59 protein-coding genes, 1 tRNA gene and 1 pseudogene (2 of these 61 running past the window's edge) are annotated in these 54,245 nt (G+C 67.4%); 39 read left to right on the top strand and 22 right to left on the bottom strand.

Going from position 1 to position 54,245, the window contains the following annotated elements:
* Positions 1-626, top strand: the final stretch of a protein-coding gene (locus RTL41_RS15545) for a TonB-dependent receptor (protein WP_312165972.1). 2,416 nt of this gene lie to the left of the window's left edge; 626 of the gene's 3,042 nt are visible here — the last part of the coding sequence; its start codon lies off the left edge, out of view; the stop codon is at positions 624-626.
* A 44-nt stretch (positions 627-670) separates the two neighbouring features.
* Complete coding sequence (locus tag RTL41_RS15540; protein ID WP_312165971.1) at positions 671-3,181, top strand: prolyl oligopeptidase family serine peptidase; 2,511 nt, start codon at positions 671-673, stop codon at positions 3,179-3,181.
* On the opposite strand, the gene RTL41_RS15535 is transcribed toward RTL41_RS15540, so the two are convergent.
* The 4 genes from RTL41_RS15535 to RTL41_RS15520 form a co-directional block, all read right to left on the bottom strand.
* Positions 3,087-4,427, bottom strand: coding sequence for an asparagine synthase C-terminal domain-containing protein (locus RTL41_RS15535; RefSeq protein WP_312165970.1), 1,341 nt, complete (start codon positions 4,425-4,427; stop codon positions 3,087-3,089). The genes RTL41_RS15540 and RTL41_RS15535 overlap by 95 nt on opposite strands.
* Positions 4,428-4,779: 352 nt before the next feature.
* On the bottom strand, positions 4,780-5,382 hold the full coding sequence (locus RTL41_RS15530; RefSeq protein WP_312165969.1) for a lasso peptide biosynthesis B2 protein: 603 nt from the start codon (positions 5,380-5,382) through the stop codon (positions 4,780-4,782).
* A 125-nt stretch (positions 5,383-5,507) separates the two neighbouring features.
* Complete coding sequence (locus tag RTL41_RS15525) at positions 5,508-5,633, bottom strand: hypothetical protein (RefSeq protein ID WP_312165968.1); 126 nt, start codon at positions 5,631-5,633, stop codon at positions 5,508-5,510.
* A gap of 81 nt (positions 5,634-5,714) precedes the next feature.
* Entirely contained in the window at positions 5,715-6,314 is a 600-nt protein-coding gene (locus RTL41_RS15520) for a GntR family transcriptional regulator (RefSeq protein ID WP_312165967.1), read from the bottom strand.
* Between the two features lie 346 nt (positions 6,315-6,660).
* Between RTL41_RS15520 and RTL41_RS15515 the strand changes: the two genes are divergently transcribed.
* The 14 genes from RTL41_RS15515 (at position 6,661) to RTL41_RS15450 (ending at position 19,272) form a co-directional block, all read left to right on the top strand.
* The gene (locus tag RTL41_RS15515) at positions 6,661-7,149 is read left to right on the top strand and encodes a helix-turn-helix transcriptional regulator (protein WP_312165966.1); all 489 of its coding nucleotides are present in this window, start codon (positions 6,661-6,663) and stop codon (positions 7,147-7,149) included.
* A 17-nt stretch (positions 7,150-7,166) separates the two neighbouring features.
* Positions 7,167-7,481, top strand: coding sequence for a helix-turn-helix transcriptional regulator (locus RTL41_RS15510; RefSeq protein WP_312165965.1), 315 nt, complete (start codon positions 7,167-7,169; stop codon positions 7,479-7,481).
* Between the two features lie 123 nt (positions 7,482-7,604).
* Positions 7,605-8,201 (top strand): lytic transglycosylase domain-containing protein, encoded by a 597-nt coding sequence (locus tag RTL41_RS15505; RefSeq protein ID WP_312165964.1) that lies wholly within the window; start codon positions 7,605-7,607, stop codon positions 8,199-8,201.
* Positions 8,198-8,494, top strand: a complete 297-nt coding sequence (locus RTL41_RS15500; RefSeq protein WP_312165962.1) for a TrbC/VirB2 family protein — start codon at positions 8,198-8,200, stop codon at positions 8,492-8,494. Before RTL41_RS15505 ends, RTL41_RS15500 begins: the two co-directional genes overlap by 4 nt.
* Before the next feature lies 1 nt (position 8,495).
* The gene (locus RTL41_RS15495) at positions 8,496-8,834 is read left to right on the top strand and encodes a type IV secretion system protein VirB3 (protein WP_312165961.1); all 339 of its coding nucleotides are present in this window, start codon (positions 8,496-8,498) and stop codon (positions 8,832-8,834) included.
* On the top strand, positions 8,827-11,202 hold the full coding sequence (locus RTL41_RS15490) for a VirB4 family type IV secretion/conjugal transfer ATPase (protein ID WP_312165959.1): 2,376 nt from the start codon (positions 8,827-8,829) through the stop codon (positions 11,200-11,202). Before RTL41_RS15495 ends, RTL41_RS15490 begins: the two co-directional genes overlap by 8 nt.
* Positions 11,199-11,906, top strand: coding sequence for a type IV secretion system protein (locus RTL41_RS15485; RefSeq protein WP_312165958.1), 708 nt, complete (start codon positions 11,199-11,201; stop codon positions 11,904-11,906). The genes RTL41_RS15490 and RTL41_RS15485 overlap by 4 nt, the downstream gene beginning before the upstream one ends.
* A 138-nt stretch (positions 11,907-12,044) precedes the next feature.
* Positions 12,045-13,022: a type IV secretion system protein gene (locus RTL41_RS15480; protein ID WP_312165957.1), complete on the top strand. Its 978-nt coding sequence runs from the start codon at positions 12,045-12,047 to the stop codon at positions 13,020-13,022.
* A gap of 169 nt (positions 13,023-13,191) precedes the next feature.
* A complete protein-coding gene (locus tag RTL41_RS15475) occupies positions 13,192-13,872 on the top strand; it encodes a VirB8/TrbF family protein (RefSeq protein ID WP_312165956.1) in 681 nt (226 codons plus the stop codon).
* Positions 13,869-14,699 (top strand): TrbG/VirB9 family P-type conjugative transfer protein, encoded by an 831-nt coding sequence (locus RTL41_RS15470; RefSeq protein ID WP_312165955.1) that lies wholly within the window; start codon positions 13,869-13,871, stop codon positions 14,697-14,699. The genes RTL41_RS15475 and RTL41_RS15470 overlap by 4 nt, the downstream gene beginning before the upstream one ends.
* Positions 14,696-15,778 (top strand): TrbI/VirB10 family protein, encoded by a 1,083-nt coding sequence (locus RTL41_RS15465; protein WP_312165954.1) that lies wholly within the window; start codon positions 14,696-14,698, stop codon positions 15,776-15,778. The genes RTL41_RS15470 and RTL41_RS15465 overlap by 4 nt, the downstream gene beginning before the upstream one ends.
* 2 nt (positions 15,779-15,780) lie before the next feature.
* Positions 15,781-16,779 carry a P-type DNA transfer ATPase VirB11 gene (gene virB11, locus RTL41_RS15460; protein ID WP_312165953.1) on the top strand — a complete coding sequence of 333 codons (999 nt, stop codon included), beginning with the start codon at positions 15,781-15,783 and terminating at the stop codon, positions 16,777-16,779.
* A gap of 170 nt (positions 16,780-16,949) precedes the next feature.
* Complete coding sequence (locus RTL41_RS15455) at positions 16,950-18,614, top strand: type IV secretory system conjugative DNA transfer family protein (RefSeq protein WP_312165952.1); 1,665 nt, start codon at positions 16,950-16,952, stop codon at positions 18,612-18,614.
* Positions 18,607-19,272: an LPD7 domain-containing protein gene (locus RTL41_RS15450; protein ID WP_183772294.1), complete on the top strand. Its 666-nt coding sequence runs from the start codon at positions 18,607-18,609 to the stop codon at positions 19,270-19,272. The genes RTL41_RS15455 and RTL41_RS15450 overlap by 8 nt, the downstream gene beginning before the upstream one ends.
* 278 nt (positions 19,273-19,550) lie before the next feature.
* Here RTL41_RS15450 and RTL41_RS15445 read toward each other — a convergent pair whose 3' ends face one another.
* Both RTL41_RS15445 and RTL41_RS15440 read right to left on the bottom strand, forming a co-directional pair.
* A complete protein-coding gene (locus tag RTL41_RS15445) occupies positions 19,551-20,561 on the bottom strand; it encodes a relaxase/mobilization nuclease domain-containing protein (RefSeq protein ID WP_312165950.1) in 1,011 nt (336 codons plus the stop codon).
* Positions 20,558-21,076 (bottom strand): plasmid mobilization protein, encoded by a 519-nt coding sequence (locus tag RTL41_RS15440; RefSeq protein WP_183772292.1) that lies wholly within the window; start codon positions 21,074-21,076, stop codon positions 20,558-20,560. The genes RTL41_RS15445 and RTL41_RS15440 overlap by 4 nt, the downstream gene beginning before the upstream one ends.
* 252 nt (positions 21,077-21,328) lie before the next feature.
* Between RTL41_RS15440 and RTL41_RS15435 the strand changes: the two genes are divergently transcribed.
* Positions 21,329-21,970: a hypothetical protein gene (locus RTL41_RS15435; protein WP_183772290.1), complete on the top strand. Its 642-nt coding sequence runs from the start codon at positions 21,329-21,331 to the stop codon at positions 21,968-21,970.
* Between the two features lie 43 nt (positions 21,971-22,013).
* On the opposite strand, the gene RTL41_RS15430 is transcribed toward RTL41_RS15435, so the two are convergent.
* From RTL41_RS15430 to RTL41_RS15420, 3 genes are all read right to left on the bottom strand, one after another.
* On the bottom strand, positions 22,014-22,916 hold the full coding sequence (locus RTL41_RS15430; RefSeq protein ID WP_183772288.1) for an ArdC family protein: 903 nt from the start codon (positions 22,914-22,916) through the stop codon (positions 22,014-22,016).
* 64 nt (positions 22,917-22,980) lie between these two features.
* Positions 22,981-23,292: a DUF736 domain-containing protein gene (locus tag RTL41_RS15425; protein ID WP_183772286.1), complete on the bottom strand. Its 312-nt coding sequence runs from the start codon at positions 23,290-23,292 to the stop codon at positions 22,981-22,983.
* A 493-nt stretch (positions 23,293-23,785) separates the two neighbouring features.
* Entirely contained in the window at positions 23,786-25,732 is a 1,947-nt protein-coding gene (locus tag RTL41_RS15420; protein ID WP_183772284.1) for a ParB/RepB/Spo0J family partition protein, read from the bottom strand.
* 322 nt (positions 25,733-26,054) lie between these two features.
* On the opposite strand from RTL41_RS15420, the gene RTL41_RS15415 reads away from it, so the two are divergent.
* Positions 26,055-27,215, top strand: a complete 1,161-nt coding sequence (locus RTL41_RS15415) for an IS110 family transposase (protein WP_267231309.1) — start codon at positions 26,055-26,057, stop codon at positions 27,213-27,215.
* 265 nt (positions 27,216-27,480) lie between these two features.
* On the opposite strand, the gene RTL41_RS15410 is transcribed toward RTL41_RS15415, so the two are convergent.
* Together RTL41_RS15410 and RTL41_RS15405 are read right to left on the bottom strand one after the other, a co-directional pair.
* Entirely contained in the window at positions 27,481-27,705 is a 225-nt protein-coding gene (locus RTL41_RS15410) for a GDCCVxC domain-containing (seleno)protein (protein WP_183772282.1), read from the bottom strand.
* Positions 27,705-27,944 carry a hypothetical protein gene (locus RTL41_RS15405; RefSeq protein WP_312165948.1) on the bottom strand — a complete coding sequence of 80 codons (240 nt, stop codon included), beginning with the start codon at positions 27,942-27,944 and terminating at the stop codon, positions 27,705-27,707. The genes RTL41_RS15410 and RTL41_RS15405 overlap by 1 nt, the downstream gene beginning before the upstream one ends.
* A gap of 253 nt (positions 27,945-28,197) precedes the next feature.
* On the opposite strand from RTL41_RS15405, the gene RTL41_RS15400 reads away from it, so the two are divergent.
* Positions 28,198-28,641 carry a helix-turn-helix domain-containing protein gene (locus RTL41_RS15400; RefSeq protein ID WP_183772278.1) on the top strand — a complete coding sequence of 148 codons (444 nt, stop codon included), beginning with the start codon at positions 28,198-28,200 and terminating at the stop codon, positions 28,639-28,641.
* A 261-nt stretch (positions 28,642-28,902) separates the two neighbouring features.
* Here the strand turns inward: RTL41_RS15400 and RTL41_RS15395 are convergent.
* A tRNA-Leu gene (locus RTL41_RS15395) sits at positions 28,903-28,987 on the bottom strand.
* 558 nt (positions 28,988-29,545) lie between these two features.
* Between RTL41_RS15395 and RTL41_RS15390 the strand changes: the two genes are divergently transcribed.
* Positions 29,546-29,824 carry a hypothetical protein gene (locus RTL41_RS15390; protein WP_183772504.1) on the top strand — a complete coding sequence of 93 codons (279 nt, stop codon included), beginning with the start codon at positions 29,546-29,548 and terminating at the stop codon, positions 29,822-29,824.
* Positions 29,825-29,928: 104 nt separating this feature from the next.
* Here RTL41_RS15390 and RTL41_RS15385 read toward each other — a convergent pair whose 3' ends face one another.
* Positions 29,929-30,507: a hypothetical protein gene (locus RTL41_RS15385; protein ID WP_312165947.1), complete on the bottom strand. Its 579-nt coding sequence runs from the start codon at positions 30,505-30,507 to the stop codon at positions 29,929-29,931.
* Positions 30,508-30,543: 36 nt separating this feature from the next.
* Between RTL41_RS15385 and RTL41_RS15380 the strand changes: the two genes are divergently transcribed.
* The 6 genes from RTL41_RS15380 to RTL41_RS15355 all read left to right on the top strand — a co-directional run bounded on the left by RTL41_RS15380 (position 30,544) and on the right by RTL41_RS15355 (position 35,286).
* The gene (locus tag RTL41_RS15380; protein WP_246370606.1) at positions 30,544-30,804 is read left to right on the top strand and encodes a hypothetical protein; all 261 of its coding nucleotides are present in this window, start codon (positions 30,544-30,546) and stop codon (positions 30,802-30,804) included.
* Positions 30,797-31,942, top strand: coding sequence for a DNA cytosine methyltransferase (locus tag RTL41_RS15375; protein WP_183772274.1), 1,146 nt, complete (start codon positions 30,797-30,799; stop codon positions 31,940-31,942). Before RTL41_RS15380 ends, RTL41_RS15375 begins: the two co-directional genes overlap by 8 nt.
* The gene (locus RTL41_RS15370) at positions 31,939-32,799 is read left to right on the top strand and encodes a hypothetical protein (protein WP_183772272.1); all 861 of its coding nucleotides are present in this window, start codon (positions 31,939-31,941) and stop codon (positions 32,797-32,799) included. The genes RTL41_RS15375 and RTL41_RS15370 overlap by 4 nt, the downstream gene beginning before the upstream one ends.
* Positions 32,792-33,529, top strand: a complete 738-nt coding sequence (locus RTL41_RS15365; protein ID WP_183772270.1) for a GIY-YIG nuclease family protein — start codon at positions 32,792-32,794, stop codon at positions 33,527-33,529. Before RTL41_RS15370 ends, RTL41_RS15365 begins: the two co-directional genes overlap by 8 nt.
* A complete protein-coding gene (locus RTL41_RS15360) occupies positions 33,529-34,014 on the top strand; it encodes a hypothetical protein (RefSeq protein WP_183772268.1) in 486 nt (161 codons plus the stop codon). Before RTL41_RS15365 ends, RTL41_RS15360 begins: the two co-directional genes overlap by 1 nt.
* Before the next feature lie 240 nt (positions 34,015-34,254).
* Complete coding sequence (locus tag RTL41_RS15355; RefSeq protein ID WP_312165941.1) at positions 34,255-35,286, top strand: topoisomerase II; 1,032 nt, start codon at positions 34,255-34,257, stop codon at positions 35,284-35,286.
* A gap of 90 nt (positions 35,287-35,376) precedes the next feature.
* Here the strand turns inward: RTL41_RS15355 and RTL41_RS15350 are convergent, their stop codons facing one another.
* Positions 35,377-36,606 carry a site-specific integrase gene (locus RTL41_RS15350; RefSeq protein ID WP_312165939.1) on the bottom strand — a complete coding sequence of 410 codons (1,230 nt, stop codon included), beginning with the start codon at positions 36,604-36,606 and terminating at the stop codon, positions 35,377-35,379.
* A 631-nt stretch (positions 36,607-37,237) separates the two neighbouring features.
* Here RTL41_RS15350 and RTL41_RS15345 point away from each other — a divergent pair.
* The 3 genes from RTL41_RS15345 (at position 37,238) to RTL41_RS15335 (ending at position 39,833) form a co-directional block, all read left to right on the top strand.
* On the top strand, positions 37,238-37,561 hold the full coding sequence (locus RTL41_RS15345) for a FeoA family protein (RefSeq protein WP_312165937.1): 324 nt from the start codon (positions 37,238-37,240) through the stop codon (positions 37,559-37,561).
* Complete coding sequence (locus RTL41_RS15340) at positions 37,561-39,432, top strand: ferrous iron transporter B (RefSeq protein WP_312165935.1); 1,872 nt, start codon at positions 37,561-37,563, stop codon at positions 39,430-39,432. The genes RTL41_RS15345 and RTL41_RS15340 overlap by 1 nt, the downstream gene beginning before the upstream one ends.
* 92 nt (positions 39,433-39,524) lie before the next feature.
* The gene (locus RTL41_RS15335) at positions 39,525-39,833 is read left to right on the top strand and encodes a hypothetical protein (protein ID WP_312165933.1); all 309 of its coding nucleotides are present in this window, start codon (positions 39,525-39,527) and stop codon (positions 39,831-39,833) included.
* Here RTL41_RS15335 and RTL41_RS15330 read toward each other — a convergent pair.
* Genes RTL41_RS15330 through RTL41_RS15315 form a run of 4 tightly spaced genes read right to left on the bottom strand, consistent with a single transcriptional unit; the run spans position 39,830 to position 42,700 of the window.
* Positions 39,830-40,360: a MarR family winged helix-turn-helix transcriptional regulator gene (locus RTL41_RS15330; RefSeq protein ID WP_312165931.1), complete on the bottom strand. Its 531-nt coding sequence runs from the start codon at positions 40,358-40,360 to the stop codon at positions 39,830-39,832. The genes RTL41_RS15335 and RTL41_RS15330 overlap by 4 nt on opposite strands.
* Complete coding sequence (locus RTL41_RS15325; RefSeq protein ID WP_312165929.1) at positions 40,357-41,364, bottom strand: fumarylacetoacetate hydrolase family protein; 1,008 nt, start codon at positions 41,362-41,364, stop codon at positions 40,357-40,359. Before RTL41_RS15325 ends, RTL41_RS15330 begins: the two co-directional genes overlap by 4 nt.
* Positions 41,365-41,640: a hypothetical protein gene (locus RTL41_RS15320; RefSeq protein ID WP_312165927.1), complete on the bottom strand. Its 276-nt coding sequence runs from the start codon at positions 41,638-41,640 to the stop codon at positions 41,365-41,367.
* Between the two features lie 10 nt (positions 41,641-41,650).
* Positions 41,651-42,700: an isoaspartyl peptidase/L-asparaginase gene (locus tag RTL41_RS15315; protein WP_312165925.1), complete on the bottom strand. Its 1,050-nt coding sequence runs from the start codon at positions 42,698-42,700 to the stop codon at positions 41,651-41,653.
* A gap of 159 nt (positions 42,701-42,859) precedes the next feature.
* Between RTL41_RS15315 and RTL41_RS15310 the strand changes: the two genes are divergently transcribed.
* From RTL41_RS15310 to RTL41_RS15280, 7 genes and pseudogenes are all read left to right on the top strand, one after another.
* A complete protein-coding gene (locus RTL41_RS15310; RefSeq protein WP_312165923.1) occupies positions 42,860-43,438 on the top strand; it encodes a YqaA family protein in 579 nt (192 codons plus the stop codon).
* A 40-nt stretch (positions 43,439-43,478) separates the two neighbouring features.
* Positions 43,479-43,997, top strand: coding sequence for a disulfide bond formation protein B (locus RTL41_RS15305; RefSeq protein ID WP_312165921.1), 519 nt, complete (start codon positions 43,479-43,481; stop codon positions 43,995-43,997).
* Positions 43,994-44,557 (top strand): demethoxyubiquinone hydroxylase family protein, encoded by a 564-nt coding sequence (locus tag RTL41_RS15300; RefSeq protein WP_312165919.1) that lies wholly within the window; start codon positions 43,994-43,996, stop codon positions 44,555-44,557. The genes RTL41_RS15305 and RTL41_RS15300 overlap by 4 nt, the downstream gene beginning before the upstream one ends.
* Positions 44,554-45,198 (top strand): GNAT family N-acetyltransferase, encoded by a 645-nt coding sequence (locus RTL41_RS15295; protein WP_312165917.1) that lies wholly within the window; start codon positions 44,554-44,556, stop codon positions 45,196-45,198. Before RTL41_RS15300 ends, RTL41_RS15295 begins: the two co-directional genes overlap by 4 nt.
* Positions 45,195-45,461, top strand: a complete 267-nt coding sequence (locus RTL41_RS15290) for a DUF1294 domain-containing protein (RefSeq protein WP_312165915.1) — start codon at positions 45,195-45,197, stop codon at positions 45,459-45,461. Before RTL41_RS15295 ends, RTL41_RS15290 begins: the two co-directional genes overlap by 4 nt.
* 129 nt (positions 45,462-45,590) lie before the next feature.
* A pseudogene (locus tag RTL41_RS15285) lies at positions 45,591-48,143 on the top strand (TonB-dependent receptor); the annotation flags it as partial.
* Between the two features lie 8 nt (positions 48,144-48,151).
* Positions 48,152-48,967, top strand: a complete 816-nt coding sequence (locus RTL41_RS15280; protein WP_312165913.1) for a hypothetical protein — start codon at positions 48,152-48,154, stop codon at positions 48,965-48,967.
* A gap of 3 nt (positions 48,968-48,970) precedes the next feature.
* Here RTL41_RS15280 and RTL41_RS15275 read toward each other — a convergent pair whose 3' ends face one another.
* Together RTL41_RS15275 and RTL41_RS15270 are read right to left on the bottom strand one after the other, a co-directional pair.
* Positions 48,971-49,180 (bottom strand): hypothetical protein, encoded by a 210-nt coding sequence (locus tag RTL41_RS15275; RefSeq protein ID WP_312165910.1) that lies wholly within the window; start codon positions 49,178-49,180, stop codon positions 48,971-48,973.
* 61 nt (positions 49,181-49,241) lie between these two features.
* Positions 49,242-49,802: an HNH endonuclease gene (locus tag RTL41_RS15270; RefSeq protein ID WP_312165908.1), complete on the bottom strand. Its 561-nt coding sequence runs from the start codon at positions 49,800-49,802 to the stop codon at positions 49,242-49,244.
* A gap of 789 nt (positions 49,803-50,591) precedes the next feature.
* Here RTL41_RS15270 and RTL41_RS15265 point away from each other — a divergent pair.
* Together RTL41_RS15265 and gluQRS are read left to right on the top strand one after the other, a co-directional pair.
* Positions 50,592-51,221, top strand: a complete 630-nt coding sequence (locus RTL41_RS15265; RefSeq protein WP_312165906.1) for a TetR/AcrR family transcriptional regulator — start codon at positions 50,592-50,594, stop codon at positions 51,219-51,221.
* Positions 51,222-51,231: 10 nt separating this feature from the next.
* Positions 51,232-52,086: a tRNA glutamyl-Q(34) synthetase GluQRS gene (gene gluQRS, locus RTL41_RS15260; RefSeq protein WP_312165904.1), complete on the top strand. Its 855-nt coding sequence runs from the start codon at positions 51,232-51,234 to the stop codon at positions 52,084-52,086.
* On the opposite strand, the gene RTL41_RS15255 is transcribed toward gluQRS, so the two are convergent.
* A complete protein-coding gene (locus RTL41_RS15255; RefSeq protein ID WP_312165902.1) occupies positions 52,083-53,213 on the bottom strand; it encodes an aromatic ring-hydroxylating dioxygenase subunit alpha in 1,131 nt (376 codons plus the stop codon). The two genes, gluQRS and RTL41_RS15255, sit on opposite strands and share 4 nt — an antisense overlap.
* Before the next feature lie 116 nt (positions 53,214-53,329).
* Between RTL41_RS15255 and RTL41_RS15250 the strand changes: the two genes are divergently transcribed.
* Positions 53,330-53,998 (top strand): TetR/AcrR family transcriptional regulator, encoded by a 669-nt coding sequence (locus RTL41_RS15250; RefSeq protein WP_312165900.1) that lies wholly within the window; start codon positions 53,330-53,332, stop codon positions 53,996-53,998.
* A 2-nt stretch (positions 53,999-54,000) separates the two neighbouring features.
* On the opposite strand, the gene RTL41_RS15245 is transcribed toward RTL41_RS15250, so the two are convergent.
* Positions 54,001-54,245, bottom strand: the 3' portion of a protein-coding gene (locus tag RTL41_RS15245) for a plasmid stabilization protein (protein ID WP_312165898.1). The gene runs 19 nt beyond the window's last position; the window shows 245 of its 264 coding nt (coding positions 20-264); its start codon lies off the right edge, out of view; the stop codon is at positions 54,001-54,003.

Raw genomic sequence — 54,245 nt, 5'->3', positions numbered from 1 at the left:
TTGTTCGCTTCGTCGATCCGCGCAACCCCACGGACCTGGCCCTCGTCACAGCCCTGATCAACGACGCCACGTTCGCGTTTCCTGGCGCCTTCCCTCCTGAAGCCTACGGCGCGATTGTCGATGCGCGCTACGTGAACACCGCGTCGACACGCGTCAGCGGCCTGGACGTCTCAGGGAGCTACAGCTTCGAGCGAGACGAACATCGCTTCGAGGTTTCGCTCAGCGCGACCTGGCTCGGGCGCTTTGAACAGACGCTCACGCCGACATCGCCTCCGATCGAGACGCTAGACACGCCAGGCGAGCCCGCAGACCTGCGCGGCCGGGCAAGCTTGGATTGGAACCGTGGAGCCTGGGGGGCCACGGTTAGCGCCAACTACGTCGATGGATACAGCGACGGCATGGGCGGCTCGGTCGCATCCTGGACGACGGTGGACGTCCAGGGGCGTTGGCGCACGTCGGAGATGATGCGGTCTCCCTGGCGGGGGCTGAGCTTGAGCTTGGGGGTGCGTAACCTCCTCGACGAAGCTCCGCCGTTCTATGACGCCTTCCAGGGCGTCGGCTTCGACGCCGCCAACGCCAGCCCCATGGGCCGGGTCGTGTCACTTCAGTTGAGCAAGACCTGGTAGGCCGCGCTCAGCGCGATCCCCCGCAATTTTGCAGTGAGGACTTCATGCGCGTCTTTGCGCTCGCGGCTGCATGCATGCTCGCCATCACGGCCGAGGCTTCGGCGCGTGCACCGACGGTTGACGACCTGCTCATGTCTGAGCAGTGGGGAGATGCCTCCATCACCCCTGACGACCGCTGGCTCATCTTCGAGAAGCGCGGCCCATACGCCGCTGCGCCCAGTTTCCAAGGCGACTACTATGCACACTTGGCGACGAGCCGGCTCTTTCTAGCGGATCTCGATCACCCAGGCCCAGCCACACCCCTTTTCCCGCAGGACGACGCGGGAGGATACGTGGCCGGCCCGATATCGCCAGACGGAAAGGCCGTCCTCGTCTATCGTTTCGAAGGCGAAAGCTGGCGAGCCGGCATCGCCCAGGTTGGTCGCGGCGAGGTGCGTTGGCTCCCGGTGACGCCCGAGTACGGCATACTCGGCCGGCTGGCCCAGTGGCGCTCCAACCGGCAGCTGGTGTTCATCGTCCGACCCGGCGGCGGCCTACCCGACCGCCTGCGCCTTGGCTGGGATGCGATGGCGAAATTGCCTGAGCTTTGGGCCAGGGCCGATCGCGGCCAACCTTCGGTCACGGTCATCGGAAGCGGGCCCTTCAGCGGGCTGCGTCAAGGTCCGGCCAAGCAGCAGCTCGTGCAATTCGACGCCGAAACCGGTGAACTGAGGACCATCGCCGCCGGCGCCTTCGCCGATCTCGAACTCTCAAGCGATGGCCGCTATGCCGCCGTCCTCGCCGTGGGTGAGCAGCTGAGTCCGGCCTCGGTCCGAACGTTGCGAGACGGCGATACGCTCCAACGACACAACGTGCTCCTTGTGGACCTGGAAAACGGTCTCACCAGGTCGCCCTGCTCCGATTGCGACGTACTGCCGGGGCTGCTGGCCTGGGCCCCGACGGCGAACAAGCTGCTGGTGTTCGCACGCGCCAGGGCGAGCGCCTGGACCGATGGCGAACTCTACGTCATTGCCGCGAACTCAGGCGCGCTTGCCTCGATCGCGCGCCACGGCGTGGTCCCGACAGTCGACGTCGGCCGGGACGGGACTGTCACCGTCCAGGCAGCCTGGTTGGCCGACGCGCCCGTCTTGCACGGACGGCAAAGCCAATCGCGTCGGTCCGACTGGTATGCATTGGGCCGGGTCGGCGCCACGAACCTGACGGCTGACTTCGCGAACGCGCCAGCGACCCTGGCGGCCCAAGATGACCAAGGCCTGTTGTTAATCGCCGATGAGAGGGCATGGTCGGTCGATCGCCAAGGTCGCCCATCTCTGATGAGCGGTGCTGCCTCGCTTTCCAAGATCGCGGTCGGCGCGCCCTTGCGGCTCGCCATCAATGCTCCGTCACGCCAGTCATGGCTACCAGCGCTTCAAGAATCCCCGCGAGGAGCCGCCGTCGTACGTGTTGCGAGAGCCGGTCAGTTCAGCGTTCAGGATCTTCCCTCTGGCGCGCGGGTCGTTGCGATGAGCGCCAGCACGATGGTCGTGACCACCACGGATCGGCACGGGGTATCGCGTCTCTCGGTGCACCGGCGGGGGCTAAAGCCATTCGTGGCGCGCACAATCAACTCGGGGTTCGCCGAGCTCGAGTTCGCTGATGTCCGAGCCCTGCGCGCCAATCCCAGCGCCCGTGGCGCCCACTGGCTGTATCTGCCCCCCGGCCGCCAGGAAGGTGCGCGGCTGCCTTTGATCGTAGTCCCCTATCCGGGTGCGATCTATCCGGCCCCGCCGTCGAAATACGCGCCAGGAGCCCTGACGCTCTACACCAATCCCCAGCTACTGGCCGCGCGCGGCTATGCGGTCCTTGTTCCCAGCCTGACCGAGCCAGTCGGCACATCCGAGCCGGCGTCGGGTCTCACCGAACAGATCAGCGCCGCGGTCGAGACGGCGGTGTCCAGCGGCTTTGTTGATCCCCGACGAATCGCCATCTGGGGACACAGCTACGGCGGATACGCAGCTCTGGTCGCCGCGACGCGCTCGGAGAGGTTCGGCGCGATCATCGTCTCGGCGGGCATCTCCGATCTATCCGCTCATTGGGGTGCGATACCGCCAGACTTCGCTGTCAGCGCCGACCTCGGCCCTTCGACCAACTGGGGACAGGGGTGGGTCGAGAAGGCTGCCGGCATGGGGGGGCCCCCCTGGACCGATCCGGAGCGCTACGCTCGAAACAGCCCCTTCAGCCAGGTCGATCGGATCTCTGCACCGGTCCTGCTGATCCAGGGCGATCAGGACTCGATCGCCCTCGGGCAAGCCCAGAGCGTGTATTCGGCGCTCTATCGCCAGGGCAAGCCGGCTGCCCTGGCTACCTATTGGGGCGAGGGCCACGTCATATCGAGCCCCGGCAACGTTCGCGACATGTACGATCGCGTGTTCTCCTGGCTCTCCGCGACGATCGGAGCTCCAGGACTCGACGCATCTGGCTCTAGGCCGAAGTCCGTAGCCGCCGCTCCCAGCCGCGCGCCCATCCCTCCATCGCCGCGGCCTGCAGCACGTCGCCGGCGCCGCCGCTCCAGATGAGGCGGTCGAGGGACAAACTGCGCTCCAGGCGGCGCCGATCGAGAACGCCCTGGGTCGCTAACAGGCCCTCAAGCAGATAGCTGCGTAGAAACTGGAGATGTGCTGCGACAGCTCGGCCGAAATGGGCAGTCGCGTCCCCTTTTCCATGCCGCCAGGCGATCTCCGGCGGCAACCGCGCCTCGAAGCAGGTCCTCGCATATGCCCGATCGCGACGGCCTTGGGTGAGTTCGAAACTTGGGCGCGAAAGGCAGTGTTCGACGACTGGCTGCGCCAACAGCGGGTGGATGAAATGAGCCGCGCTGGCCCGACGCGAGGGCCCAGCGAAGCTCAAGCATTGGGTCAAGCTCCGCAGATGCAGACGCTTTCCTGGCGGAAGATCGGAGATTTCGCTCAGCCAGGGATGATCGCTGACGCGGCGGCCCGTGACATCGCAGAAGAGAGCCGAGCCAAGCACAGACCAGACCGACCGCCGCGTCCAGCGCGCCACGCTCGGAAGGATAGGCTCAGTCAGGCTCGCCAGGCCGCGGGACCTCAGGCGATCGGCGAACACCATCGGTGTCGGCATCTGAAAGAAGACGCTGTCACCACCTTTCCCACTCAGAATGGCGTCCGCGCCGAGAGCCCTGCACTGATCGGCGACATCTCGATCATAGCGAGCGTCTACGCCCCATATCGCCGGGCCTACTGCACCCGAAAACTCCCTGAGGGACGCCTCATCGAACGCAAACTCCGGCTTCCGGCGCTCGATCAGGTTCAGCCCGGTCCTGTCAGCGACGAGCCGGGCATAGGCGCGCTCGTCGCCCTCGATCTCCTCGGTATGGTAGTTGATGAGATCGGGGCCTTCTCTGGAAGAAGGGATCGCGCCAAGGGCGCTGGCCACGACGGCGGAGTCGAAGCCTCCGGACACCTCAGTGAGAACGCGACGGCCGCTCGTCAGCGCCTTGATGCACATATCGACAAGGCCGACGAGCGTCTCATCTGCCGTCGGCCCACGCCGCGCGATATCTGCGGGGAGCCAGAGCATTTTCCCCTTGCCCACCGTGTCCAGGTACTCGCCAGGCGCGAGCGCTTGAGCGCCCCAAAGCGCTGCTCCGCCAGCTATGCCTCTGCGGCCGAACTGGCGATGCAGGAAGCTCCAGTCGATCGACAGCTTCGGCGAGAGCCCTACAATCAGCCAGTCTGGCAGAGTCGAGGCGACCACCTGCGCCCCGGCGGCGTCGAAGGTGATGCACTCCAAACCACCCATTGGGTCCCGAAGGACCGCGGCTCGACCGGCCTCCGGCGGTCCAAGAGCAACGTATCTCCCCCAAGCTTCTTCGACGAGCGTTCGGCAGACCGCGGGGAAGCCCGCGGCGCCCCCCGGCGGCCAGCTAGGGTCGCCTCCGTCACGCGCAAAGACGTCGCCGATGACAACTGCACCGTCCGACATCCGGCGGACATTCAGAGCGGCGGGCGCCGATACGGCGACAAGCCGCCCCGGTTCGTCGATGGCGAGCCGCCAAGTCTCGTCCTGCGATATCGCCCGCTGGACCCAGCCGATCCGATGGGAGACTTCGCAATCGACATTCCAATGGAGTGCGACGTAGTCCGGCATAGGCCTACACCGCCATGATCGGCGTATAGCGGGTCAGGCGGCCCACCTGATCATCAAGCGCCGCGCTGCCGATCTGCAGCCAGCAGTGCGCGGAAAACGGCCAGGTCGCGACACCGAACACCCAGCGGATCTCGGCGTGGCCTCGTCGACGCAAGAATTCCAGTAGAAGAAACGAGCGGAGCAGACAGCGTCCTTGGAATGGCAGCCAAGGCAAGCAGACCTGAAAGAGGCGGACATCTTCGAACAGGTCGCCGGCCCTGACTTGCCTTGTGCAGCCACTGCGCCGCGCCCATTCGACGACAGCCCCAAATGATCGGACCCGAAAGCGCCACGTTGCGCTGAAGTAGACAATGAGTAGATCGGCGATCGCCGGGATGGTGAACCGCGCGGGCCTCCCGTCGGGCAGATCGCGTTCCGGCCGATCCGGCGGCGCCGCGAGCGAGCGGTCGTTGCTGCCCGGATGGGGCGACGAGAGCATTCCGGCGTTGCTGAGCCGCTCCTGAAGCGATGGCTCGTAAACCGCCATCTCACCGTCGCGGCCACGAACGACGCTGCCGGCGGAGCCCGGAAGGCAAAGGTAGACGCCTCGGCGTGCATCCAGAAACACGAGGTCGTCCGCAACGACGGCTAGATGGCAGTCTGGGGAAAGGTGCATGGCGGCGAAGGGCGCTCCTCTGACGTCGCGAACGCCCGGCGCCGGCGAGCCGGCGCCGGGTTGGTCACGGCGAGGTCTCAGACCTCGTCGTAGCGGTCGCCAGCCAGCTCGATGAACTCACCGTCGGGATAGCCCTTGGTCAGCCTTTTGGCGTCGCCAAAGCAGGTGAGTCCATGGCGAAGGAAGTTACGGAAGTAGAGCATTTCGCCCTCCGCTTGCTTAACACCACTCATTGTGGCGAATAGAGCAGGCCCGCCGTGAGAATTGCATTCAAGATATATTCCCTAGATACGATAATATATTTGCCCTGACGCCATATGCTTCAGTGTTTCCGCCGCGTGATCACGCCGCACTCTGTGATATCGCGTCGTCCAGGCGCTCAACGCCTCGCAGTTCCAATCGACTGCCTCGAACGCCGCAAGCTCGCCGTGCTGATCGAGCAAGACTGCGTTTTCGGCGCGCCGGATGTTTCCCAGCCTCACCGTCAGGGCGCCATGGGCCTGGAACAGCGGCATATTGCCGGACGCGGCGACCAGACTTCGGAAGGTCCGTGCGGCCTGGCGTATTGGCTCAGCGCCTGCTGGCGCTTCGCCACTCTCGATCAGCACGCCCAAGTCCCGACGAGCGCCGAGGCTCTGCAGCGCCAGCCTCACATAGGCCTCATGTAGATCGTAGAGCGACAGCAGAAGATCGTACTCAACCCGCCAGCAACTGAAGCCGGCCCCACGCCGCTCCTCAATGACTTGCTCTCCCGCGAGCCAGCCAAGAGCCTCTCGAATGGGCGTCGTGCTGAACTCGAACTCCTGGGCCAGTTCAACGATCGCCAAGGCTTCACCAGGCGCATAGACGCCATCGGCTAGCCGGCTTCGCAGCGCACGCAACACGCTACCGAATGGATCACGCGTTCGAGGCAAAACGAGCCCCCAGGGCAGTCGCGCGCTGTAGGAACATCGGAAATACAAGCCCGGGCCAAGCCAAACCAAGGCCCGATCATCCCACAATCAATACGATGCAAGAATGTGTCCGAACGCGACATTCTGCGATCATTTAAGCTATTGGATTGACGGGCTTTCCGACAAAAAATGACGGCATATTCTCTCGAATAACGTCAGTATACCTCCACTTTTACCTATTGATTACAGCCGATACCGTGCGCAATCATCCCTACCGTAGGACGCGTCGCAGGCGCTGTTTCCCGCATGGGTTTAAATTATCGACGGCGGCGGCTGAATGTTCCCCCGACCTCCCGACCGGGCGACGCAGAGCGATCTCCTGGCGTCCATGCTTCGCTCCATCCGCCGACGTCGCGGATGGAGCGTACGGCAGGCTGCTCGCGCGATGGCGATGTCCATGCGCTCCTACGAGCGCTTCGAGGCCGGCGACGGCGAAATCCGTCTCGAGCGTCTTTTTCGCTTTGCGAACCTCACGGACAGCGATCCCCTAGCGATCGTCGCGGGGCTCTATCTGGCCGACCCCAATCTCGCGGTGCGCTGCGCAGACCACAAGCTGACGCTCATTCACGCAATGGCGTTGAAGCGATTTCACGGCCAGGTCGGAGAGGATCTCGGCCAGCTCGACGTCGTGACGCTGATCGGCGCATTCACGGTGACTTTCGAGAAGCTCGCATCCTCGCTGGGCGACCGGCGAGCTGCAGCAGAGACATGGCTGAGCGCTGAATCAGCGCCCAGCCGCCCCGCTGAAGACGAGGACCTCCCCTAGAGCAAGGCGAACATCAGATGACGATAGACGCTGTGGATTCTCAAGGCGCTTTGATCGAGGCGAGGAGCGCTTCCGGTCCCCGATCCCGTGAGGCGACACTGACGGCGGACCTCTCCGCTATCGAGTTGCGTGCGATCACTGATCGGCAGCTTCAATGCCTAGCGTGGGTTCAGGAAGGTAAGAGCGCCAGCGATATTGGCGGCATTCTCGGGATTTCCAGCCGGACGGTAGAGGGGCATCTGTCCAAGGTGTGTGCGCACCTGAATGTCAGAACACGCTTCCAGGCGGTCCTCAAAGCGCTCGACCTCGGTCTGCTCGCTCGAAGGCCGTAAGGCTACCTGCCCATAGCGAGTAGCCTTACGGCTCTCCTCCGTCACCGCCTCCCTGCCAAGGTCAAGTCAGGAGGCGCTGATGACCCACCTTCCTTCGTCCATCGTCGGCCGGGCTTGCGAGCCATGATGCTTGAGCTTGCGGAGATGCGAGCGCTCATCGAGCGCTGCGCGCCAAACGTCGCCCACGCGACGCTGCTCGGCATCGCCGAGGTGGAGAGTGGCTTTGATCCGCTGGCGATTGGCGTCAACGGCCCACCACATCGCCAGGTGCGGTCCACCAACGCCCCCGACGCGATCGCCGCGGCGAAGCGGCTGATTGAAAGCGGCGCGAGCATCGATCTCGGACTCGCTCAGATCAACAGCCGCAACCTCGATCGATTGAACCTCTCGATAGAGGCCGCATTCGACCCATGCGAGAACCTGGCGGCGTCGGCCGCTGTCCTTCGCGAGGGCTTCGACCGCGCCCGGGCCGCCGACCAGGCTCCTCAGACGGCATTGAGAACAGCGCTATCCCACTACAACACCGGACATCCCGAACGCGGCATTCGAAACGGCTACGTCGCCAAGGTCGTGGCTGCGGCCGAACGCTTCGGCCAGCAGGACCCCGCGCCCGAAGAGGCCGAGCCCCCGGCGCCGAGCTGGGACGCCTTCGCCGTCGCACGCGAAGTCAAATGGCGCACCAGCTTCGTCTTCTCCCCTCAACCGGAACCCGCCCAATGAATCGTTCCCGCAACACCTATGTCCTGCTGCTGGCCGCGGTCGCGAGCGCCGCCGCAACGCCGGCTTTTGCGCAGGCCAGCGGCGTGGGCGGCGATATCGGCGCCTTCATCCAGAACATCATCGACCTGCTGAGCAGCGGCATCGTTCGCGGACTGGCCATCCTGGCCGTCATCGCCACCGGCATCGCCTGGATGTTCGGCCACCTGGACCTGCGCCGCGCCGGCACGGTCATCGTCGGGATCATCGTCATCTTCGGCGCGGCCACCATCGTCGACATGATCACGGGGGGCTGACATGAGCTCGGTCCCAGAACGCCTGACCGAGGACATTCTCTTTCTGGCCTGTACAAGGCCAGCGACCGTGCTCGGCGTTCCAATGGAGGCGGTGGGCGTCAACCTGCTTGTCTCTGCGGTGGCCTTCCTCGCCGCGGACTCGATGCTCTACCTTCTCATCGCACCGGGTCTGCACCTCGTCTTTCAGGCGGTCTGCCGAAGCGATCCCAACGCCTTCCGGGTTCTCTATCTTCACCTTGAGACGAGAGGTCGGGCCCGCAACACCCAGGCGTGGGGCGGCAGCTCGGCGACCCCGTTGCCGCTCACGCGCCACGCGGCTCTGAGGCGGCGTCGTGCCTAAATCCGTCCGCCCGATCTCAGCCAAGCTGCGCAAGCGCGAGCAAGAGCCTGACGCGGCTCTTCCATTCGCCCGTCACCTTAACGACCAGGTAGTCCTCCTCGACACAGGCGCCTTGATGCTGAGCTTTCGGCTGGAAGGGACGAGTTTCGAAACAGCGGATCCACGCGACCTCAACGACCTCCACGCCAAGCTCAACAACACCTGGCGTAATCTCGCCGACGACCAGTTGGCGATCTGGCACCACGTCGTCCGAAGGGCTTCCGAGGACTACCCCAACGGTCGCTTTCGCTCACGTTTCGCCGCCGAACTCGACCACGCCTACCGCGACCGTCTCCAATGCGAACGGCTTTTCATCAACGAACTCTACCTGACGCTTGTGCTTCACGCCGGGCGCGCCCTCCCAAGCCGCCTGCAGGCCCTGTTCGGACGCCTCGATCGTTCCGCTGACCAGGCCGCAGAGAGCAACGCGATACGCCGCATCGAAGACGCTGGGCGCAATCTGACTCAGCACCTCGGTCGGTACGGCCCGACGCCGCTTGGCCTGCGAACGCGCAATGATCTGGTCTTCTCAGAACCCATGGAGCTCATGCGCCTCATCCTCACCGGGCGCAGCGAACCGGTTCCGCTCGTGCGGGGCCACCTGGGCGCGTCGATCTATTCGGCCCGCTTGATCTTTGGGCGCGAGGCGCTGGAAATTCGCGAGGCCTCGCGAGAGACCTTTGCTGGGGTCCTCGGCGTCAAGGAGTACCCCGCCTCGACCCGTCCCGGGCTCTGGAACGACCTGCTCGCAGCGCCCTTCCCGCTCGTCGTGGCCCAATCCTTCAGCTTCCTCTCCAAGCCGGCGGCTCGCGCTCTCCTCGCGCGCAAGCAGAACCAGATGGTTTCGGCCCGCGACCGCGCCGCTTCCCAGGTGTCGGGCCTCGAAGAGGCCCTCGACGATCTCGTTTCCAACAGGTTCGTTCTCGGCGACCATCAAGCCTCGGTCCTTGTCTATGGCGCCGCGCCGGGGGAGCTGGCGAACCGTCTGGCCAAGGCCCGCGCCCTGATGGCCGACAGCGGCCTGGTCGTCGCGCGCGAGGACCTCGGCCTTGAAGCGGCCTTCTGGGCCCAATTCCCTGGCGCATTCCGCTTCCGACTCCGGCCCGCCGCGATCACCAGCCGCAATTTCGCGAGCTTCGCCCCCCTGCACACCCATCCCAGCGGTCGGCTGGAGGGCAATCATTGGGGACCGGCCGTCGCCCTGCTGCGCAGCTCGGCTGCATCCCCGTTCCATTTCAGCTTTCATGTCGGAGACGTCGGACACACCTTCGTCTGCGGCCCGACGGGAGCGGGCAAGACGGTCGTGCAGAACTTCCTGCTCGCCCAACTGGAAAAGTTCGGCGCCCGCCAAGTCTTCATCGACAAGGATCGCGGGGCGGAGATTTTCGTCCGCGCCTGTGGCGGAACCTATCTGGCGCTACGGCCTGGGGAGCCGACAGGCTTTGCGCCCCTGAAGGCGCTTGGCGACACGCCTGCCGACCGGACGTTCCTCAGCCGCCTGATCCAGCAGCTGGCGGCGCCCGACGGGCAGATCACGCCGCGGGAGGCGCGTGCGATAGATGCGGCGCTCGCGGCCCTCAGCCCCCTTCCACCGAGGCAGAGATCCATCTCAGCGCTTCGAGCGCTGCTCGGCCAACGCGACGCCGACGGTATCGGCGCCCGGCTGGAGCGTTGGCGACGCGGCAATCCCCTTGGCTGGGTCTTCGACGGCGAGGCCGACGCACTCGACCTGAGCAACCGCTTTCTGGGCTTCGACATCACCCACATCCTCGACGTCCCGGAAATCCGTACGCCGGTAATGATGTACCTCCTGCATCGACTGCAGGTGCTCGTCGATGGCCAGCGCCTCGTCCTCGACATCGACGAGTTCTGGAAGGCCTTGGGCGATGAAGCCTTCCAGGGCCTGGCGCAGGACGGCCTGAAGACCTTTCGCAAGCAGAACGCCTTCATGGTGTTTGGCACCCAGTCGCCTGCGGATGTCCTTCGCTCGCCGATCGCCCACACCATCGTCGAGCAATGCGCGACCAAGATCTTCCTGCCCAATTCCAGCGCTACCGAGCGCGACTACAGGGAAGGCTTTGGCCTGAGCGAACGCGAGTTCGCGCTGGTTCGTGATGAGATGTCGCCGGAGCGGCGGCACTTCCTGGTGAAACAGGGTCACAACTCCATCGTCGTCGACCTGGACCTGACCGGCCTCGACGACGAATTGGCCGTGCTGTCGGGCCGGACCCAAACCGTTGAGCTGCTCGATCGCATTCGCGGCCTGCACGGCGACGATCCCGATCGTTGGCGTCTGCCTTTCCAGAATGCTCGGAGAAACCTCCTATGAAACGCGCGCTACTAGCTTCGATCGCGAGCGTGTGGCTCGCCACCCAACCTCAGCCCGTGTCGGCGCAGGTCATCGTCCACGACCCGACGGCCTATGCGAACCTGCTCCAGCAGGCGCAGACGGCCCTCAACCAGTTGAACGAGCTGAAGTCCCAGGTCATCGAGGCCAAGCGCCTCTACGACGGATTCAATCAGATCTCGGACGTGAACAGCCTGGCCGCCGCCCTGTCCACGCCAGCGCTTCGCGCATTCGTCCCGCAGATCGAAACCTACGTCGCCGCGTCGAATGGCGACTTCTCAGGACTGGGGGAACTCGGCGAGACGGCCGACCTCATTCGCCAGACGCACCGGCTCTTCTCGGCCAAGCCTGGCGACGTGCTTGGGCAGGAGCTCGAGCGCATCGGCGACCGCGCAGCTCGCGATCTCGCACTTGGCCGCCAAGCGGCCGATGTGGGGTCCGAGCGCTTGGACGGCCTGGCCGAAATCGCGAGTGCGCTCGACACCGCGACCAACGCCAGAGCGGTCATGGACATTCAAGCGCGCCTGGCCGCTGAGCAGGCGATGATCGCGAATGATCAAATGCGCTTGCAAGGCCTGGCCATGGCGCAGGCGGCCGAGGAGCGGCTGCAAACGCAACGCGATCACGAGCGCAGCCGGACAGCGGCCGACGCGCGCTTGGCGCTCTATCGAGAGGCCTTCCAATGATCCGGGTGCTGATCCTCGGGGCGGCCCTGGCCGGGTGTTCGCCCCAGGGCCACGAGGCCCGAGCCGAGCTTCTCAAGGCCTGCAGGTCCGGCGAGCGATCCGGCGAAGTTTGCGAGCGGGCGCTTGCGGGAGAGCGCGATGCACGCGCCGCCGCTCGGCGCACCCTCTACAAAGAAGCACTCTGAGGACGCCATGCCATTCGCCGTCTTCGGTCCAGCCTACGCCTTCATTGATGATCGGCTCGAGCAGTTTCTGACCCAGGGCGCTTCTGGGATGGTGGCTGAATTGGCTGGCCCCATGCGGCTCGCCTTGGTCCTGTATGTGCTGCTCTACGGGTTTGCGATCCTGCGCGGCGCTATCGCCGAGCCCTTCATGGACTTCGCCGTCCGCTCCCTGAAGCTCGCCGTCATCTATATGCTCGCGACCAGCGTCGCGTATGGCGACTGGGTCGCAGAGCCGCTCTTTCGGACGCTTCCGGAGGCCCTGGCGCAAGCCATCAGCGGCGGCGCGGCGCAGGAGCCCGGCGCGGCCTTCGACCAGTTCTTCGCCCGCGGCGCCTATCTCGGCCAGAAGATCGCCGACACCGGGAGCGCGATCGACATCGCACCGTGGCTGATGGCCGCCGCGGTCTTCCTGATCGGCGCCGCCGCGGCGGCGCTGGGGTTTGGCATCGTCATGATCGCCAAGATCGCGCTGGCCCTCCTGATCGCGCTCGGGCCCATCTTCGTCGCCTGCGCCCTCTTCGACGGAACAAGGCGCTACTTCTTCGGCTGGTTGAGCCAGGCGGTGAACTACCTTGTGCTCTTCGCCCTGATCATCAGCGTCTTCCAGCTGGTGCTCTCGCTGGTCGGCGATCAATGGTCTGCGATCGACGGACACGATCCCATGGTGGGGGGCCTCCTGTTCGTCGCGCTGTGTTTCCTGGCCGCCATCTTCTTCCTGCAAACCCCCGCCATCGCCGCCGGCATCGCGGGCGGCGCCAGCGCGGGAATCGCCGACTTCGCGACCGCCGGCGCCAGCGCCTTCCGCTCCCCGGCCGCCGCATTGCATTCCGCGCCCTTCACGACCCGCCCGCCGACCGGCGGCGGGTCCATTCGCCCAGCGAGGAGCACATGATCAGGCGCACGCTGATCTGCATTGTGGCCGTTCTGCTCATGGCCGCCTGCCAGGGCGCGGCCTCGGGCGCCTGCCAAGGGCAACGGCGCCCGGCAAACCCTTACGGCTCGGTGTTGAACCACGGCCCAGCGCCGACAGAATCTGCTGCTGCCGCCTGTGGAGGCGGCCGATGAACGGCGTGCCCGCCGCCGACCTCCGCGCCTACTTCGCGGAAGCCACGAGCTGGGACGCCGACCGATTGGCCGCCGCCCGCCGGTCCGCGCAACTGGCCTGGGGGGTGGCCGGCCTGGCCGGCCTGCTCGCAACGGCGGCGGTCGTGGCGCTCGCAGCCCTCACTCCGCTGAAGTCGGTCGAGCCATATGTCGTGCGCGTCGACCGTGCGACAGGCGCCGTGGAGGTCATGACAGCGCTCAAAGACGTGCAGCAGCGTGCCTATGACGAGGCCGTCACCAAGTCGTTTCTCGCGACCTATGTCCGAGCCCGGGAAGGCTGGCTGCCGAGCGCCGCCGAAGCCAATTTCCGGCAGGTGTCGCTGATGTCCACGCCGCAAGAGCAACAGCGTTGGGCCGCGGCGTTCCGGCCCAGCAACCCGGCCAGTCCGCAGGTGGTGCTGGGCGAGGCGGCGGAAGCGCTCATCGAGATCAGGGCGATCAGCTTCATCGCCCCCGACGTCGCGAACGTCAGATTTCATCGGATCAATCGTCGCGGCGCGCAGGTCGAGGAAAGCGATTGGATCGCAACCGTGGCCTTCAGCTACGCCAAGGCGCCGATGCGCGAAGCCGACCGGCTCGCCAACCCCCTGGGCTTTCAGGTTTCGAGCTATCGGGCGGACGCTGAGGTGGCGCCATGAAACGTCGAGCGTTGATCTTCCTACTGCTCGCCGGACTTCCGCTCCCAGTCGCAGCGGCGGACCCGGCGTCCGCGCCAGACCCAAGGATCAGGATCGTGGACTACGATGCGAACCGGGTCGTGCGCCTGGCCGCTTCGCCGCGGGCCGCCCTTCAGGTCATCTTCGGCGACGGCGAGGCCATCCAACACGTCGCGCTCGGCCAGCCAACCGCATGGGAGGTCGCCGCCGAAGGCCCGGTCCTGTTCATCAAACCGCGGGGTACGCCAGCAACGTCGAACCTTTTGGTGTCGACCAACACGGGCGCGGGCCGAGGTCGCCATTACGCCTTCGAACTTGCACCGCTCTCGACCAAGCCGGCTGAGCGCGCCGTCTTCGTCCTGCGGTTTCGATACCCGTCTGAGGAAGCCGACCGACTGAGCAAGACGCTGACTGCCGAGGCCCTCGCACTGGAGCAGAAGATCCTTCAGCTGAAACTCGAGCGGGGCGCGATCGAAGGGCCAAGAAACCTCGACTACGAGCTCCAGGGGGCCTTCTCTCTCGCGCCTTCGGAGGTCTCCGACAACGGCCGCTTCACGGTGATGCGGTTTCCGGCGTCTCAGGCGCTCGCAGCGATCTACGTCGTGGATGAAGACGGCGGCGAACGGCTCGCGCAGTTTGATGTCCGCGGTGAGTTCGTAGTGATCCACGAGAGGGCGGCCCTGTTCCGGCTTCGCCGGGGTCGCCAGGTCCTCTGCATCCGCAATCGTGCGCCTGGCCCCGCGGGCGCCGCCACGGGGACGCTGACGGCCTCGCCGGAAGTCGAACGCAGCCTGGCTCCCAAGCCATGAACGAGGATGTCTCCGACGTCGCCGCCGCGAGCACCTCTCCTGACGCTCGCGCCGATCTCAATCGCACGATCACGCCTGTCTCTGGACGCGCCGACGGGGCCCGCGGCAAGGCCATCGCCTTGGCTGGTCTCGTCCTGGGTTGTGCGGTGTTCGCGGCCGTGACCTGGCGTCAGGAACACCCACGCGCGCCGCGGCCACCGCCGAAACGGCCCGTACAGCAGATTGTCCCCTTCGAAGCGGTGCGCGCGGAGGCGACGGCCGACAGCCCCCGTCCCCTCGCTGATCCATCGACCGCGACGCCAACCGAACCCGCGTCACCGGGGCGCCAGCGGCCATCCGGCTCGTCCATCCCCGCGCCTGGACCAGACACGCCGCCGGCGCCTTCGTCGATGCTCGCCTACTCGCAGCCTTCTTCCAGAATCGACCCCGTCATACGCCCGGCGAGCACCGCCACGCCGACGCCCGAGACGGAGCTCGACCAGCTTCGGCGCGGCTCTGACATCGCCAGCGTCAAGGCCAGCCGCCTTGCCCAACGCGATCTGATGCTGGTCGCAGGAACCCTCATTCCTTGCGTTCTGGAAACAGCCCTGGACAGCTCCACGCCCGGGTATGTCAGCTGTCTCATCACACGTGATGTCTACTCGGCGACCGGTGTGGTCGTGGTGCTGGAGAAGGGATCTCGCGTGCTCGGGGAGTATCGCGCGGGCATGCGCCAGGGGCAGCGACGGCTGTTCGTGCTCTGGACCCGAGCGCTGACGCCCAGCGGCGTCGCAGTTCAGCTCTCGTCGCCCGCGAGCGACCCGCTTGGTCGCGCCGGCTTCGACGGCGATCTGGACACCCACTTCTGGGACCGCTTTGGCGGGGCGGTCGTCCTGTCCATTCTCGACCTGGGCGTCGCCGAGGTCGGAAGCAACGAGTACGGGTACCTTGTCCGCGAGCCGTCCGCGGCAGCAGCCGTCGCAGTCGAAAAGTCGATCGATATCCCGCCCTCCCTGCGCAAACGCCACGGAGAGGAAGTCGCGATCTTTACCGCGGTGGATCTCGACTTCGGCCCCGTCTACCGCCTGAAGGCCCGATAAGGGTGCCCGCCGGCGACACCACCGTGCTCGAGCACTATCTACATCCGTTCCGCGCTCACCTGGACGACGAGCGGGTGACTGAGATCGTCGTGAACAAGCCCGGCGAGTTCGCAGTCGAGCGCGAAGGACGCTGGACCTGGATCGAGGCCCCCCAATTGTCGCCAGATTGGCTGGGTCCGCTCGCCATCGCGGCGGCGGCCGCCACGGCGCAAGATGTCCAGGATCAGCATCCGATCTGCACCACCGTGCTGCCAACCGGCGAGCGCTGCCAGATCGTCCTGCCGCCGGCTGCGGACTCCATCTCGCTGACCTTTCGCAGACCTTCTCGCCGCGCCGCCGATCTTGAAGAGATGATCGGCGAGGGACTGTTCGACGAAGTCTCCGCCGGGTCCAATTCCGCCGACACGCTCGACCAGCGCCTGCTGGACCTGCATCGCGCCCGTGAGTGGCGCGCGTTCTTCACGCTGGCGGTGGAAAGCCGCCGCAACATTCTCATTTCCGGAGCGACCGGCGCCGGCAAGACGACCCTGGCCAAAGGATTGATACGACTCATTCCGCAGGCCGAGCGACTGATCACGATCGAGGACGCCCGCGAGCTGCAGACGCCGCATCGGAACGCCGTCCATTTGCTCTATGCAAAGGATGGACAGGGCCTGGCGCAGATCGGCCCGAAGGCCCTGCTGGAGAGCGCGTTGAGGATGCGACCTGACCGCATCCTCCTCCAGGAGCTCCGCGATGAAGCCGCGTACTTCTACCTCCGCAACGTCAATTCCGGACATCCGGGCTCAATCACGACCATCCACGCCAACTCCGCCCGGCTAGCCTTCGAACAGCTGACCCTGCTCGTGAAGGAGAGCCAGGGCGGCCGCGACCTGCCCCGCGGCGACATTCACGACCTCCTTCGTCGGCTCGTCGACATAGTCGTCCAGGTCAGGCGCGTCGGGGGGCGCTTTCAGGTTGTCGAAGTCTGGTTCGAGCCCGATCGCCGATGCGCCGGCTAGGGCCGCTCCAGCTTGTCGCGCTGGCGAGCGCATCAAGCCTGATCGGCGTTTGGCTAGGGTGCCTCGTCACCCTCGCGGGCCTGGGCGGCCTCAGCAGCTCGACCGACGTGTGGGCCTCGGGGCTATGGATCTGGGACAACCGGAGCGCCCCGCAGGTGCGGGCTTGGTTGATGATCGGCGCGGCAAGCGGCGCTGGCGCGGCGTTCGTCCTGGCAGGCGCCATGTTGAAGCGACCGCGGCCGCCGTTGCACGGCTCAGCCCGCCTTGCGACGGAAGCCGATATCCGGCGCGAAGGCTTCAGGAACACCTATGGCGTGATCGTGGGGAAGAAGAACGGACGCCTGCTGGTTTTCGGGGGACCTGAACACGTGCTGCTCTACGCCCCGACACGGTCGGGCAAGGGCGTCGGCGTCGTGATACCGAACCTGCTGAGCTGGTCCGGCAGCCTCGTCGTCCTCGACATCAAGCGGGAAAACTGGGCGGCGTCGGCAGGATTCCGTGCGGCCCACGGCCAGCAGGTCACCTGCTTCGATCCGCTGGATCCGGAAGGCCGGACCGCCCGCTACAATCCGCTTGGCCACATCGACAGGGACGATCCGATCGCGGTGCTCGACGAGCTGCAGCGTATCGCGGTGATGCTCTTCCCCTCCCCCGACCGCACAGACCCGTTCTGGGCGGAGGCCGCGCGCACAGGCTTCATCGGCGTCGGCGCGCTGATAGCGGCCACCCCGGCCACACCCTTCACGTTCGGGGAAATCTATCGCCTCATGACGGCGGCCGACCTTCGCAACCGCCTCTCGGAATGCCTGAGGCGGCGTCGCGCCGAAACGCCCGGCCTATCAATCGGCGCCGCCGCGGCGCTGACCGATTTCTGCTCGGCGTCCGAAAACACCTTCGCGGGGATCAAACAAACCATCACCGCGCGGTTGAACCTCTGGCTCAATCCCCGGGTCGTGGCGGCCACCGAAACCAGCGATTTCGACCTGAGGCAAATCCGCGACCGACAGATGGCCGTCTACCTCTGCACCTCGCCCGACAACCTCGATCGCGTCGCCCCGCTCTACGGGCTGCTCTTTCAGCAGCTGATCGACCTCAACACCCGATCGCTACCTTCCAGCGGCCGCCATCAGGTTCCGGTCCTGGTCCTGCTCGACGAATTCGCGCGCCTGGGTCAGGCCAGCGTCCTCGCTCACGCCTTTTCGTACGTCGCCGGCTACGGCCTTCGCCTCCTCCCGGTCCTGCAAAGCCCTGCCCAACTGAGGTTCGTCTATGGCGCCGAGCTCGCCGAAGACATCATGGCCAATTGCGGCGCCGAGATCGTCTTCGCACCCAAGGAGCTCAAGGTGGCCCGTGAGCTGTCGCAACGGCTGGGGACCTACACCTTCGAGGGGCGGGCCCGCAGCCGTCCCGTCGGGCTTTCGCCCGGCGCTCGCTCCATGACCGTGACGGATCAGCCGCGCCCCCTGATGCTGCCTCAGGAACTCCTGCAAATGCCGCGTGATCGCCTCCTCGTGTTTCGCGCCGGCATGGCGCCGATCAGCGGGCACAAGCTCCGATACTTCCGTGAAAGCGCCTTCCGTCGGCGGGTCAGTCCGCCGCCAACCGTCGTCTCGTTGTCGGCCCGCGACAGCGTTCTCGTCGAGCCCGCCCAGCGATCGCCGGACGACCCAGTTGTCCCTTCTGTCGCCGCGCCCGATCCCCTGACTATCGGCATGCCCCCCCTCAGGGCCGAGGCGAGTGAAGAAGAACTTGTCGCTTGGGTGGAGATGGTGATCGACGCCGGCGTCATCCCTGCAGAGCGCGTGGAACGGTCCAGGAGCCCGAAAAATGGCTGATGACCAACCCTCCCCGGACGTCGTTCTGCGACCAGTTAGTCGGGGCGGCTCTCGAACCGCAGGCGATGTTCCCGACGCTCTCCGTCGCCGCTACCTGACCGAACCGGAACGGGGCGGGATCGCCTTCTACGTCGACCGTCTCGTCAAACAGCCCGCGTTCAGGGACCGAGGCGGCCGCCTCATCGCCGCTCGCGCCGATCCGGCCGCCCTGCGCCATATGGCGGAGATCGCGCAGCACCGCGGCTGGGAGACTGTCGTCATTTCAGGTGATCCCTCCTTTCGGCGCGAGGCGTGGCTGGCGATGCGGACCGCCGGCCTGGAGGCGAAGGGCTACCGTCCGAGCGCACGGGAGATCCAGGCTCTCGAACGCCGGCTGGAAGCCAAGGCGGGCCGTGCGACGGCGACCAAGGACAAGGAAAAGTTCAAGGCTCCCGCGCAGCAGGCGGATCCCGACGGCCGCTTGCGCCTGGCGATGATCGAGACGGTCGTTCGCAGCCGGGTCGCCGACCCGCTAGTCCAGAAGCGCGCGCTCGACGCGGCCAAGGCTCGGATCGCCTATTGGCTCGAACGCGGCGCCCGGTTCCAGCCGGCGCCGACCAAGGTTGGACGCGATCAGGGCGAGCGCCCAGTCGGCAAGGAGCGCAGTCGAAACCGCTAACGGATGACCTGCAACGCCCCACCGATCCGCAAGGCGATTGTGGCCGAGCGGGCGCGCGCACTATCCTCCCTGCGGGAGGGGCACGATGGCGGAGCACAATCGTCGGCGCGAGTTCGACGACATCATCACCCTTCCCACGAGACCGCCAGAATCTCCATCCGCTTAGTGCGGCCAGACGCCCCGCCCTCAAGGCCAAGGCGACCAAGACCCCACGCGACGCGTCCTTGGGGGCAGAGCGTCCGCCAGAGCTTCAGCCGGAGAGCCGCGTAGCAGCCTAGCTACCGGTCGCGCCCCTTCTCCTGAGGCTGCGGCTCCAAGCGACCGCTGAGATCCCTTAACGCACGCGCCAGAGCCAACCGCCGGCTATCGGGCGCCGGCATCTCCTTCACGAACGCCCGCACGAGCGCGGCGAGCTCGCGATCACCGGCGTCCGGCGAGCGATCGAGCAAGGCGGCCTGCTGGAGATAGAGGCTACGCACACGAGCCTGCTGGCGCCCGATCATCTTCTCCCAGGGGCGCAAGGCGGCGTCAGCGCCGAACGCGGCGGCGGCGGCCTCCTTCATCGCCTCGCGGTGCGCGCGGCTCGGGCCAGCGGCCGCGGCGCGCGAACGATCTGCCATCTGTCGCAACGCCTGGCGTTCAGCCCGCCGCGTCACGCCGCGCGCGCGGCGCGGTGTCGCCTCGGCTTCGACGCCACGCTCGCGCAGCACCTCGGCGAAGACCTGGCGCCAGAGCTCCAGGTCGGGCTTCTTCGGATTGAGCCGCTCGCCGTGCACACCGGAGCTGCGGACGCTCAGGTGCACGTGCGGATGATCGGCGTCCGTGTGGAGCGCGAAGACATACTCGAAGCGGTCCTCAAAAATCTCCCTGGCGAAAGCTCGCGCCGCCAGACGCAAGGCTTGAGGGTCAGTGCCGGCCGGCATCGAGAGGATGATCGAATGGCTCATCGGAGAGTTGGACCGGCGGGTCCGATCCAGTTCGGCCTGAGCGGCCCAATCCCGCGCGAGATCGGCGACGTCATCGCGCCCCTGAAGCCGCGCTCCCTGGTCGTCCTCCAGGTCCAGCATTCCGTTGCGCGAGATGTAGTCCAGGTGCGCCTTAAGGTGCGGACCGCTTCGGGTTCGGCCGGTGACCTTGACCATGACTTCGGGCGCGCGTCGCGCGATGCGCGACAGCCGCGCGCGCGCATCGTCGCGACCTGGCCGCAGCACCCGAGCGGGGGTCCGTCGGGGCTGGGCCACCGGCCGCCATACGTCTTCAAACCCCTCGACCGTCCGAAAATCGCTCACCACGCCGCCTCCCAGTAATCGAGGTTGCCGGCCAGCGCGGCGCGGAGGTCGGAAAGCCGCCCCCGCAGCTCGTCGCGGAAAGCTCTGACCTCGGTGAGTTGCAGGTCCAGCACCCGCCCCTCCATCACCTCGGTGTTCAGGGCTCTGGCCATCTGGTTGAGGTTCACGCCGATCCGGCGCAGCTCGGTCTGGATGGCCATCAGCCCGCGCTCGCCCTCTCGGCTGAAAGCTGGACGATTCGAGAGCCGCCGGCGGATCAGGGCGGCGGCCCAGGCATTCGGCGTAAGGCCAAGTTCCGCCGCTGCGGCGGTAAGCGCCGCCAGGTCGGGATCGGCCAGGCGCACCGTCAGCTTGGCCGGACGACCGCGTTCGAGCAATTGGACCCCGGCCTGCGAAGCCCCGGCGGCCTCATGGATCAGGCGGCGCAGCACCACCGAGCGACCGCCGTGCGAGGCGGCCGCCTCGTCGAACCGATCAGCGAGATCGTCTGGCAGTCGGACGTTGAAGATCGCCACGTTGCGCCTCGCGTAAGACACCGCCGCCGGCAAGGCTATCCTGCCCTCGACCACGGCTCTTACCCTGCCCCCTCCCCTCGGCAGGCGCGACGCGTAAGCCTACGCATCGCACCTCCCCCCCCCCGCCCGCCCAACCGGGCGCCCCAGCCGGGTGCAGAGGGTTCGCCCCAATTCACGGAGTCTTCGCGACAGGCGGAGCAAGCCGCCCGAACGCCGCAACCGCACGCGGCTCTTCAGGAGAGGACTCCCACCATGACCATCGCCGTCGATCATCACGCAGCTCACTCAGCGCCCACGACGCCCGCCGTCCGCCAGCGCTGGCGTCGTCCGGCGCCTGGCAAGCCAGCCCAACGCCAAGCGCTCGCCGTCGCGTGCGAGGTCGAGCAGATGGCGGTCGAGGCGGCTCAAATTCTCCGGACCCGTCGCTGGCTGCACGAAGGCGCAGATTGCGACGTCGAACTCGTGGCGGCTCTCGACGCGCTCGAAGCTGGCCCGTCGGCGGACGAGCTGCATCAAGCCTTGATCGAGCGGCAGCGGGGCCTGGAAGAGACCGCCGGCCATCGCCGCGCGACCTCGATCAAGGGCGCGCTCTTCCAGCTCTACCTCGCGGCCAGCCGCAGCCAGTACCCGCAAGGCCATCTGTTGACCAAGCTGACGCCGCATGAGGATCGCATCCTGGCCGCCAACGACCGAAACGTCGGCCGATTGCACCAGAGCGCCGTTGGGTTCCTGGAGACCCTCGCCTGGGATGACGACCTGGCCCAGCTGCGCGCCTGGTACTGCGCGAAGACCTCCGATCTTGGCGCGGCCTGCGACCTCGCCATGACCGACCGCGAACGCCTGCTCGCCGAGGCCAGGGCGCAAGCGGCGGCCGAGACGGCCGCACGCGGTTAGGCGGTGCGGAGCGTGCGGAGGGGTCCGCACGCTCCGACCGTCGCTAGTCTGCTCGCGGCTGCAGCCCGTGCAGGAAGTCGCAGGCCTTCTGGGCATGGGCGGCGGCGGTGAAGATGAAGCGCTTGTCGCCCTTCAGCACGTCCAGCCAGCTGGCGAGATAGGCGGCATGGTCCTCGCGAGCTGAAAGCTCGAGGCCAAGGTCGGCGCAGAGGAACGCCGCGCCGAGTTCGGCGACGAGCTCTTCGCGGGCATAGCCGTCATCGCCCCAGCGCTTGCGCCCGAAGTCGCGGTCGAGCCGGGTCGGATGCCGCGTCCAGTGGGTGCACTCGTGCGCCAGGGTCGCATAGTAGCTCTCCGGGTCTTCGAAGCACTCGAACGGCGGGACCTGCACATGGTCTGGTCCCATCGCGTAGTAGGCTTGGTCGCCACCGTGACGAACGACGGCGCCAGTCGCTGCAAAGAAGGCGTCGGCGTGAGCGATCCGCTGGGCAGGGTCCAGAACCGGCGCAGCCAGAGCACGGTAGTGCGCGGGCAGTCCCTCGATCTGTTCGACGTTGAAGACGGTGTAGGCCTTCAGGAACGGGAATTGACGTTCGACGTCCTCGCCGCCATCGCCAGCTTCGGTGCGGGTGATGCGGTTGGCGTAGACCACCGTTGCGCCGCTCTCGCCTTTGCGGACGTGGGCGCCCAATTCTAGGGCCTGGCGAAACGTCATCCAGATCGGAGCCGAAAAGCCGCTGGCCGTCGCCTCGGCCCAGAGCAGCAGGACGTTGATGCCGCTATAAGGCTGGCCGTTGTGGCGCAGCGGGCGGCTGATCTTGCCGGCGAGATGTTCGGCGGACCAGGGCTTGGTCCAGGGTCGGACCCCGTGTTCGAGGTCAGCGATGATCTTGGCTGTGACCCGGGCGTAGAGGTCCGGGCGAGCGGTCTCGTTGGGGCGCGCCATGGCGGCCTCCTCAAGATTGTCTTGTTGGGGAGCGGCGCCCCGCCGAAGCGGGGCGCTGGCGGGGTCAGTCGGCGGCGCGGCTGCGCGACCAGATCAGGCTGTAGCCCTCGTCGGCGTCGACCAGACTGGCGTAGATCGGGGCGGCGAAGCTCGGATCGTCCAACTTGACCGAGAGGTACTCGCGGTTCTCGCGGGAAACCTTCTTCCAGGCGGCGCCGAACTCGGTCTGGCCTGCGAAGATGCGGAAGTCGGGGGCCTTGTCGTTTTCCTTCTCCGCCGGTCGGAACTGCGCCGCCTTGACGTTGAGGGTGAGGGTCTTGATGGCGCCGCTGATCGAGCCGTCTTCGTGCTGGGTGAAGGTGCCGATGGTGGCCATGGGGAAGTCTCCTGTCTGCTTCTCTCGGGCCGCGCCCATCGCGACCTCGATGGCGATCGGCAGGTCCGGAGGCGGACGGCCGCGCAGCCCGCAGGGCCCGCAGCGCGAGCGGAGGACGGCGCTGGCGAGATTTTCTTGTCTCGCGAGGAATGGCGGCGAAGCCGGCAGGGGAAGAAAACTCGCCAGCGCCGTTGCGCCAGGACGGCCGGCGGCGCAGCCGCATTTCCTCCGGCCAGATCGGGCCATCGCAGGCCGCGCTGGGCGCGCGCGGAGGGGAACGTGGAGATAGCCCTTGAGCACCGAGGCCCTGGCCCGGCTCACGGCGGCTTGGTTGCAGCGCGTTGAGCCTCACCCCATCGACATGCGGCGCGGATCGGCGGGAAAACCGGCAAGGCGCGAACGCCCGCTCCTGAGCGACAGTCCGGCGCCGCCTGGAAGAAGGAGGGCCGCGCAGCGGCGGGGAATGCGCGGCCCAAGCAAGACGATCCGGACTCTAGGCCGCTATCGCAGCCTCCTGGTCTGGCCCGTCGTGGGCGGCGGCGTCCTCGGTGCGCAAGTGGCGAGGCAGCCAACCGGTCCCTGCCAGCAAGCCTTCGGCCGCCTCCACCATCTGCGCCTTCTTGAGGCCCGCAAGGCGCTCAGCGGCTTCGGCGCCCACGGCCTCTGCCACGGCGTCGAGTATCCGCGCCTTGGTCACGCGCCCGAGATAGCTGCGGGCGTCGGCCTGCCAGTCGCCGCGCATGTCGAGCGCCAGCCGTCCCGCCAGAGCATCCGCATGGGCCAGCGCCAAGCTACGGCGCTGCCAACCCTGCACGGCGTCGAGGGAGAGGCCCACGCAGTGGGCCAGGAGCGCCATGCGGCTGTCGGTGTCGAGGTCGGTCACGAAGGCCCAGACGAGGGCTGGCTGATCGGGAACCTGCCGCGCCCAGGCGTCATGCCGCTCGCTGATACGGCGTCCGGCGGGGCTGTCCTCGACGCCCTGCACCTCGCTGGCCAGCGCGCGGGACGCACTTCGGATGTCGAGGCAGCTGGCCGTACCTGCGCCGCAGAAGGTGTGCAGCACCAGGGCGTGCACCACGCAGAGCAAGGCCGTCTCGGGGCTTTCGGCCAAGGCGTCGCGCAGGCTGGCGCTCCGATAGGCCGTCAGCTCGGCGACCAGCCGGTCGGAGAGCGGAGCGCCGCCGTCCTCATCGTCCTCCGCCTGGGCGCCGCCGTCGCCCTCGCGCTCTGGCGACACGGCGTCCTCCCCAGCCTCGACTTCGGGCTCGGGGGCCATGTCCTCGGGACGGATGAAGCCGCGCTCGATCCGGACCGATCCATCCCAGGCCAGTACGACGAACACCCCGCCGCGCGCCACGTCGCCCGGGAGGTAGGCATAGCCATCACCGAAGGCGTCCAGCTCGGCGTCGATCTCGGCGAGCCGCGCCTCGACCTCCTGCGGCAGGTCCTCCACCGCCGCCCACTGCTCGGTGAGCGCGTCGTACTCAGCGCTAATCGCGGCGATCTTCTCGGTATCGTCGGCGCCGCGCTCGATCTGAACCGGATAGACACGCGCGAGGCCGTGGCCGGAAGGGTAGTCGAGATGCGCCTCGGCCCATTTCCAACCTTCCGCATCCCGTAGCGCCTGGGCCTGCGCGGCCAGCTTCTCGGCCACCAGCCGGTCGAGCAGCGCCACGTCCTCCAGCCAGCCGCCGCCGTCCTCGGTGAAGAGGTCGCGGAGCACCATGCCGCCTGCCTCGGCATAGGCCTCGACGCCGACAAAGACCGCGCGCCGGTCCTCGGCCCGCACCTTGGCTTCCGTCATCGCCTGCCGGATGAAGCTGGCCGAACGGTTGTAGGATAGAGCCTCATAGACCTGTTCCTGGCGCTCGTGATCTTCGCTCACGGCGAACGCCATGAGCTGATCGAGGGTCAGGCCGCCTTCGCGATAGACGCCCATCAGCCTGGGACTGACTGTGGCGAGCCGCAGGCGTTGGCGAACAACGTGGGCCGACACCCCGAACCGCCCCCCGATCTCCTCGGCGCCCCAGCCGAGCCGTTCGTTTAGATCGCGGAACGCGTCGAACTGGTCGGCTGGATGCATGGCCGAGCGTGTGACGTTTTCGTCTAGGCTGATCTCTTGCGGATCGAACTCCGTATCGATCACGCACGGGACCAAATGCGCCTTCTTGATTTGACCCCGCGCGGCCAGCATCCGCAGCGCCAGCCGCCGCCCCTCCCCGATGGTCACGAGCCAGAACCCGGTGAGGCCACCGGCGTCGTCGCGTTCGGGCTCCACCACCGGCTTCTGAAGGAGCTTCTTGGCGCCGATGCTCGCCGCCAGCGCTTCGATGGCTGCGTCGCTGTGCGGAACCTTGCGCGCGTTGCGCGGCGACTTCTTGAGCTTGTTGAGGGGGATTTCGATCTCGGTCCCAGTGACGATCTCGCCGTTCGTGGTCATGACGACCTCCTTTTGGGGTTGGGCTGCGAGGCGCAGGGCGCGCCTCGCAGCCCTGCCCGTCGGCGAGACCGGGTGTGCAAGCGGAGCGGGCGCCTTCGCGGGGACCCGGCTGCAGGGGCATGCCGATGCAGCCGCCGGTCTTGGCCAGCGCGAACCGAAGCTGGGCGGAAGGCGCCCCGCAGCGCGCCGAGGGCGGAGCCCTAAGCACGGCGGCGAGCTGGCTCGCCGCGAACAAGGAAGATCCCATGGGGCGGGTAGTGCGCTCCGCTCTGGCTCCAGCAGAGTGAGGTCGCCGAACCCTCACCCCTTTGGAGCCCGACCCATGCACGATCACTCCCCGCCCGAGCACAGCGCCATCCGCACCGATCTCGGCGCGATCTTCGTATCTCTCGAACTCAGCCGATCGACCTGGCTGATCACGTCCCTGTCGCCGGGCGCTGGGGAGAAGCTGTCCAAGCACGTCGTGCCGGCCGGCGACCTCGCGGGACTGCTGGGGCGGTTCGCCCAGCTCAACGAGAAGGCCAGCGCGCGGCTGGGCCGCAGCTTTCCGATCATCGCCATCCAGGAGGCCGGGCTGGACGGCTTCTGGATCCACCGCGTGCTGGAGGACGAAGGGATCGAGAGCCACGTGGTCGATGCCGCCTCGATCCTGACCTCCCGCCGGCGGCGGCGGGCCAAGACCGACCGGATCGACGGCGAGACGTTGGTCCGAACGCTGATGGCCTACAAGCGTGGCGAGCCGCGCGTCTGCTCAATGGTGCGGGCGCCGACGCCAGAAGAAGAAGACCGCCGCCGTCTCTGCCGCGAGCGCAAGACGTTGGTGATCGAGCGGATCGAGCACACCAATCGGATCAAGGGCCTGCTCTGCGCCCAGGGAATCTTCGACTACGATCCCCTGCGCCGGAACCGCCGGACCCGGCTGGAGGAACTGACGACCGGCGATGGCCGACCGATGCCGGCCCGCCTTAAAACCCAGATCAGACGCGAACTCGACCGGCTCGAGATCTTGCTGGCCCAGCTGAAGGCGGTGGAGGCGGAGCGCGACGCGCTCGTCGAGCCAGCGAGTTCAGAGGCGCCGACGCCGGCGACAATGCTTGCCCGGTTGAAGGGCATCGGGCCGGAGTTCGCCGCCGTACTCTGGTCGGAGGCGCTGTATCGGCGCTTCGACAACAGAAGGCAGCTCGCAGCTTACGCAGGGCTAGCCCCAACCCCTTGGAAGAGCGGGTCGATCGACCACGAACAGGGTGTATCGAAAGCGGGCAATCCCCGACTGCGGACCACGATGATCCAGGTCGCCTGGCTGTGGCCGCGGCACCAGCCAGGCTCGGCGCTAAGCGTCTGGTTCCTAGACCGCGTTCAGCGCAACGGCGGGCGCATGCGCAAGTCCGCGATCGTGGCGCTGGCGCGCAAGCTTCTGGTGGCGTTCTGGAAGTACGTGACGCAGGGCGTCGTCATCGAGGGAGCTGTCGTGCAACAGGCCTAGAGACGACGCTCTCGACGAAATCCGCAGGGCTAGTCGACCCTGACGGATCCAGGCGGACGAACCGATTGCAGCCATGGCCTAATCAGCCGGAATGAAGAATGGTCTCGTCCTCTGAGCCCGACACCTGCGAATGCGGGATATGGGTGCAGCCGCGGTGACGTGGCGACCGAATGTGAGGTTGATCTGGCGCGGTAGCGGCCAGGTCGTGGACCGGGCTTGGACTTGGATTCCAAATGTCGATGCCAAACTAGCGCCGCGGCGCCTGTCAGCCACAGCATGCCTTGCCGCCGTCCTCCTGGATCGGCGGACATGGCACGTCGCCGTAGGAACAGTAGACGCAGCAGTCGCCTGCCTTGGGCTTGAGGACGGCGCCGCAGCCCTGGCAGTCGTAGAAATATTGGCAGGCATCGGTCGGCATGGTCTCTGTCGCCTTATGGCCGCAGTGCGGACAGGTGAGCGTGGAGCGCGCCAGGATCTGCACGGCGTCCATCACCGGGCGCTCCTGATCAGCGTCAGAGCCCAGGGCTCGATGATTGGCTGCCAGATCAAGGCGAGGAGCACCAGCACGGTGGCCGCGCCGAGCAGGCCGATCCCGAGCCGCGACGGCGCAGCGCAGGCGCTGTCGACCCGGCACCGCCGAGCCCGCCGCCAGGTAAGGGTCCAGCCCACGCCGATCACCGCCAACGCGGCGAAGGTGATCCAACTGCGCTGCTCCGCGATCAGGCTCATGCCCCCCAGGCCTAGCCCCGCCAGCGCGAGCGACATCGGCAGGACGCAACATGCAGCCCAGGCGAAGACTGCGCCGGCCCCGGCGGCGACCGCCGTCCAGCTCAGAGCCGTCTCGGCGGGCGTCCGACCCTGTCCATCTCGTCGGGCTTGAATCCCGCTGCTCGCCGTCATGGGATCGTCTCCTGGTCCAACAGGAACCATCATGCCATCTGTAGTGACTACAGACTCAAGCCCTAATCGAAAGCTGCGCTCCATGGCTGAACAGGCGATTCAGATCGGCGAACTCTCACGCCGCACGGGCTGCAACATCGAGACGATCCGCTACTACGAGCGGATCGGCCTGATGCCGCCCCCACCGCGACGCGGCCGCTACCGCAGCTATGACGGTGAACACGTTGGCCGGCTGGGCTTCGTCCGGCGAGCCCGTGAGCTAGGCTTTACGCTGGATGAGGTTCGCGCCCTGCTGGGCTTGGCCGGTGGTGGGCAAGCCTCCTGCGCCGAGGTGAGAACCCTCGCCGCATCGCACCTGACGGATGTCCGAGCGCGGATCGCCGACCTTAGGCGTATGGAGCGGGTTCTGGCTGACTCCGTGCGGGCCTGCGACGCTGGGCAGGACCCCGGCTGTCCGCTGATCCAATCCCTCTATGCGGAACATGGGCCGTCGCGGGACTGCCTTGACACTAAAATCCCCATGTGAGGCTGCAAGGAGCCGCGCATGCGCGGCGGGACGCGCCGTCGAGCGGCCCGCGGCGGCCAAAGCCGCGCGAAACGGCGCGCCCGTAGGAGCAGCGTAGCTGCGGGACCGAGCGCGACCGCCGGCCGCTCTCCGAACTTCTCTGGGGCGTTGCGGGACTCCCCCGCTCGAAGGGGCAGGCCGAGACATCTTTGGCTCGGGCGCAGGGGAAGGCCTTCCCCTAACCAATAGAGCATCACGATGCTCTGAATGCTTATGAGAAGGTGGTGCGGGCGGTCGGGCTCGAACCGACACTCCTTGCGGAACTGGATTTTGAATCCAGCGCGTCTACCAGTTTCACCACGCCCGCGGGTGAGGGCGACCCATTTATCAAGCCTCCCCCCCGAACGCCAGAGGGCGAAGCGCCCATGACAGGGGAAAGCCAGAACGGCGACATCCCAGGAAGGGACCTGGCGGTTTCCGAGGCCGCTGCCGCACGTTCTGGGCGGTCGCACAGAGTGTCGCCGACGGGTCCGTTGATCAGGCGAGACAAGCGCCGGTCGATCGTGCGCGACGACGCCTATGTGGCGAGCGTCGCCTGGTGCGTCAACGTCCAGGCACGGGACGTTCGCCACAGCTTAGATAGCTTCGCTGGTCGGCTCGGCTCGTCGAGACCCGTCCCAGCAACGATCGGAGAAATGAACCGGAATATCGCCTAGGCGACGCCAAGCACCGAGGTTCATGGCAGCGAGACATAGTCCGATGCCATTTTGGGATTAAATGCGATGTGGCTGTTTTGGTGAGCGTTTTAAGAGCCGCACGAACCGAATTCGGTTAGCGCTTTTATGCCGAATTCGGTGGGCAATTCGATTTGCGATTAAATGGCGATCCCTTACGCAACAACGGTTCGGCGTAATTTCGTTCGCGAATTCGGCTTAGCGCTTTAAAGGCGCTACGCCCAAAACGGCAGGTAGCGCGCATAGCGACGAGACTCGCCGGCGGTTTCGTCAGCCCGCAGCTGTTCTTCGGCGTGAGCGACGTGACCGGCGTCATTCAGATCGCCGGCGACGCGAGCGTCCAGCCGGGCGACCGCGCCGAGATCGCCTTCGAGCTGATGAAGCCCGTGGGCATCGAAGCCGGCGTCCGCTTCGCCATCCGCGAAGGGGGCCGGACGGTCGGCGCGGGCCTCGTCACCGAGGTCGGCTGAAACCGTAGGCTGGTGCTGTCCCGATCACCGCCCCGTCGGGGATCGGGAAAGTCATCGCGCAAGAGCTGGGATGCGCGATAGGATCGCGGCCAGAAGGTCTGCGCCTACACGGCTTCGAGGCCGCCCACTTCCAACGTCAGTTCAGCAAATCGCAGCAGTTCGCGATAGGATCCGCCGTAGATTTGGGCCCTGCCCGAGTCATCGACGATCAGGCCGGCTTGCGCCGCCGTCGCTAACTCATGAACGCGGGCCGCGATCCCGGTGGGCATGTAAAAGGCCACAAGCGGATAGGCTTCCTTGTGCTGGCCGCCCAGGACCCCGCCATTGCAGCTTGCAACTGGGGTGGCCCCAAGCGCCGACAGGGCGATCGTGGCCGAAGCCACGCCCGGGTCGAGACCCCAAAGCGCGTCGGCCCCAAACTCCGCATCCAGCTCCTCGATGACCGCTTCTTCCTCCTCATCGAGATCCGGAGCGCGCTCCAGACGGTCTAGAATCCGGCGTTCGATCTCAAGCGTCTCGGAGAGGTTGGCCCAGCTCATGCCGCCCAGGTCTACGAAGGCCTGGTTGCCGTCGAGGTAGCGATCCTCATGCGCGGCCTCGATCTCCGCGGCGTCAGGCGGCGCGGCAAGGTCATCGAGGCTCAGTTCACGCTTGATCGTAATGCTGATTGCGCGGCTCGCCATTGGCTCCCAGTTTGAAGATTAGGCCCCAAGAACAAAATGGAAACTCTTCTCGACGGGGCGCCGTTGTGGCGCCACCCTGGCGCCATGCTTCCCGATTCGAAACCCACCAATGTCCGCTCACTCGATCGCATCAATCTGCGGCTCAGCGCTGATACCTTCGAGGCGATCGACGCCGCCCGCGCTGCGCGGCCTGGCGCGATCTCGCGCAACACCTGGATAACCGAAGCCATCGAAGAAAAGCTGGCGAGGATGCCGGCGGAAGACAACGCCGCGGAGGGCCTTAGGTCACATGCCTAAGTTCTACGAGTTCTTCGCCGGCGGCGGCATGGCGCGCGCGGGGCTTGGCCAAGGTTGGACCTGCCTGTTCGCCAACGACTTCGACCACAAGAAAGGCCTGACCTACCAAGCCAATTGGGACTGTACAGGCGAGCTTAAGATCGGCGACGTCCGGGAGGTCGCTCTGGACGATCTCCCCGGCGTTGCCGACCTCGCCTGGGGATCCTTCCCTTGCCAGGACCTGTCCCTGGCAGGCGGCGGCGCCGGCCTCAAGGGAGAGCGCTCGGGAACCTTCTACCCGTTCTGGGACGTGATGAAGTCGCTGATGGCGGATGGCCGCGCGCCGAAGATCATCGCGCTCGAGAATGTCTGTGGCACGCTGACGTCGCATGGCGGCCGGGACTTTGAAGCGATCTGCAAGACATTCGCCGACGCCGGCTACCGTTATGGCGCCCTGGTCATCAACGCCGCGCTCTTCGTTCCACAGTCGCGCCCGCGGCTCTTCATCATCGGCGTGCATGAGGACGTGGTCGTAGACGACGCGCTGCTGTCGCCGGGGCCGATCGCGCCCTTCCATACACCAGGCCTCTGCCGGGCGATCGAGGGGGTCAGCAAGACGGCGCGACGCAGGATGGTGTGGTGGAACATCCCCTCACCTCCCCGGCGCAATTCCACCTTCGCCGACGTCATCGAGGAGGCGCCGACCAGCGTCGAGTGGCACTCGCCGGCCGAAACTCGGCAGGTGCTGGGCATGATGTCGCCGATCAACCTGGCGAAGGTCGAAGCCGCCAAGCGCGCCGGCCGCCGGATGGTGGGCGGCATCTATCGCCGGACGCGCCAGGATGAGGCGGGTGCCAAGGTGCAGCGCACCGAGGTCCGGTTCGATGACGTCGCCGGCTGCCTCCGTACGCCGGCCGGCGGCTCCAGCCGTCAGGTCATCATCGTCGTCGACGGCCCCAAGGTTCGGACCCGCCTGATCTCCGCACGTGAAACCGCCCGGCTGATGGGGTTGCCCGACGAGTACAAACTGCCGCGCAACTACAACGAGGCCTATCATCTGACAGGCGACGGCGTGGCGGTCGATGTTGTGCGGCACCTGGCCGAGCACATTTTTGAGCCCTTGCTCGGGCTCGGCGAGACGGCGCGGCGGGCAGCGTGAACGTCATCCCCTGCGAGCAGGACCCTCAGCTCCGAGCCGAGATCGAACGGTTCGCCGAGGTCCTCAAGACACAGGCTCACCTGCTGGGCGACCATGGCCTGGGGGAGAAGGACTTCTATCGCTCGCCCATTTTTCGCGGCGCCATCGAGAAGGTGCGCGGCGAATTCTCGGCGACCATGAGGGGGAAGCGGGAGTTTGTTCAGCACGTCCTCAACCACATGGAGGACGGCGGCCATATCCAGGGCTGGGATCGGACCAAGGCTGGCGCCCGCAACGACTACTATGTGCGACTGAAGAGCGGACGCACCGCGGTGATCGACCTCAAGGGCTGCCTGGACGGCGCCAACACGACCATTTTCGAGCGACCGCCCGAAGCCGACGAGTTCATCACTTGGAGCCTCTGCACCAATGTCGGCGCAGATCCGCGGCGGAACGCCTGGTCGGGCCTGCACACGCGTCTGGGCGCCGAGATGATCGCCCGCAACCAGCGCGTCGATGGTCTCGTCATCTGGGACATGATTTGCGGTACGATCGGCCGCCCCTGTCCGAAGCTCAAAAGCCTTCCGGAAGCCACACGACTGACGCGCCTTGGCCCCTTCGAGACCCCGCCGCCCTGTCTCTACGTTCTCCCCGCTGACATCCCGACGCACGAGAAGCCCCTCGCGACGGCCCAATCGCTCGACGGCGTCGAACTGCTCGCGGCGTTTCATGCCGCGTTCGGCGGCCTCGACGAGGAGGTCCATTACGTCGACTTCGAGCTATCCGGCTCTGACGAAGAGCGCTTCCGCCGCACGACCATCCGTCGCGCAGGCGTCGTGCAGCACGCGTCCGACATGACCGCGATGCGCCGTGTCTGACCCCCGCGAGCTCTTTCCCCGGGATCCGGATGCGACCAATGTCCCGCCGTTCGAAACCGACGACCTTCGCACCCAGCTAGCCCGCTTTCTCGACTCGCCCTTCGCCGATCCGAGCGGAGGTTCCATGAAGGTTGGCGACTACCAGTGGGGCGTTTACGCCTTCTTTGACTACGATGGGGAGCCGATCTACGTCGGCCAGACCCGGGAGCGGGTTCGTGTGCGCATCCGCCGGCACCTGACCAATCAGCGCACCGACGCGGTGGCGATGTCGGTCTTGGATCCCTTCGAGGTCCTTGACATAGAGGTCTGGCCGCTCCCCGAGCTCGAGGGCGTGAACAAGAAGGACGCCGCGGCCAAGGCCAAGCTGAACGCCCTCGAGCGGCTCATCACCGAGGAGGCCGTCGAACGCTCACGCTTCAAGGCGATCTTGAACGAGAAGGACCCGCCTGTCGGCGCGGTGACGGTGACCGCGCCGCCCTCGTTTCGCGCCCGCGTGGTGTCCGATCGGGTCTTCGAGCTTCGGCGGCACCCCGACTTTCGGCTGGCGCGCCGGGCCCTGATCATTTCGCGCCTGGCCCAGGTGATCTCGGAGCGAGAGGTCCAAGGGGGATTGCGGCGTGTGCTGCTGACCCAGGCCAAACGCATGCAGTGGCTCTCGGAGCGGCGATACCAGGCGCTCGGCGGCGCCGCCTCCGTCGCAACCGAGGGCGACGAGGACGCGGAGAGCTGATGGCCGCCGCTCCCCAGCAGGTCCCTTCCGACGCGGAGGTTGAGCAAGCTGTCCGTAATTTTCGCGCCGCCATCGACGCCGCAGGGCCAAAGCCCTGGGCGGAGAAATTCATCCCCTTTCCGCGCGGGGCCTGTGGGCACGCCACTGAACTCCTGGGACGCTATCTAATCGACCATCTTAGCATCAGGCCTGACTACGTGAGCCAGGACGCTAACGAGGACATCGGAGGATGGCAGGCCTCCCACGCTTGGCTGGAGTGGAACGGGCTGACCATCGACATCACCGGTGACCAGTTCGGCTGGGCGCCGGTGATCGTCACCCGCCACCCCGTGAATCATGGGCGGGGCGTCCAAAGAGCCAGGCATCCGGTCTGCCTCAGGCATCAGCAGGATTGGTGGGCGCGCGAGTGCGGCCCGCTCTGGCTCGCCATCGCGCCGCACCTAACGCCAATTCTGCCGGCGCGGCCTCGACAGCATTCGCGATGAGCATCTGGCACGGTCCGCTCCTACGATCTGACGGCGACCTTCGGCCTTAGGGTTGGGCTGCCGACGGCGGAGCGCTACGGGCCCGGACCTCAACGACGAGGACCAGGGGCGACCTTCGCGCAGCAGGCCGCCCGTGAGCGCCAAGGGAATCGCGGTAATCTTGAGGGCTTTGGGGCCTGACCAAAGGGGCGGCTGGGTATGGATGCTGCCACTCGCGCGCGCGCAAACCTGATCGGAAAGATGGACGCTGACCTGGCAGCGATGCTGCCTCAGGTTCTCGAAGAGACAGAGATCGCGTCCCAGGCTTCCCTGAACGCGACAATCGGTGGCAAGGCGGCTCAGTTCATTGATCTCCACCACGAGGTGATCCTTTCGCCCGAGCAGTACGTCATGCTTTATATGCGTGGCTTCAAGCGGGCGATGTCGCCAGTCGATGCGCCTCGCCCGGATGCGAACCGCCGCAACTTCGAGAAGTTTCGGGCCTCGAAGGCGGCTCAAGCCTACTTCCTGTTGTTCCTGAAGCGCTCCTATCTGAAGCATTTCGCTGAGTTGAGCCGGAAGCGGCCGCCCCTTGAGGAATCGGAGGTCTGGATCGGTCAGAACCGCGCCCACTACGGGCTGTTGGTCACGCCGATTTGGCGTGAAGACCGGTTGGAGTGGTGCAACGACCGAAGCGAGATCCGCCACTTCCCGAAACTCTACTGGACGATCGGCCACGTCCTGCGGACCGGCCTGGTCGTGCCTGGCGACCCGGATAGGATCACGTTTCGGCAAGTCGACGACTACCTCACGTTCTTCAAGAACGTCCTTGTGCGCGCCTCGTTCTCGCCGCACGAGCGTGGGATTGCCGAGCGCTATGTCGCATACGTTCGCGCGGCGGCCGTGCCCGAGAGCGTCCCGCTTTTGATCCCGGAGTTCCGATATGGCGGCACTGCAGCTGCGCACCGCTACCGCCTGGACTTCTGCATCGTAGACCCGTTCACGATGCGCAAGGTCGGGTTTGAGCTCTCTCCATGGTCGACGCATGGACGCCTCACCGGCATCGCCGCCCTGACACAGGCAGAAGTGAACGATATCGCGCGAGGCAATTTTGAACGCGAGATGGCGAAACATAAGGCCTTCTTCCGAGAGCACGGCGTCTACGCCCTGATCTACACCGATGCCGACCTCCTGGATCTCGACAGGGTCTTCGACGGCATGAAGCAGTATCTCGCTCCCGTCGACGCGATCGCGCCGCTTGATCATCACCTGCTGGATGGCTTTTTTGCCTAGCCCACCAGCTTGGTCAGCACCCGCGGGCGTTCTGGGCGTCTCTGACGAAACACGTCAGACATCGTCAGCGTCGCGTTCGCATCCTGGCGCTTAGGCGTTCGCCAGCGCCCTGGCCGCGGAAGGTCCCTTCCGCGGTTTGGGTTTCTTCCGCACATTGATCGCCGCTGCATCAAGGGTGTTCTTGATGTGGGTTGCGTAGAACTTCTCGATCATCTCCACGCTCGTCCGGCAGTTCTTGGCGATCTGGTAGATGTCGGCGCCCTCCATCAGCCGCAGGCAGATGTAGGTGTGGCGCAGACTGTAGGCCGTGCGCGGATTGCCGTCGCGATCGGTCTTCAGGGCGAGCTCGTGAAGGACGGCGTTCAGTAGCTCGCGCTGCACCTTCCCGAACACTAGGTCGGTCGGCTTGCCGTCTTTGCGCTTCTTCACCCGCTGGAACGGCAGCACCGCGCCCGGCATGCTCTTGCAGAAACCGACGCCGCGCTTGCCGCGCACCTCGATCTCGAGGATGCGCTCGCCGGTGTTGTCATCCACCACGACCTGGACGTCGCGAAACTCCAGGCGGCAGGCCTCATCGGGCCGCAGCCCGGTGTTGACCATGAAAAGCACGTAGTCGTGGAATTGCTCGCACTCGCCGCGCCAGCGCTCGTTCTTCGGGTTCCTGGCGCGTTCGCGCGTCGCCTCGTAGAGACGTTTGTACTCCTCGGGCGAAAACCAGGCGCGGTGCGAGACCTTGCCTGAGGCCTTGTAGGGCGCCGACATGTCCGGCAGGGCCGAGATCCAGCCCTTTCGATTGGCGCTCTTCAGCACCTGGCGAAGCGTCACCAGTTCCTTGTGCAGGGTGCTGCGCGCCGGCCTCTTGAAGACGCGCTTACGGCCCTTGGGCGCGCGAGCGCGCCCCTCAGGGCCGGCTGGCGGCTTGAGGCGATGGACCCTGTATTCCTGGATGCGGCCGGCGGTCACCTCGTCCAGGCCGCAATCGCCGAAGAACGGAAGCAGGTAGAGGTCCAGGTGCCTGGACTTCGAGGCAACGTGCTCGGCGTTCCGCTCGCCGAGCGTCATGATCTCGTATTCCGAAACGAAGGCGCTGGCCGCCTCTCGGAAGGTCCGAACACCAGCGCGCCGACGCACATGGGCGGTCCGGCGATCGGGTTCGGCAAGCGCAGGCGCCGCGTCAGCAGCCTCCACGACCTGCCCGCCGCGCCGTCGGACGCGATCCTCAGCGAACCGATCGAGCGACCAGTCCCGTGCGAACTCCAGCGCGAGCACAATGTTGTCTTGCCGGGTCGTGACGCGATGATTGCGGCCGCCCAGGAACACCGAGCACTGCCAGTAGCGGGTGTTGGGCCGCCGATAGACGTGCACGCGCCCGTCCATGATCGTGTGGCTCTCGGCCGCGGCCGATGGGGTCCGCGTCGTCATCGACCTGCCCTCCGACGAACGAACAGGTCTACCGCGGCTCGATCGAGAGGCCGGGCGCGTAAGCCTACGGCTCGGCGCCCGGCCGAACGGCCATGTGCAACAAACTGTGCAAGCGCTCGCTCAAGCCAGCCTGTTTCCTGCCAAGCACTTATGCGTCGAAAAGTCCGATACGAGAGACGCAGCGGCGGATTATCGGACTTCTGCGCCCGCTTATCGGACCTTGAGCCGATCAGGCCGCGAAAAGCGGCAACATGTGCAAGACATGTGAAATGCCAAATTCCGCATAAATGTTTGATTTTAAAGCATTTTCCTGAAGACATCGCCTTTTGAGTCCGGCGCGTCTACCAGTTTCACCACGCCCGCATGCGTGCGGCGCACCGTTTATCAAGCGCCGACGCCGAAGGCTAGCCGCGCAGGCCCAGCCGGCGACCGCCCGCCGCGGGCCCGGCGCCCGTAATTTCGGCGAAGCTCTCGACGCCACCCGCACTGAATGATAATCATTCGCAAGAGTGCGCGTAGGGATTTCTGGATGAACAATATCTCGACCCGGCCGGGGGCCGAAGTCGCCTCCACGGAGGGCGTGGTCGTGCGCCTGAGCGAAGCCTCCCTGGGCGACGCCGGCGTCATCCTGGAGGTCCGCGCCGAGAGCAATTCCGCCGCCCACGGGGTCGGGGTCGAGGAGCTGCAGCGCCGCCTGCTGGAGTTCGGCTTCGTCGAAGGCGCCCACATCGAGGTGATCCACGAGGGTGCGATCGGCCGCGACCCGATCGCCGTGCGGCTCGACGACATGCGCGTGGCCCTGCGTCGCCGCGACGCCGAGGACGTCTATATCCTGCTCGACCGGCGGGCCTGATGAGCGAGACCCTGTCCCCGGCCCGCGTCGCCCTGGTCGGCAATCCCAATTCCGGCAAGACCGCCCTCTTCAACGCCCTGACCGGCGCCCGCCAGAAGGTCGCCAACTACGCCGGCGTCACCGTCGAGCGCAAGGAAGGCGCCGTCACCTCGCCGGCCGGCCGCCAGTTGATGGTGCTGGACCTGCCCGGCACCTATTCCCTGCGCGCGCGCAGCCCGGACGAGGCGGTCACCCGCGACGCCGTGCTCGGCCGGCTGGCCGGCGAAGTCCCGCCCGAGATCGTCATCTGCGTGGCCGACGCCACCAACCTGCGCCTGGTCCTGCGCCTGGCCATGGAGCTGAAGCAGGTCGGCCGCCCGATGGTGCTGGCGCTCAACATGTACGACATCGCCCAGCGCCAGGGCCTGCGCATCGACCTGGAGGGCCTCTCGCGCGAGATCGGCGCGCCGATCGTCACCACCGTCGCCACCCGCAAGCGCGGGATCGAGGACCTGCTGTCCCAGGTCGACGCCCTGGTCGACGCCGGTCATCTGGCCGGTGAGAACACCTGGCGCGAGCCGACCGCCGCCGAGATCCGCCAGGCCCACTCCGAGGCCCAGCGCATCGTGCGCACCTATGTCCGCCCGCCCGAGCATCCCGACACCTGGACCGGCCGGATCGACGCCGTGCTGCTGCACCCGGTCGCCGGCCTGGCCATCCTGCTGGGCCTGCTGTTCCTGATGTTCCAGGCGGTGTTCACCTGGGCGACCCCGGCCATGGACGCCATCGAGGCTGTCTTCGGCTGGCTGGGCGTCGCGGTGGGCGAGTACATCCCCAACGAACTGCTGCACAGCCTGGTGTCGGACGGCCTGATCGCCGGGGTCGGCAGCGTGCTGGTCTTCCTGCCGCAGATCCTGATCCTGTTCTTCTTCATCATCATGCTCGAGGATCTCGGCTACATGGCCCGGGCCGCGTTCCTGATGGACAAGATCATGGGCGGCGCCGGCCTGCACGGCCGCGCCTTCATCCCGCTGCTGTCGTCCTTCGCCTGCGCCATCCCCGGCATCATGTCGACGCGGGTGATCGACGCGAAGGCCGACCGCATCACCACCATCCTGGTCGCGCCGCTGATGACCTGCTCGGCGCGGATCCCGGTCTACACCCTGATCATCGGCGCCTTTATTCCCAACACCAAGGTCTGGGGCCTGTTCAGCCTGCAGGGGCTGGTGATGTTCGGGCTCTACGCCGCCGGGATCGTCAGCGCCCTGGTGGTCTCGTTCGTCACCCGCCGGGTCTTCTGGCGCAGCGCCGTCGAGCCGTTCCTGATGGAGCTGCCGACCTACAAGCTGCCCGAGCCGATGAGCGTGGTCCGCAACCTGATCCTGCGCGCCAAGATGTTCATCAGCCGCGCCGGCCGCATCATCCTGCCGATGATGGTCCTGATCTGGCTGCTGTCGACCTTCCCCTACCCCCCGGAAGGCGCCACCGGTCCGGCCATCGACTACAGCTTCGCCGGCATGATCGGCCACGTCATCCAGCCGCTCCTGGCCCCGATCGGGTTCAACTGGCAGATGTCCATCGCCCTGATCCCCGGCATGGCCGCGCGCGAGGTGGCCGTCGCCACCCTGGGCACAGTCTATGCGGTGGGCGACGCGGAGAACAACATCGGCACCCTGGCCTCGACCCTGGCCAATCACTGGTCGCTGGCCACCGGCCTGTCGTTCCTGGCCTGGTACGTCTTCGCCCCGCAATGCGCCCCGACCCTGGGCGTGGTGAAGCGCGAGACCAATAGCTGGCTGTGGCCGACCGTGATGTTCGTCTACATGGTGACCCTGGCCTATGCAGCCTCGTTCATCGTCTACCACACCGCCGTGGCGCTCGGAGGGGGCTGACGCCCCCTCAACCTGAAGGCGATATTAATCACGCCGATTAACCCTCCGATAAACCGGCGGTCCTAGCGTTCCATCATTGGGTGGGGACTAGAATGGACCAAACTCTCAGGCAACCGCGCCGCAAGGCGGCCAAGCGTCCGACGACGGAGCACCTCGTCGAGCGCATCCGCGAGACCCTTCTCTACTTCGGCGGCGAAGCTCATCGCCGCGACGTGATCGCCAATGTCGCGCGCGAGGTCGGGGTCGACGTGAAGAACATCCCGGAAGACTTCGAAAGCGCCGTGATCGTCTCCTTCGAGGAGACCTGGCGCGACGAAGCCCGCCGCGCGCTCTACGGCTTCCACCTGCGCTTCGGCGAAGGCTCGCATCGCTGGGGCCTGAAGGCCGCCACGGCGCACTAGGCCCGGCGGGTCACCAGTCCCGGATCGGCGAGCGGCGGCATGGCCCCGCCCGCCAGGGTCCCGGCCGCATGCTGCAGCCGCGCCAGCAGCCGCTTGAGCTGGGCCACCTCGGCCGGCGCGAGGCCGCAGATCAGAGCCGCCTCGTAGGCCAGGGCCAGGGGCGCGATCTCGGCGTGCAGGCGCCGCCCCTCCTCGGTCAGGGCCAGGACGTGGGAGCGGCCGTCGGCCTGGTTCCGGGAGCGGGCGATCAGCCGCCGCGCCGTCAGGCCGCGCGCCGCCCGGCTCACCGTCACCTTGTCCATCACCGTGCGCGCGACGATCTCGCGCTGGGTCTTGCCGCCGTCCTCGGCCAGCACGCAGATCAGCCGCCATTGCGGAATGGTCAGGGCGAAGCGGTCCTCATAGGCCCGCGCGATCAGGCCGCTGACCGCGTTCGAGGCGACCGACAATCGATAGGGCAGATAGGCGTCCAACTGCAGGGCGCCGAGCGCCTGGTCGTCGTGGCTGAGCTGGTACGGTCCGGTCATGGGGCGACCACTCGCTGCTCTATGGCTCCGAACAGGGAATGGCGCCGGCCATCGCGCATCTCAATGCGGACCACGTCGCCGGCCTTCATGAACGGCGTCCTGGGCGCACCTTGGGCGAGCGTTTCCACAGTGCGCAACTCCGCTAGGCAGGAGTAGCCGACTCCGCCCTCGGCGATGGTTTTTCCTGGACCGCCGTCCGGCCCGCGATTCGACACCGTGCCCGAACCGATGATCGTGCCGGCGCCCAGCGCCCGGGTCTTCGCCGCATGGGCGATGAGCGTCCCGAAGTCGAAGGTCATGTCGACGCCGGCGTCGGCCGCGCCCAGCGGCGCGCCGTTCAGCTCCACCTCCAGCGCCCCGTGCAGCTTGCCGTCCCGCCAGGCCTCGCCGAGCGCGTCCGGCGTCACCGTCACCGGCGAGAAGGCCGAGGCCGGCTTGGACTGGAAGAAACCGAAGCTCTTGCCGATCTCGCCGGGGATCAGGTTGCGCAGCGAGACGTCGTTGGCCAGCATCACCAGCCGGATCGCCGCCAGGCCCTGTTCGCGGCTGGCGCCCAGCGGCACGTCGCCGGTCACCACCGCGATCTCGCCTTCCATGTCGCAGCCCCAGGCCTCGTCGGCCAGCGGGATCGGATCGCGCGGCCCCAGGAACCCGTCCGAGCCGCCCTGGTACATCAAGGGATCGGTCCAGAAGCTGTCGGGCATGTCCGAGGCCCGCGCCTTCCGCACCAGCGCCACATGGTTCACATAGGCCGAGCCGTCGGCCCACTGATAGGCCCGCGGCAGGGGACTGGCCGCCTCGTGCTCATGGAAGCGCTCGCGCGGGACCGAACCGTGCTCCAGGCTCTCGGCCAGGCCGCGGAGCAGCGGTTCTGCGCTCTCCCAGTCATCGAGGGCGCCCTGCAATGTCGGGGCTATGGCGCTCGCGTCGGCGTACCAGGCGAGGTCCTGCGAGACGACGACCAGACGGCCGTCACGTCCCCCCTTCAGCGAGGCGAGCTTCATTCATTCCTCCCGGCCCACCGTACGTGTCACGCGCACGCCGCTTTCGTAGGCTTCGGGCAAATAGACCACGACCTCGACGCAGATGTCTCCGCCTGGCTGATCCACCCACAAATAATTGCGCTCGAAACAGACCTCCCGCCCGCCGGGGGTGTAGCCCTCGTAGGTGTCCCCCCAGGGCGTGCAGGCCGCCATGTCGCGCCGCCCCAGCGAGCAGGCGCGCTCCAGCTCCTCGTCGGCGGCTTCGGTCAGGTCGAGTTGCGGGTCGATATGGGCCATGGCCCTTAGTTTAGGGCTCGTCCTTGTAGATGCCCACCGTCAGCGGGCGCCCCTCGGCGGCGGCGGCGCGATACATGCCCGAGGTGTTGTAGCTCCAGGCGATCTGGCCGTCGGGGGCCACGGCGATGATCCCGCCGTCGCCGCCCAGGGCGGTCAGCTTCTTCTGCACCACCTCGTCGGCCGCGGCCTGCAGGCTCATGCCCTTCAGCTCCACCAGGGCGCAGATGTCGCGCGCCACGGTCAGGCGGATGAAATACTCGCCCGTCCCCGTCGCCGAGACGGCGCAGGAGGTGTTGGAGGCGTAGGTGCCCGCCCCGATGATCGGGGAATCGCCCACCCGGCCCCAGCGCTTGCCGGTCGTGCCGCCTGTGGAGGTGCCCGCCGCCACGTCGCCCCTGGAGTCCAGCGCCACCACCCCGACCGTGCCGTGCTTGCCCTCGTCGTGCGCCAGGCCGTTGGCCGGGTCGGGCTGGTCGGCGCCGGCCGGCTTGGCCGGAACCGGCAGGCCGTTGGCCTTCAGGAAGTTCTCAAGGCTCTTCCAGCGGCGCTCGGTGAAGAAGTAGCCCGGCTCGACCTGCTCCAGGCCCTGGGCCTTGGAGAAGGCGTTCGCGCCCTCGCCGATCAGCATGACGTGCGGCGACTTCTCCATCACCGCGCGGGCCAGCGAGATCGGGTGGCGGGTGCGGGTCGCCCCGGCCACCGCACCGGCCGCCAGCGTCCTGCCGTCCATCATCGAGGCGTCGAGCTCGTTGCGGCCCTCGGCGGTGAACACCGCCCCGCGGCCGGCGTTGAACAGCGGATCGTCCTCCAGCAGGTGGATGGTCGCCTCGATGGCGTCCATCGCCGAGCCGCCGTCCTCCAGCACCTTGGCGCCGGCCTGCGTCACCCGCGTCATCGCCGCCCGATAGGCCTTCTCCTGCTCGGGCGTGAGCTGGCTGCGCTCGATCACCCCGGCGCCTCCATGCACGACGATGGCCCACCTGGGCGCGGGTTGGGGAGCGGCTTGAACCTGGCTGGTCATCAGAACTGCGATCGTGGCGGCAAGAGTGAGGACGCGCATCGTCCCTCCTTGGCAGGGTTTGGGCGAGCCCGGCGGCTTTCATGGAAACATGTCCCGGCGCGGGCCACGTCGGGGGAGAGGAATTGCCCGAGCGCGCGGACGGAGACAAGCGCCCATTCGCCTGCTAGCAAGGCTGCGAACGTCGGGCCCGGGATAAGCATGTTTCGCAAACTGTACGACTGGGTCATGGGTCTGGCCGGTTCCCGCCACGCCCCGACAGGTCTGGCCGTCGTCTCCTTCGCCGAGAGCTCGTTCTTCCCGATCCCGCCCGACGTGATGCTGGCCCCGATGGTGCTGGCCAGGCCCGACCGCGCCTTCGTCTATGCGGGGATCTGCACCGCCGCCTCGGTCGTCGGCGGCCTGCTGGGCTATGCGATCGGCTTCTATCTCGAGCCGGTCGGCATGTGGCTGCTGACCCTGATGGGCCATCCCGACGGCAAGGCCGCGTTCGAGAAGTGGTTCGCCGACTGGGGCCTGTGGGTCATCCTGATCAAGGGCGCCACCCCGATCCCCTACAAGCTGGTGACCATCACCGCCGGCCTGGCGCAGTTCTCGCTGGTGACCTTCATCTGGGCCTCGGTCCTGACCCGAGGCCTGCGCTTCTTCGCCGTCGCCGCGATCCTGAAGTATTTCGGCCCAGCCATGCTGGCCGAGTTCGAAAAGCGCATGGCCCTCTACGGCACGCTCGGCCTGATCGCCCTGGTCGGCTTGATCGTCGTCCTCAAGGTGCTCATCTGATCGCTTGGGGCGGTGAAGCTTTTGAGGTCATATCCGGTCGATGAGCGCCTTCCTTAGACCCTTCCTCGAGCGCTGGCGGCTGACCGCCCTGGTCGCCTCGCTGGCGATGCTCGCGCTCGCCCACGCCTTCGAGACCTTCGGCGGCCTGGCCCCCTGCGCGCTCTGCCTGCGCGCCCGCGAGGTCTACTGGGTCGCCGCCGCGGTCGCCCTGGTCGGCATGCTGGTCGTGCGCATGCGCGCCGGGGCCCGCTGGCGCTGGGCGTTCGACGCCGCCCTGGCCGCGATCTTCGCCTTCGGCGTCGGCCTGGCGATCTATCATTCCGGCGTCGAGTGGAAGTGGTGGCCCGGCCCCACCGCCTGCTCGGGCGGCGGGGGCGGCGTCAGCGCCGGCCAGATGGCCGACCTGCTGAACGGCGCCAGGATCCAGCCGCCGGCTTGCGACAAGGCCGCCTGGGTGTTTCTTGGTCTGTCGATGGCCGGCTGGAACGCGCTGGCCTCCCTGGCTCTGGCGATCCTCAGCGTCCTGGCCGTGGGTCACGAAAGAAGGAAGGCGTCATGAGCGACAAGCCGATCCCGCCCCGTCCCGGCATGGGCGCCATGAGCGGCCGCCTCGCCGAGATCCTGCGCGTCGACCACGCCGGCGAGCTGGGGGCCGTGCACATCTATCGCGGCCAGCTCGCCGTGCTGCGCGCCGGCAAGGGCCGCGAGCGCATCTCCGGCCAACTGGAGGAGATGGAGCAGGACGAGGCCGATCACCTGGCCCGCTTCGACAAGCTGCTGAACCAGCACAAGGTCCGCCCCACCGCCATGGCCCCGCTCTGGCGCGTGGCCGGCTTCGCCCTGGGCGCGGGCACCGCCCTGCTGGGCGAGAAGGCCGCCCACGCCTGCACCGAGGCGGTCGAGGACGTGATCGAGCGTCACTACGCCGCCCAGATCGCCGAGATCGAAACCCGCGAGCCGGAGCTGGCCGCCGAACTGACCAAGTTCCGCGACGAGGAGATCGCCCACCGCGACCACGCCCTGCAGGAAGGCGCGCGCGAGGCGCCGGGCTATCCGCTGCTGGCCGCGGTCATCCGGGCCGGGTGCCGGACCGCCATCAAGATCAGCGAAAAACTGTGACCGACGAAGAGATCCTCGCCCTGCGCAGGGGAGCCGAGGCGCCGCTCGCCGCCAGTCCCGCCGACGCCGGCGCCGTGGCCCAGGATCTCGCCGCCGCCTTCGCCTCCGATCCGGTGTTCAACTGGTTCCTGCGGGCCGACTCCCGCCACGACGCCGCGCGGCGGAAGCTGTTCAACCTGCTGATCGGCATGGCCCTGGCCGACGGCGAGGTCTTCCGCCCGGCCGCCGGCGGCGCCGCGGCGATCTGGCTGCCCTCGGAGAGCCTGGGGCCGACGCCCTTCCTGCAGGAACTGCGCGTGCTGCCGACCATCCTGCAGGCCACGGGCTTTTCGCGCCTCCCGCGGATGTCGGCCATGCGGGCGATCATGGACGAGCACCATCCCAAGGCCCCGCCCCATGCCTATCTGTGGTTCCTGGGCGTGCGGCCGGAAGCCCAGGGGTTCGGCGTCGGGTCTCGCCTGCTCGCCCACGGCCTCGCCCGCGTCGACGCCAAGGGCCTGCCCGCCTATCTGGAATCCTCCAGCCCCGCCAACGTGCCGCTCTACCGGCGCCACGGCTTCGAGGTGGTCGAGGTGCTGAAGGCCCGGCCGGACGCGCCGGAGATGTGGGCCATGTGGCGCGAGGCCCAGCCCCAGGGGTGAGCGCCCTTCTCGCCTATCTCGCCCTGGCCAACCTGGCCGCCTTCGCCGCCATGGGCTGGGACAAGTCCTCCGCGCGCCGCGGCGTCGCGCGAATCCCCGAGCGCACCCTGCTGACCCTGGCCGCGGCCGGCGGCGGCCTCGGCGCGGTGCTGGCCCAGCAGGCCTTCCGCCACAAGACCCGCAAACAGCCCTTCGCCGCCCTGCTCTACGCGATCTTTTCGGCGGAGGCCGTCCTCGCCTTCGTGCTCCTGCGACAAGCCTGACCGGTTTCGTATTCCGTTCACCGGCCCGTCACCCGACCGTCGTGCGCCCCTCCTACTGCTCCGCCCAGTTTCAGTTCTTGGGGGGTGCACATGCCTTTCGTACCGCGCGTATCCGGTTGCCTTGTTTTTCTTCTCGCCAGTACGGCCCTGTCCACGCCGGCGTTCGCCAATGACGAGGCCGCGGTCGAGGAACTCGTCGTCACCGGCCAGCGCGAGGCCCAGCGCGCCGCCATCGCGGTCAAGCGCGAGGAGTTCGTGGTCGCCGACGTGGTCTCGGCCGACGACATCGGCAAGCTGCCTGACCACAACACCGCCGCCGCCCTCCGCCGCATCCCCGGCATCTCGGTCATGGAAGACCAGGGCGAGCCGCGTTTCCCGGTCATCCGCGGCCTGCGTTCGACCTACAACCGCACCACCATCGACGGCGCCCTGGTCGCCTCGGTCGACGAGAGCGGCCGCACGGTGCCCATGGACATCGTCCCCTCGGTGATGGCCGGCCGCCTGGAAGTCATCAAGACGGTGACGCCGGAAAATGACGGCAACGCCATCGGCGGGGTGATCAACGTCACCACCCGCAGCGCCTTCGACGCCGGCCGACCGTTCTTCAACGGCATGGCCTCCTATGGCGACTACGAGCTCAGCGGCGGCGTGCGCAACGACAAGCCGTCCTATCGCCTGGCCTTCGCCACCGGCACGACCTTCGGCGACCAGGATCAGTGGGGCGTGGTGATCGGCGCCTCGCACGAACAGCTCGACTACGACATTCCGCAGGTCGAATCCCAGGACCCGTCGGTGCGCGAATACACCGCCGCCGGCGCGCCGGTCGCCTCGGGTTCGCCCCTGGGCAACGGCATCCAGGTCCCGACCTTCCAGCGCCTGTTCTGGTACAACAACACCAAGCAGCGCAGCGGCGTGAACGCCAAGATCGAGTACCGGCCCAGCGACACCTTCCACTGGGAAGCCTCTGGCCTGTTCGCGCGCATGGAGGACGACGAGGAGCGGATCGAGCACCGCATCGAGCCGATCGGCAACGTCGCGGACCAGACCCCCACCAGCGGCTTCTTCGCCCGCGGCCGCGGCGTCATCCAGCTCAACCAGCCGATCACCAAGCGCGAGATCGGCCTGGCCCGGACCGAGTTCTCCTGGAACTTCGCCCCGCAGTGGACCGCCTCGGGCGACCTCGTCTACTCGCAGGCCGCCCTCGACGTGCCCAACCATTCGGTGGAGTTCCGCACGGTCGACGCCCAGGCCGCCAACTACGCCTTCAACTACGACACCACCAATCCGCTATTCCCGGTCTTCACGCCGCTCGACGACGCGGCCGTCCGCAATCCCGGCAACTACGTCCTGCAGCAGCACCGCGACGCACTCACCGAGACCGAGGAGAAGACCGGCCAGGTCCGTTTCGACCTCGCCTTCGATGACGGAAACGACGACGGGAACCTGAAGGCCAAGTTCGGCGGCCTGCTGCGCACCACCAAGCGCGAGTACAATTCCAGCCAGATCAACTACCGGGCCGGATCGGGCTTCGTCTACACCCTGGCCGAGGTCGACAAGCCCGGCCCCAGCGACCTGATCGCCGGTCGCTACCTGCTCTCGCCCCGCATCGACGCCAGCGCGGCCATGGCCTTCTTCAACGCCAACCGGGGCCGCTTCGTCACCACCACCAACGCCCCCACCGGCGACTACGAGGTGCAGGAAGACATCTACGCCGCCTACGCCCAGGCCAGCTATTCGTGGGGCGACTTCACCCTGCTCGGCGGTCTGCGTTACGAGCGCACCGAGGTGGAATCCGACGCGGTGCGCAACGCTGGCGGCGTGCTGACTCCGGTCAGCAATTCCGGCTCCTACGGCAACTGGCTGCCCAGCCTGCACCTGGAGTGGAAGCCCACCGCCGACCTCATCGTCCGCGCCGCCTGGACCAACACCATCGGCCGTCCCGACTACGGCTCGCTCGCCGCCAGCGAGGGCCTCAGCTTCGACGGCAGCCAGCCGACCCTGTCGCGCGGCAACCCCGGCCTGAAGGCCCGCGAAAGCCGCGGCCTGGACCTGTCGGTCGAATACTATCCCCGCGACGGCATGATCTCGCTGGCGGTTTTCTCCAAGGACATCGAGAGCGAGATCTTCACCCTCTCCTCGACCGAGACGCTCGATGTCGGCCGCGGCCCCGAGAGCGTGCTGGTCTCCACCCCCCGCAACGCCCAGTCGGCCAAGATCCGCGGCGTCGAGTTCGCCGTCCAGCAGGCCTTCACCTTCCTGCCCGAGCCCTTCGACGGCTTCGGCTTCAACGGCAACATCACCTGGCTGGACACCGAGTTCACCTTCCTGACCTCGGCCGGCCCGCGCACCACCGGCCTCTACCAGCAGCCCGAGATCACCACCAACGAGTCGATCTACTATCAGCGCGGTCCCTTCGAGGCCCGGGTCTCGCACAACTACATCGGCGGCCAGTTGGAGACGATCAACGACGCCAACCCCAATTCCGACCAGTACTGGAAAGGCCGGCACCTGTTCGACGCCAGCCTGTCGTGGCGCTTCACCGACTACCTGACCGTCTTTGTCGAAGGGCAGAACCTCTCGAACACCGGCCGCCAGGAAGTGACCGGCCCCGAGCGCCGCAACCTGCAGGAATGGGCGAACTACGGCCGCACCTACTGGGTCGGTGCGGCGGTGAACTTCTGATGCCCGGCATGATCCGACTGCTGGCCCTGGCCGGGGCGCTCGCCGCCTCGGCCCCCGCCATCGCCCAGGACGCGGCCGCGCCGTCCCGCACCGCCGAGGTGCTGCGCCGCTACCCCGCTCCAGAGGCCCGGCAAGGCGTGGCGGTGGACGCCGCCCACGTCTACGCCGTCGCCAATTCCACCATCGCCAAGTACGACAAGAAGACCGGCGCCAAGCTCGCCGAGTGGAAGGGCGACCCCGCCCGCTATCCGCACATCAACTCCTGCGCGGTGATCGCCAAGGAACTGGTCTGCGCCAGTTCCAACTTCCCCGCCGTGCCGCACTGGAGCGCCGTGGAGTTCTTCGATCCGGCGACCATGACGCACCTGCGCACGGTCGCCCTCGGCCAGGGCCGCGGCTCGATCACCTGGATCGACCGCAAGGACGGCGCCTGGTGGGCGGCCTTCGCCAACTACGACGGCAAGGGCGGCGAGGCCCCGCGCGACTACCGCAACACCGTCCTGGTCCGCTTCGATGACGACTGGCGCCAGACCCAGAGCTGGAGCTTCCCGCAGTCCGTCCTCGACCGCTTCAAGCCGATGAGCTCCTCCGGCGGCGGCTGGGGCCCGGACGGCAAGCTCTACATCACCGGCCACGACCATCCCGAGCTCTACGTTCTGGCCCTGCCCACGCAGGGCGGCGCGGTGCTCGATCACCTGGACACTATCGGCGTGGCCACCGAGGGCCAGGCCATCGACTGGGACGAAAGCGAGCGCGGCGTCCTCTACGGCATCAGCCGCACCGGCCGCGAAGCCGTGGCCATGCGGGTCCTGCCGGCCAGGTAGCCCTCAAGGCCCGGCGTGCTCCTGCATCGCGCCGCGCCCGGCCAGGTCGCTGCGGTCCCCCGTGGGCGCGTCCTTTGGGCTCGTGACATAGCTGATCACGAACACGGCGGTCGCCAGGGCGAGGATCCAGGCGATCGCCCGCTGCGCCTGCGACAGCCGCCGGCGCGCCTTCGGCAAGTCCTGCGTTTCGGTGCTGCGTCCTGGCCCGACCATCGCCAGCTCCTGTGGCTACCGGGCAGGCAACCAACCGCGCCGCAGCGCGGTTCCGCGCCAGCTACGCCTCCAGCTCGATGTCCCAGTAGAGGTAGTCGAGCCAGCTCTTGTGCAGGTGGTGCGGCGGGAACCGGCGGCCGCATTCCTGCAGCTCGTAGGCCGTCGGCCGGCGCGGCGTGTGGAACGGGTGCATGTGCGCCTCGTGCGGCGTGCGCCCGCCCTTCATCAGGTTGCAGCGCGCGCAGGCGGTGACGATGTTCTCCCAGGTGGTGCGCCCGCCGCGCGAGCGCGGCACCACATGGTCGAAGGTCAGGTCCTCGCCCGCCGTGCAGTACTGGCAGGTGAAGGCGTCGCGCAGGAAGAGGTTGAAGCGGGTGAAGGCCGGCGGCCGGTCCTGCGGCACGTAATGCTTCAGCGAGACCACGCTGGGCAGCTTCATCGCGAAGGACGGCGAGTGGACTTCCTGGTCGTAGGTCGAGACCACGTCGACGCGATCGAGGAACACCGCCTTGATCACCTCCTGCCACGGCCAGAGGGACAGCGGGTAGTAGCTGAGGGGACGGAAGTCCGCGTTCAGCACAAGGCAGGGCCAACCGGACGGCGGGTGATTAAGCACCTGCATGGCCGGCCCTCCGGACGGGGGCGCAACCCCCTATGTCGTACGCGTAGAGACTGAAGACAGGCCCCCTTTCGCGATCCGAGCGCTAGGCGAATCGCCCCCAGAGGGCATTCCCGTAGCGAGGGAATTATAGGCGGAAATTTGAGACAGCTCCATGAAATGAAGCTCGGCGGCCCCGTCCGGGGTGCGGTTCCCTGGCGGACGGGGCGCTCAGCTCAAACATCAGGCGCCGACGACGGCGGTGGCGCCGGCCAGGCTCAGGCTGATGAAGACGAAGGCGACGGCGACGGTGGCGTCGAAGACACGGCCAAGTTGGGTCAGGGCAGACATGGGGTCGTTCCTTTTGTTGATCCGGTGCGGCGGGCGCCGCTCCGCGTCCATCTGGACGATGTTTAGATAGACCTCCATCTAAACGATGTACAGATACATTTTACATCGTAAGGTATGCAGAAATGCATGGAACCGTCAGGGCGTCCTCCCCGGACGCCGCGCAACAAAAAGGGGGCCGGACCCGGCCCCCTTTCGACACTGACTGGAGTCGGCCCTACGCGCCGACCGAGACCGTGGCCGCCGCCAGGCCGATGCTGAGCGCGATCAGCCCGAGCGGGACGACGCGGTCGAAAAGGCGTTCGAAACGGGTCAAACGAGCGAGAGACATGACACACACCTTTCAAGTTGGAACCCTCGGGGGAGCGAGGGATTTTGTAATTTGAACATTGCTAAGATAGCGCCGATCTGAACGGCGTCAAGATGATCTTTACGGCGTCCAGATTCAGTTTTAGAGTGAACGCCATGAGAGAAGCTGCAGCCGCCGACAATCGCCCCTACCACCACGGCGACCTGCGCCGCGCATTGATCGACGCGGCCCGGCGACTGCTCGAGACCGAGGGCCCGACCGCCCTGTCGCTGCGCGCCGTGGCGCGCGAGGCCGGGGTCAGCCCGGCGGCGCCCTATCACCACTTCAAGGACAAGGGCGAACTGCTCGACGCCGTCGCCCACGAAGGCTGGGACCTGCTGAACGAGCTGATGACCGCCGCCCGCGCCAGCCACGCCTCGGTGCGCGACAAGCTCACCGCGCTCGGCGTCGCCTATGTGCGGTTCGCCCGCGACAATCCGGCCCTCTACCGCGTGATGTACGACTGCTCGCGCGACAAGGAGAGCCTGCCCGACCACGTCCACGCCGACAACGACAGCGCCTATTGCCAGGTGCGCGACACCCTGATCGAGGCGGGCGCGACGCCCATGGACGAGCAGGAGCTGGAACTGGCCACCACCGCGGCCTGGTGCGCCGCCCACGGCCTGGCCGAGATGTTCTCCTTCAAGCAGTTCGACCACCTGAAGGGCGCGCTCGGCGGCGACGAGGCCTTCCTGCGCGGGGTCTTCGAGCACATGGGCATTTTCGCCAGGTCCGGCGAGGACTAAAGCTCTCCGGGTGTTCGTCACCCGCTTCGCCCCGTCGCCGACCGGCTACCTGCATCGCGGCCACGCCTTCTCGGCCCTCACCGCCTACGAGGCCGCGCGCGCGGCCGGCGGGCGCTTCCTCCTGCGCATCGAGGACATCGACGTCACCCGCAGCCGCCCGCAGTTCGAGGCCGCGATCTACGAGGACCTGGCCTGGCTGGGGATCGAATGGGAGACGCCGGTCCGCCGCCAGTCCGAACACCTGGACGACTACCAGGCCGCCCTCGCCGCCCTGACCACCGACCACCTGACCTATCGCTGCTTCCGCACCCGCAAGGAGATCGCCCAGGCCGCGGCCAGCGCGCCGCACGGCCATGCCGAGGCGTTCCGCGGCGCGCCCCTGCCGCCGGACGAGGAAGCCCGGCGCCTGGCCGACGGCGAGCCCTTCGCCTGGCGGCTGTCGCTCGACGCCGCCGAGCAGGCCCTGGCCGGACGGCCGCTGACCTTCGTCGAGGAGGGCGCGGGGCCGAACGGCGAGCATGGCGCCGTCGCGGTCGACCCGGCCCTCTCGGGCGGTGACGTGGTGCTGGCGCGCAAGGACGTCGGCGTCGCCTATCACCTGGCCGTGGTCGTCGACGACGCGCTCCAGGGCGTCACCCACATCATCCGCGGCCAGGACCTCTACGAGGCCGCCCACGTGCAGCGGCTGCTCCAGGTCCTGCTCGACCTGCCCGCGCCGGTCTATCGCCACCACCGCCTGCTGACCGGCCCCGACGGCAAGCGCTTCGCCAAGCGCGACCAGGCCGAGACCCTGCGCGACCTGCGCGCGCGCGGCGTCACGCCCGCGGACCTGCGCGCGGAGATGGGCTTCGACCGCGGCGCCTAGGCGCCCATCCTGGCCAGCCACCACTGGTTCATCTGCCAGATCGAGCGCTCCAGCGGCGACAGCCGGCCCTGGCCGGTCGCCGGCGCGTTCAGGCCGCGCCACACCAGGTCGTTGACGACGATGTCCTCGGCGTGGATCGCCGCCGTCACCTGCTCCAGCTCGGCGACGATGTGCTCGGCTGCGTCCATCTCCAGCACGTGGCGCGGAACGCAGACATGGATCTTCAGCGTGAAGCGGTCGCCCGCCGTCGTCGGCAGCACCTGGTACCAGGCCATGCCGTCGCCGTGCAGCGCGAGCATGAAATGCGGGAACGCCACCGCCGCGAACAGCGCCCCGGCCTGCCATTCCGACAGACCCTGGATCAGCCGCGGCCGGTCGGGATCGGGCGCCGCGGCCGGCATGTGCAGGATCGACCAGGGCCCGTCGTTGTCGGGGATCGAGGAATCGCGCGCGTGGAACCCAGGCTCCAGGGTCTGCGCATGCGCGGCCAGATGGTGGTAGGCTTCCATGAAGTTCTCGACCAGCACCTTCCAGTTCCAGCCGCTGTCGTAGGTGAGCGTTCGCGCGACCACCATGTCGGCCACGCCGAACGCCTCGAAATAGCGGCGCAGGGTCTCGACCTGCGGCGCGAAGGGCGCGGCCTCGGGGTCGAGGTTGGCCATCACGAAGCCCTCCCACACCTCGCTGCGGAACTGGGTCAGGCGGCAGTCCTCGCGCCGGAAGTCCCTGGCCTCGTCCATCAGCGGCGCGGCCGCCAGGCGCCCTTCGGTGTCGTAGCTCCAGGCGTGATAGGGACAGGTGAACAGCTTGCGCCGCCCTTGCCCGTGCGCGATCGGGGCGGCCCGATGGCGGCAGACATTGGCCATCACCCGCAGCTCCCCGTCCAGGCCGTGGACCAGCAGCACCGGCTGGCCGGCCAGGTCCATGGCGATGAAGTCGCCGGGCTGCGGCGCCTGGTCGACCCGCGCCAGGGGCGTCCAGCTACGCCGCAGGATCCGCTCGGCCTCCAGCGCCTGGATGTCCGGGCGCACATAGGCGGCCGGCGGCAGGGTCCAGGCGTCTTCCAGCGGCTGGCGCGCCCGCGCGATCTCCTCGGCGCTCACGCCGGGCAGTTGGCCTGCATCCATGTCGTCGCCTCCCTTGGCTGGCCGCCTCGATAGGTCCGCGCCGTGGCCGGAGTCAATTATTTTGATCGATCGATTTAAATTGGACGAACGGCGCGGGCGACGATATGGGCTTGGGCATGACCCTGGCGCCAGACCGTCGCCCCGTCGGCCGTCCCCGCGGCGACGGACGGCCCCACCTGACCCGCGACGAGGTGTTCCTCACCGCCGCGCGGCTGATCAGCGCCGAAGGCTACACCGGCGCCAGCATCCGCATGATCGCGCAGGCGCTGCAGGTGGCCCCGGCCTCGCTGTTCAACCTGTTCGGCGCCAAGGACGCGCTGCTGAACGAGCTGGTGGTCTATCTCGCCCAGCCGTCCCTCGACTTCTACGCGCGGCTGAACGCCCTGGCGCTTGCGCCCGAGGTGGCGCTGTTCAAGAGCCTCTTCGAGGAGGCGGCCCTGGTCGCCTCGGTGGACCGGGCGCTGCCGGCCATCTTCTATTTGCCCGAACTCCAGAAGCCGCAGTTCGAGCCGGCCCAGCGGGCGCGGGCGGCTCTGGTCGCGCACTATCGCGGCCTCATCGAAGCGGGCTGCGAGAGCGGCGCGCTGGAGTGCGACCTGCCGGGTCTGGCCGCCGAACAGATGCTGCAACTCAGCGAGACCAGCGTGCTCGCCGCCTTGCCGGCCCCGCCGCTGGCGCAGGCCAGGGCCAGCGCGCGCCTGGCCCTGCGCGCCCTGCTCGCCGACCGCGGCCGGCTGGAGGCGATCGAGGCCCAGGCCGCGCAGGTGGACCTGACGATCCTCTGACCTCAGTGCGAGGCGTGGTGCTCGGCGTTGCGCTTGCGGGTCGCCGCGGCCTTCCTGCCGCCCTTGTGCGCCGCCGGATGGCCGGTGTCCTTGCCGCGGCCCGAGCCGCCCGGCGCCTTGCCGCCGCCGTCGTCCTTGTTGACGGTCGCCCAGGCCCGGCGCTCGGCCTCCTTCTCCGGCACGCCCTTGGCTTCGTAGCCTTCGGCGATGTGGTCGGCCTTGCGTTCCTGCTTGTCGGTGTACTTCG

Origin of the sequence: Phenylobacterium sp., assembly GCF_031984885.1 — a bacterium.
Lineage (GTDB): Bacteria > Pseudomonadota > Alphaproteobacteria > Caulobacterales > Caulobacteraceae > Phenylobacterium.
Note: the sequence above shows the minus strand (reverse complement) of the source record. Positions and strands in the feature narration are given on the sequence as shown.

What these genes read in the sequence shown, in the direction of transcription:
- RTL41_RS15410 (WP_183772282.1), bottom strand. Translation starts at nt 27,705, where the DNA reads ATGGACGCCGTGCAGATCCTGGCGCGCTCCACGCTCACCTGTCCGCAC.
- RTL41_RS15305 (WP_312165921.1), top strand. Translation starts at nt 43,479, where the DNA reads ATGAGCGCCTTCCTTAGACCCTTCCTCGAGCGCTGGCGGCTGACCGCC.
- RTL41_RS15420 (WP_183772284.1), bottom strand. Translation starts at nt 25,732, where the DNA reads ATGACCACGAACGGCGAGATCGTCACTGGGACCGAGATCGAAATCCCC.
- RTL41_RS15475 (WP_312165956.1), top strand. Translation starts at nt 13,192, where the DNA reads ATGAACGGCGTGCCCGCCGCCGACCTCCGCGCCTACTTCGCGGAAGCC.
- RTL41_RS15470 (WP_312165955.1), top strand. Translation starts at nt 13,869, where the DNA reads ATGAAACGTCGAGCGTTGATCTTCCTACTGCTCGCCGGACTTCCGCTC.
- RTL41_RS15355 (WP_312165941.1), top strand. Translation starts at nt 34,255, where the DNA reads ATGGACGCTGACCTGGCAGCGATGCTGCCTCAGGTTCTCGAAGAGACA.
- RTL41_RS15500 (WP_312165962.1), top strand. Translation starts at nt 8,198, where the DNA reads ATGAATCGTTCCCGCAACACCTATGTCCTGCTGCTGGCCGCGGTCGCG.
- RTL41_RS15265 (WP_312165906.1), top strand. Translation starts at nt 50,592, where the DNA reads ATGAGAGAAGCTGCAGCCGCCGACAATCGCCCCTACCACCACGGCGAC.
- RTL41_RS15465 (WP_312165954.1), top strand. Translation starts at nt 14,696, where the DNA reads ATGAACGAGGATGTCTCCGACGTCGCCGCCGCGAGCACCTCTCCTGAC.
- RTL41_RS15505 (WP_312165964.1), top strand. Translation starts at nt 7,605, where the DNA reads ATGATGCTTGAGCTTGCGGAGATGCGAGCGCTCATCGAGCGCTGCGCG.
- RTL41_RS15360 (WP_183772268.1), top strand. Translation starts at nt 33,529, where the DNA reads ATGGCCGCCGCTCCCCAGCAGGTCCCTTCCGACGCGGAGGTTGAGCAA.
- RTL41_RS15345 (WP_312165937.1), top strand. Translation starts at nt 37,238, where the DNA reads ATGAACAATATCTCGACCCGGCCGGGGGCCGAAGTCGCCTCCACGGAG.
- RTL41_RS15435 (WP_183772290.1), top strand. Translation starts at nt 21,329, where the DNA reads ATGACCATCGCCGTCGATCATCACGCAGCTCACTCAGCGCCCACGACG.
- RTL41_RS15375 (WP_183772274.1), top strand. Translation starts at nt 30,797, where the DNA reads ATGCCTAAGTTCTACGAGTTCTTCGCCGGCGGCGGCATGGCGCGCGCG.
- RTL41_RS15330 (WP_312165931.1), bottom strand. Translation starts at nt 40,360, where the DNA reads ATGACCGGACCGTACCAGCTCAGCCACGACGACCAGGCGCTCGGCGCC.
- RTL41_RS15315 (WP_312165925.1), bottom strand. Translation starts at nt 42,700, where the DNA reads ATGCGCGTCCTCACTCTTGCCGCCACGATCGCAGTTCTGATGACCAGC.
- RTL41_RS15270 (WP_312165908.1), bottom strand. Translation starts at nt 49,802, where the DNA reads ATGCAGGTGCTTAATCACCCGCCGTCCGGTTGGCCCTGCCTTGTGCTG.
- RTL41_RS15300 (WP_312165919.1), top strand. Translation starts at nt 43,994, where the DNA reads ATGAGCGACAAGCCGATCCCGCCCCGTCCCGGCATGGGCGCCATGAGC.
- RTL41_RS15425 (WP_183772286.1), bottom strand. Translation starts at nt 23,292, where the DNA reads ATGGCCACCATCGGCACCTTCACCCAGCACGAAGACGGCTCGATCAGC.
- RTL41_RS15415 (WP_267231309.1), top strand. Translation starts at nt 26,055, where the DNA reads ATGCACGATCACTCCCCGCCCGAGCACAGCGCCATCCGCACCGATCTC.
- RTL41_RS15450 (WP_183772294.1), top strand. Translation starts at nt 18,607, where the DNA reads ATGGCTGATGACCAACCCTCCCCGGACGTCGTTCTGCGACCAGTTAGT.
- RTL41_RS15335 (WP_312165933.1), top strand. Translation starts at nt 39,525, where the DNA reads ATGGACCAAACTCTCAGGCAACCGCGCCGCAAGGCGGCCAAGCGTCCG.
- RTL41_RS15540 (WP_312165971.1), top strand. Translation starts at nt 671, where the DNA reads ATGCGCGTCTTTGCGCTCGCGGCTGCATGCATGCTCGCCATCACGGCC.
- RTL41_RS15455 (WP_312165952.1), top strand. Translation starts at nt 16,950, where the DNA reads ATGATCGGCGCGGCAAGCGGCGCTGGCGCGGCGTTCGTCCTGGCAGGC.
- RTL41_RS15400 (WP_183772278.1), top strand. Translation starts at nt 28,198, where the DNA reads ATGGCTGAACAGGCGATTCAGATCGGCGAACTCTCACGCCGCACGGGC.
- RTL41_RS15275 (WP_312165910.1), bottom strand. Translation starts at nt 49,180, where the DNA reads ATGGTCGGGCCAGGACGCAGCACCGAAACGCAGGACTTGCCGAAGGCG.
- RTL41_RS15495 (WP_312165961.1), top strand. Translation starts at nt 8,496, where the DNA reads ATGAGCTCGGTCCCAGAACGCCTGACCGAGGACATTCTCTTTCTGGCC.
- RTL41_RS15280 (WP_312165913.1), top strand. Translation starts at nt 48,152, where the DNA reads ATGATCCGACTGCTGGCCCTGGCCGGGGCGCTCGCCGCCTCGGCCCCC.
- RTL41_RS15515 (WP_312165966.1), top strand. Translation starts at nt 6,661, where the DNA reads ATGTTCCCCCGACCTCCCGACCGGGCGACGCAGAGCGATCTCCTGGCG.
- RTL41_RS15255 (WP_312165902.1), bottom strand. Translation starts at nt 53,213, where the DNA reads ATGGATGCAGGCCAACTGCCCGGCGTGAGCGCCGAGGAGATCGCGCGG.
- RTL41_RS15430 (WP_183772288.1), bottom strand. Translation starts at nt 22,916, where the DNA reads ATGGCGCGCCCCAACGAGACCGCTCGCCCGGACCTCTACGCCCGGGTC.
- RTL41_RS15485 (WP_312165958.1), top strand. Translation starts at nt 11,199, where the DNA reads ATGAAACGCGCGCTACTAGCTTCGATCGCGAGCGTGTGGCTCGCCACC.
- RTL41_RS15405 (WP_312165948.1), bottom strand. Translation starts at nt 27,944, where the DNA reads ATGAGCCTGATCGCGGAGCAGCGCAGTTGGATCACCTTCGCCGCGTTG.
- RTL41_RS15480 (WP_312165957.1), top strand. Translation starts at nt 12,045, where the DNA reads ATGCACGCGCCGCCGCTCGGCGCACCCTCTACAAAGAAGCACTCTGAG.
- RTL41_RS15340 (WP_312165935.1), top strand. Translation starts at nt 37,561, where the DNA reads ATGAGCGAGACCCTGTCCCCGGCCCGCGTCGCCCTGGTCGGCAATCCC.
- RTL41_RS15310 (WP_312165923.1), top strand. Translation starts at nt 42,860, where the DNA reads ATGTTTCGCAAACTGTACGACTGGGTCATGGGTCTGGCCGGTTCCCGC.
- RTL41_RS15525 (WP_312165968.1), bottom strand. Translation starts at nt 5,633, where the DNA reads ATGCTCTACTTCCGTAACTTCCTTCGCCATGGACTCACCTGCTTTGGC.
- RTL41_RS15385 (WP_312165947.1), bottom strand. Translation starts at nt 30,507, where the DNA reads ATGGCGAGCCGCGCAATCAGCATTACGATCAAGCGTGAACTGAGCCTC.
- RTL41_RS15250 (WP_312165900.1), top strand. Translation starts at nt 53,330, where the DNA reads ATGACCCTGGCGCCAGACCGTCGCCCCGTCGGCCGTCCCCGCGGCGAC.
- RTL41_RS15320 (WP_312165927.1), bottom strand. Translation starts at nt 41,640, where the DNA reads ATGGCCCATATCGACCCGCAACTCGACCTGACCGAAGCCGCCGACGAG.
- RTL41_RS15510 (WP_312165965.1), top strand. Translation starts at nt 7,167, where the DNA reads ATGACGATAGACGCTGTGGATTCTCAAGGCGCTTTGATCGAGGCGAGG.
- RTL41_RS15325 (WP_312165929.1), bottom strand. Translation starts at nt 41,364, where the DNA reads ATGAAGCTCGCCTCGCTGAAGGGGGGACGTGACGGCCGTCTGGTCGTC.
- RTL41_RS15380 (WP_246370606.1), top strand. Translation starts at nt 30,544, where the DNA reads ATGGAAACTCTTCTCGACGGGGCGCCGTTGTGGCGCCACCCTGGCGCC.
- RTL41_RS15535 (WP_312165970.1), bottom strand. Translation starts at nt 4,427, where the DNA reads ATGGGTGGTTTGGAGTGCATCACCTTCGACGCCGCCGGGGCGCAGGTG.